The sequence below is a fragment of the Aureispira sp. CCB-QB1 genome (assembly GCF_000724545.1).
In the GTDB taxonomy this organism is placed as follows: domain Bacteria; phylum Bacteroidota; class Bacteroidia; order Chitinophagales; family Saprospiraceae; genus Aureispira.
On record NZ_JHBV01000012.1, the window covers coordinates 1 to 51732 of the forward strand.

Here is a 51732-nt window from a genome sequence, read left to right on the forward strand (position 1 = left end):
ACACAATGTAGACCAGCTGATAGACCTGTTGCCGTAGCAGTAGTTTGTGTGTTACTATTCCAAACATAGCTAAAGCCTCCTACGCCTCCACTTACATTGATCGTGGCACTTCCATCGGATGCCCCATGACAATTTACGGATGTACTCGATACTGTAAAGCTGATAGGCGTATTTAAAATATTAGCAGTAGGGTGTGGTTGTGCTGCTAGAGTTTGAATTTGATTTGTATAACCCAATACACCAAGAAGCCCTACTAGCAAGCTACTAGTTAGTACCATTGAAAGATAACGCATAAATATTATCAAGATTTAATTGATTGAAAAAATTATGGGATTTAATAATAGAACGTTATCAGTTGTTCCGTATGTAGTGATTTTTATTTGGTGCCGCAAAGATATATCTTTTAACAATATCTTACAATTATCTCTGACAAGACTTTAAAAAAATAATCATTATTTTTTGTAAAATTAATCTGCCTCACATATAAAGTTTAAAAAACTTATTTACGTTGATGTCTATATATTAACATCATTGTAAGTTTTTAGTACTTCCTTGCCTGCTACTTTGTAACACTTTCTTGGTACATGATTTTTGGACTTATAGTTTTAATCAATCATTGGAAAGTGCTTCATCACCTTCAAAAAGAACTAATCTATTTACTTTACAAGTTATTACATGTAAAATTTCATAAATAAAACTTCAAAAACGTTGCAACAAATTAAAAAAATAATTATATTTACAAAACATATTGTGATTTTAATACACCAATCATTCAAAAAAAATCATCTATTCCCAAACGTTATCTTCATAAAACTCTGATTTTCAAAAATCAAAAAGTTTTTTTTTGTAAAAAAAATGTATCGGAATTTGATTTTCTGCCAAAAAAGACCGTTTTTGTATAAGACTTAACATAAATACCCCCTTTTATATTTATAATAAGTCTTTTAGACCAAATAACAACTGAATAAATTGTTATGTCTCAAGTGTTGATACCCCTTTTGTTGAACAATAAAAAAATTTAGGAAAACAATAACCATTAAGATGAAATCGGTCGTCCTCGCAGAAATATCTGAACGTGAATTAATAGAAGGTTGTATTGCCAAAAAAAGGCGATACCAAGAGCAACTATACTATAGATATGGTACAGATATGTATCAAGTATGCCTGATGTATGCCAAGAATGAAGCAGATGCTTCTGACATCTTACAAGAGAGCTTTATCAAAGTTTTCAAAAACATACATACCTTTAAATTTCAAGGGGCGTTAGGAGGATGGATTCGTAGGACTGTTGTTTTTACTGCTATTAATGCTTATAAAAAGAAGCAAAGGGAAACACAATTAGTTGTCTCTATGCCAGAGACGGAATATGTTGATTTTTCGGTTAATGAAATTGCAGAAGGATTAGATCCTAGTGAAATTGTAAAACTAGTTAATCAGTTGCCTAAGAAGGCACAACAAGTTTTAAAATTATATGCGATAGAAGGCTATAAGCATCAAGAAATTGCTGATATGCTAGGTATTTCTGTTGGGACATCAAAATCTCAATTAAATCGAGCAAAAAAAATATTACAAGAAGCAGTAAAAACACTTCATGGATAACAAAAATCAGAGCAACAACTCGGTTGGAGATACTTCTAAATTCTCTCATGAAAACCAACTGCCTCCTATATGGGACAACATCTCTAAAGAGCTTAATGCTTTAGATGAAGATGCTATGCCCCTAGATAACCAAACGGTAGATTCTAACGAGTTATCTGATCTTGCTGACTTTAGTATTGTCAAAGAAAGTTTTCAAACTAATTTTAGCACTAAAGAGCCCCCTAAGTTTATGTGGGACAAAATTGAGCAAGATTTAGAATCATTTACAGTTACTGATGACCCATCAACATTTAGTGCTATAAAAGATGGTTTTGAGCAAAACTACAAAGAAACCTCTGTTCCTAATTTCACTTGGGCTGATTTAGCGGAAGAAATGGATAATCCGAAGCCTAAAGAGAAAGTAGAAGATTACGCATTTGTCAAACGAGGTTTTGAAAAGCAATATAGTGCTGTTGTTGTTCCCTTATTTAGCTGGGATGACTTGGTCAAACGCATGGATAATGAAGCTGCCCTTGCCGATACACCTGATCGCTACTCTATTGTCAAAGATAGTTTCCAAAAAGTATACGCCAATAACCAACCAGCAGTTGACACATGGGCAAACTTAGAACAACAATTGCAATCTAATTCTCATTGGAAGAAAATAGGGCTGCTTTTATCTGCTCCTGCTTTCTTGAAAAAAGCAGCTTTATTCACAGCTATCGGCGTATTTATGTTAGGTAGCAAATTCTACCTAACTAACGAATCAACTCCTATTTCTATTCCAGCCTCTTCTGTTATCGCCAGTAACCAAGAACCTCAAAAGGAAACGACTGCTAAAGATTTGTTTCATAAAATACGCGAATCTAGTCTAAATGCAGCTGGTCACAGAAGTCACACTGAAGAAACTTTGGAGAAGGTATTGCCGCTTTCTGATGCTTTATACTCTGATGATGTTACTCCTGAGTCATCAGAAAATACTCCTTCTAGTTTGGAAAATAACAAAGAACAAGATGGTTCTAACGTTCAAAACCACTTTACTCAAACTGTAGATAAAGATACACCGAACAATACAGGCAATTCTTCCAATACAACAGGTACTGTTGCCAATGAACAAGATTTATTGTATCAAGAGGATGAAATAAAGCCTAAGGTAGAGCAATCTATTCATACGTCTGATCTTAACTGGATTGGACAGGCTGGTGTCAATGTAGAAGCATTTGACAAAGGTGTCAATGTTTTGGTTCAAGACTTCATTTTAGATTCGGAAATTACTAAAATGGATGAAGATAACTTTACCCTTGTTCGTCAAGCTCAAAAAGGGAAGAAAATTCGTTTTGAAGTAGGGCTAACAGGGAAAGGAGGCACCTCCATCTTATTAGGTCAAAATAAGTACGAAACTTGGAACAATGGAGAACCAACACATTTGTGCCCTACAGGCGCCTTTGGGATTATGGCTAATTATCACTTTACACTCAATGATGCTGTTGTTCTAGGAATTTACCCTTACTCTTCAATGAAACAATGCTTTGGCAAATACGATAACAATGGTAATTATGAAGCAACAGATATTGATTTATCTCTATTTGATTTTACTTTAGGTTATCAAAGGACACTAATTCGATACAATAGTTTGAGCCAAATTCCTTCTAAAATTTACGCTCGCTTGGATTTTGGTCTTGGAATTTTAACGAATGCAAAAACTAAAGTAAACGAACAAGTTATTAGTTCTGAAAAACTATATAATAAATTTAATTTCTCGGCAGGATTAGCTTTAGGTAATGCACATGAAATTAATCAGTTTATCATTGACTATGGCATTACTAGCAATATTGGAGTCAACAACTTAATAACAGGTTCTAACCCTACTATCTTACAGCCTGCCCAATTACTAAACATTGGTGCTTACCTTGGCGTACGATACATCCTTGTTCCTAGGCTTGAACCATCCAAAAAACAACGCCAATTTGACTGGTCTCCTCCATTCTACATAGAAGAACCTGCGTTTTAAACTATAAAAGGAGTTTGTTTGAGGATTAGCTTTGTTACTCCCTGTGATTATGAACTCGCACAGCTCGGCTTGCTGTTGTTATCTAGTATTTATTTCATGAACAGTCCATTGTGTTCAGCATAAGTCTACTCGCCTGTCGCTTAGTTGAGAAACTTATAATTGAGATAGTCTATTTCACGTTCAATTCCTTTGATTTAGCATGATTTTTGTAGCCCAATTCCTTAGTAAATAGCCCTCCCATTACTGATACTCGCTTGAAAATATGTGACTATGAAATTACTTTTACGCTCCAATTTTTCTTTATTTCTAATTTTTCTTTTCTTACTAAGTAGTTGCGAGAAAGAAGATGCTTTTAAAAATCCGACTCCTGTTATTTTTAATTTTGGCATGAATCAGCAAGGTGTTGGCGGTTCAGATGATTTGACTTTTTCGGATGGATACATCATTATTCATCAGTTTTCAGTTATCGGAGAACGTGTGGAAGGAGAAGATTTTGAATTTTTGCGGACATTTCCCAATGGTTTAAAAATTCCGTTTTATAATAATTCTACTTTTGATGAATTGAGTTTTGATTTGCCACAAGGAGCATACAATAGTTTAAAGATTCGTTTTGAAACCCAAAGTGGTATTAACACCAACTTATTTGTAAAGGGTCGTTATTTGTATAATAATCCTCTCAAAAATCCTTCTACAGTACATTTAAAGTGGAATACAAATAAAGTTTTTGAAGCCAATGTATTGTCTTCTACAGGGATGCGTTCTTTGGTACTAAATGAAACCAAAACCGAAACGCCTCGAATCATCTTCAAACCTAAGCCTTGGTTTGCCGACGTCACAGAAATGATGCTTGAAAATGCTTCGTTTTTAACAACAGCAAACAACGAACAAATCATGACAATTGATCCAACTAATAATGTAACTATCTTCACAGAGATTGATTTAAAAGTAGGAACAGAATTAAAATGTTCGTTGTAAGTTTAATTTTCAAGAAAAAAAACCTTACATTAAACTAATAGCCAATAAGTTAATACTCAACAAACATAATATTGATCACAACAATTCACAAAATATCTTAGAGAAACATTAAACACACTATTCTTTTATACATCTAGTCCACTAGACATACGTTTCGTTTTTCATAACTTGCATAAAATACAATAACCTTGAAGGAACTTTCAGAGAGAGAACTAGTAGAACGTTGTGCTGCCGATGAGCGACAGTACCAAGAACTACTATATCGCAAGTATGCTGGCGATATGTATAAAGTATGCCTAATGTATGCCAACAACAAGGCAGATGCGGCTGATATTTTACAAGAAAGCTTTATTAAAGTATTCAAAAATATACACCGCTTTAGATTCGAAGGCTCTCTAAGAGGTTGGATTCGTCGTACCGTTGTCCATACTGCTATCAACGCCTATAACAAAAAACAGCGTGACACGCAAGTAATCATTCCAATGGCAGAAAGTGGGGAGGTAGATGCTTCTATTGATAGTATTGTTGGACAGCTAGAAGCTAATGACATTATTAAGTTGGTTAACTCTTTGCCTCAAAAAGCTAGGCAAGTTCTTAAATTATATGCCATAGAAGGCTACAAACATAAAGAAATTGCCGCTTTGTTAGGAATTACAGAAGGTACTTCTAAATCCCAATTCAGTAGAGCTAAAAAAATGCTACAAACTTCAATTGAAACACTCCATGGCTAAGAAACAACAGCAAAATAAAATTGGAGAAAGTTTTGAACAACATCTCCCTGATGAATTGGTTCCTGATTTTATTTGGAATAACATCTCCAGTGCCTTAGACAAGGCTCCTGCTATGGAAGAAAGTACCGAAAAAATCAAATCCTCTTTTGAAAAGGGATTTGAGCAGGAAGCATTGCCCGTATTTCTATGGGATAACATCGAGTCTTCTCTGAATCATGCAAGCTTTTTGGAGGAATCTGTTGAAAATGAAAATAAAATTAAGGCTTCTTTTGAAGAGGGCTTTCAAGATACTATTCCTGACAACTTATGGGAAAATGTAGAAAATCAGTTGGAAATTGAAGGTGTTTGGCAGCGGGTCTTGAAACGCTTAAACAAAAATACTAGAAGACGGTATTGGCAGGAAAAAGGAATGCAACTGGGCATTCTTGCCTTGGCTGTTTTGCTACTTAGAGGCTGTGACTTTGGGCAATGGTCTACTATAACTCCTATCGCTCAAAAAGTAAATGTATCTACTCAAACAACTTCTTCTACAACACCTCCGTTTGTATCCAATAAAAAGGCTAAAAATGGTTCTGAGAACCACTCTAGTAATTCCATTGCCCCTACAAAGAATCCAAAACTTTCAGATGCTAGTCATTCTCTTATTGATAATACTGGTTCGTTGTCCTCTTCAAAAGAAACAACAATAACGAATACGATTACCAATAATCCTACTTCGGTTGCTGCTCTTTCTAAGTCTAAGAATCATCATCCGTTCGATAATCTGTCAAAAGGATCTATTAAACCATCTGTTACTGCTGCTAAACAAGAAAAACAGGATATTACAGCACCTAATCATAACAACCAACCCTATCTAGAACCTATAACAAATAAGGCACAAGGCAAGTCAGATCAACAAATATCTGAACTTCAAGAGACAGCATCGTCAACACAACAATCTCCTAGAGTACCGCTTAACAATAACAAAACTTCTGACCTTTCCTCCATAAAAGCGTCTACTACTCCAGCTAATAATTATAATAGTTCTAATTCTATAAATTCAACACCAACTCCTTCTGCTCTACTAAGTCAAGCTGCCATTGCGACACTGACGAACAAACCATTTGTTGATTCATCCATTCAGGTACTTCAGGATTTCCACATTAAAAATATCCTTAATAAGAAAAAGCATCAAGTTAGATTTGAAGTAGGAATGAATGGAAAAATAGGTACTTCTCTTTTATTAGGAAATGCGACCAGTAAAGGTATGGAAACAACAAGTATGACTAAAACAAAAACTCGTGTGGCAGGTGGCATTGGGATTATAGCAAACAGCTACCTAACCGCTAATGATGCGATTGTTTTTGGCGCCTACCCTTTGTCCAATAGCCAACAATACTTTGGAGGGTATACCAATGAGGGACGTTATTACCACAAAGAAGTCAAACTGGCTTACTTTGATTTTACGCTAGGTTATCAACGAGTCTTAGTACACTACAATGATTTTGGCACGATTCCATCTTCTATCTATGCTAGAATAGACTATGGATTAGGTTATTTAAGTAAAAGTGAGGAAATCGTCAATGGGCTTGCTTCTGAACTAGGTGATGCCTATAACAAATTGAATCATAATATTGGTCTGACCATTGGTAATACACATCGCATCAATCGTTTTGTTATTGATTATGGTCTTTATGGCAATCTGGGTTTAAGTGCTGTTCTTAATTTTAGCCCATCTGGAACCAATACAATAGAATACAGCAACTTAGCGACCATGGGTGGCTATGTAGGTCTTCGTTATGTCTTGTAATTTTACAAGCTATAATCTCTGGCATCACTTTGTTCACCAGTATCAAAATACTTAAACCACTTCCCTTCTCGGACTCCTTTTTTATAACGACCAACTAATTTTAATTGTCCATTGGAGTAATAATGCTTCCATAAATCATCTTTTGCAGAACGTTTAGGATCTACGAGTGTATAATTCCCAACACTTTCTAGTTCGCCATTGGAATGATAGGATTCCCATTTCCCTACCCTACGATCTAAGTTTAGCATTCCTTTTATTTTCAGTTGTCCATTTTCATAATAAGAAAAATAGTTACCTACCCCCTGCTTATATTGGCAAGTATTTTTAAGTTGCCCCTGCTCATAATAAACCGCACAGCGACCATTCTTAATACCTTCGTTGTACACAAATTCGCTATTGAGGGCTCCAGTTGGATAATATGTTTGTAAAACTCCATGTAGAATACCGTGCTTAAACGATTGCTTCATAGCTAATTGTCCATTTTCAAAATAATACTGATACCATCCGTGCATCTTGTTCTTATAATTAGAATAGACCACCTTCAGTTGCCCATTTTCATAGTATTCTCGAACGGCACCATCCAGCGTATCTAGGTGATAATGACGTGCTATTCTCAGCTGTCCATTTTTATAATATTCCTTAGAAATACCATCCAACCGACCAAAATCATAGACCTGAATGGATTGAATTTGCTTTTTATCGGTATCATAATAAGTTTTGTGGACACCATCTTTGGGACCAAATCCATATTGATTTTGGGTTCCCCCTAGCACCAATAAAATAACGGTTATTACATAGAATGTTGATAACAGCCAACTAAAAATTGGTAGTCTCCAACGTAAACTGCCAATGATAAAACACAAAGTAGGCACTCCCCAAAGTACAGCACCAGGATATATATAAGTTCTTATATAAATTAGTCCTGCAAAAAACAAGCTATTGATTGTCCACAATATAGCAGCCCCTGTTTTGAAATCTGCATGCTTCCTAATTCCATACGTATGCCCATTAACAGCAAAGAAAAAAGAAGCCAACGCAAAAGGTAAGTGAAATATCAACAGGACTACTCCTATATAAAAAGGAACCGAATGGGTAAGCTCGTCTAGTTCTGTTGTATAAAATGCAGCAACTTCAAACGATTGCAAGACAAATACAACCGTCAACAAGAATACTAAACGAATTGATTTATAGGTGTCCATTATGAAACTTTTAAATTGGTAAACAGGTAGTTCTATTAAAATAAGGTAATTTTTTTAAAAAGTTACACTAAATAAGCAATCCATAACAATAGAGAATTGATACTTTAGTTGCTTTTGATTACCTTTACATTTCCAAATTGAAATCTCATGAGCATGTTTTAACACGAAAAAACTTTTTTTGTACTAAAAAGGACTAAAACAGAAATTTCTATTGGAAACCAATTCGTTAACCCTATGGTCAAATGGTTTTATTTGACCATAAGGTTAATAACATGTACTTTAAACTGTAGATTGAATGATTAACACAACAACAGTTCCAACTGTTAACACACTCGAGCGTCTTCATAAAATTGTAGAGCAACGCATCATGGTCATTGATGGTGCAATGGGTACTATGATTCAAGAGTACAACTTGACGGAAAAAGACTATCGAGGCAAGCGATTTGAAGATTTTCATCAAGATCTTAAAGGTAATAATGACTTATTGTCTATAACGAGACCTGATGTTATCGAAAACATTCACAAGGCATACTTAAAGGCAGGTGCAGATATTATTGAAACCAATACCTTTAATGCCAATGCCATTTCGCAAGAAGACTATGACTTGGCAGAATTAGCCTATGAGATGAATGTTGCTTCTGCTCAATGTGCCAAACGTGCTACTGAATATTACAATCAACTGAATCCTGATAGACCTCGTTTTGTAGCAGGTGCCATTGGTCCTACTAGCAAAACAGCTTCTATGTCTCCTGATGTGAACGACCCAGGATATAGAGCCGTTACGTTTGACGATTTGGTAGAAGCTTATTATTTGCAAGTAAGAGGTCTAGCCGATGGAGGAGCAGATTTATTTTTAGTAGAAACAATTTTTGATACCTTAAATTGTAAAGCAGCACTCTTTGCTATTGACAAGTACTGTGAAGATGTAGGTATTCAATACCCCATTATGGTATCTGGAACCATAACAGATGCTAGTGGTCGAACGCTCTCTGGACAAACAGTAGAAGCCTTTTGGATTTCGGTAAGCCATGCCAATTTATTTAGCGTTGGGCTAAACTGTGCGCTTGGTGCTACTGAAATGCGTCCACACGTAGAAGCATTATCTAATATTGCCGATTGTTATGTTAGTGCCTATCCCAATGCAGGATTGCCCAATGAGTTTGGAGAATACGATCAAGACGGTATAGAGATGAGTGGCTACATCAAGGATTTTGCTTCCAGTGGTTTTGTCAACATTATTGGAGGTTGCTGTGGAACATCTCCAGAACATATTCAATGTATGGCTGAAGCCGTGCAGGGTCTCCCTACTCGCAAAAAAAATGAACCGTCTAAATATACTCAATACAGTGGTTTAGAACCGTTGATTGTTCGAGAAAACCTAAACTTCATCAATGTTGGAGAACGTACTAATGTCACTGGTTCTCGTAAGTTTGCTCGTTTGATTAAAAATGGCAACTACGAGGAAGCTCTTTCTGTTGCTCGTCAACAGGTAGAAGGAGGGGCACAAGTTATTGACGTTAATATGGATGAAGGGCTTTTGGACTCTAAACAAGCCATGATTAACTTCTTGAATCTAATTGCGGCTGAGCCTGATATTTCTAAGCTTCCTATTATGATTGATTCTTCTAAATGGGAGGTGATCGAAGCTGGATTAAAATGCGTACAAGGAAAATCCATTGTCAACTCTATCTCTCTCAAAGAGGGAGAAGAAGCATTTATTAAGCATGCAAAACTATGCAAACGCTATGGTGCAGCAATGATTGTAATGGCTTTTGATACAGAAGGACAAGCAGATACAACCGAAAGAAAGGTAGAAATTTGTCATCGTGCTTACAAAATATTAACCGAACAAGTTGGCGTTCGTCCACAAGACATCATCTTTGATCCTAATATCTTTGCTATTGGGACAGGAATTGACGAACACGCCAATTATGGGATTTACTTCATCGATGCTTGCCGTGAAATTAAGCGTTTAATGCCTAATGTAAAGATTAGTGGTGGTGTTAGTAATATTTCGTTCTCCTTCCGTGGTAATAATGTCATTCGAGAAGCGATTCACTCTGTTTTCTTATACCATGCCGTAAAAGCAGGAATGGATATGGGGATTGTCAATGCAGGAATGATGGAGGTTTATGAAGATATTCCTCAAGAATTATTGGTCTTAGTAGAGGATTTGCTGTTCAATAGAAACCCTGAAGCAACCGACCGCCTAATGGAATATGCGGAGAAGGTAAAGGGGCAAGGTAAAAAACGTACGGTGGATTTATCTTGGCGTGAAGGAACTGTCGAAGAACGTTTGTCGCACTCTTTAGTAAAAGGTATTACAGATTATATCGTAGAAGATACCAAAGAAGCTCATGCCAAGTATGTTAGCCCACTCCGAGTTATTGAAGAACCTTTAATGGCGGGAATGGATGTTGTTGGGGATTTATTTGGAGCAGGAAAAATGTTTTTGCCACAAGTAGTCAAGTCAGCCCGTGTTATGAAACAAGCGGTAGCTTATTTGACACCTTTTATTGAAGAGGAAAAGAAAGATGCAGGTGGATCCTCTAAAGGAAAAATTCTGATGGCAACCGTAAAGGGGGATGTGCATGATATTGGTAAAAATATTGTTGGGATTGTTTTGGCTTGTAACAATTATGAGATTGTTGATTTAGGTGTAATGGTTTCTTGTGACGCTATTTTAAAAGCAGCTCGCAAAGAACAAGTGGACATCATTGGCTTGAGTGGTTTGATTACTCCTTCTTTGGATGAAATGGTCTATGTTGCCAAAGAAATGCAGCGCCAAGGGTTCGACATTCCTTTGATGATTGGAGGGGCAACGACTTCTAAAACACATACTGCTGTAAAAATTGAGCCTCAGTATACTAATAATATTGCTGTTCATGTTTTAGATGCGTCTCGTTCTGTTACAGTTGCTAGTTCGTTATTAAATGAAAATAAAAATGAGCAAGAAGCCTACGTCCAAGGAATTCGAAAGGAATTTGATGAAGTTCGTTTGCGCCGTGGGAATCGAAAATCAGCTAAAAAATATTTGACCTACAAAAAAGCCAAAGAAAATAAACTCCAATTAGATTGGGAAAACTACACGCCTCCTGTTCCTACATTTACAGGAACAAAGGTATTTGAAAATTTTGATTTAAACACACTTCGCCAATACATCGACTGGACTCCTTTCTTTACTAGTTGGCAATTGCGAGGCAAATATCCTGCGATTTTAACAGACGATGTTGTTGGTACAGAAGCTCAAAAATTATTTGATGATGCACAGGTTCTTCTAGACCGCATTATCAACGAAAAATGGCTAACGGCTACTGCTGTTATTGGGTTCTTTCCTGCCAATAGCATCAACGATGATGATATCGAAGTTTATACCGATGAATCTCGCTCACAAGTGGCACATACGTTACGCAACTTGCGTCAACAACGCCAAAAAGCACCTGGACAGGCTAATTTCTGCCTGAGTGACTACATTGCTCCTAAAGAAACAAATGTCAACGATTATATTGGTGCATTTGCCGTAACCGCAGGGGGTAATATAGAAGGATGGGTCAAAAAGTTTGAAGAAGCATTGGACGATTACAATGCGATTATGACAAAAGCCTTGGCAGATCGTTTGGCAGAAGCCTTTGCAGAATGTATGCATGAGCAAGTCCGAAAACTACATTGGGGCTATGATCAATCCGAAAGCTTGAGTAATGATGAGTTAATTAAAGAACGTTATGTAGGTATTCGTCCTGCGCCTGGCTATTCCGCTTGTCCTGAACACACCGAAAAACGCACGTTGTTTGAATTGCTAAATGTCGAAGCTCAAACGGGTATTACTTTAACCGAAAGTTGTGCTATGTATCCTGCTGCGTCGGTAAGTGGTTGGTATTTTTCTCACCCAGAATCGAAGTATTTTGGATTAGGAAATATAGAAAAAGACCAAGTGGAAGCTTACGCCCAACGCAAAGGAATGCATACAGCAGAAGCAGAACGTTGGTTAATGCCTGTTTTAAATTATGACATTTAGTCTATTTTACCATAAATTTTTAGTTTGTACAAACTAGTGCTACTCCAACTAAAAAAGGTTGAAGTTGTTTAAAAGAAAGAATACTTTTAAGCAACTTCTTTTTTTTGTAGAATCAAACACATCCCTGTAAGCCTACTAGGCATTATTAATACAACAAAACATAGCAATACTCTAATTCTTCTCGTCTTAATCGGCATAAAATTTGGAGTGCTGCTTACTAAATTTCGCAATATCAATCACATCAATTATGAAGTGGGTAGTGGTTTATTTATTTTGTTTTTTATCAACCAGTGGAATGACTCAGTTAAATAAAAAGGACTTAATAGGTACTTATTACTACCAAGAAATTGCTAGTGGAAATCGAGCTAAGGTAGATCATGCTAATTATTACTATAACATTCAGCTCAAAAAAGATGGTTCTTTTCTGTGGACACGCAAGCAAGGTCGCTTATCCGTAAAATATTACTATCGCTATGGCTTGTGGACAATGAACGGAGATAAAGTAGTGCTTGATGTAAAATTAGAAGCCTACGATCCTCAAACATACCATTCTGCTAAAAATGGGTTCACTCCCACTACTCCTCTTGACGTTCTAAAAAACCAAAAAGCGAGTGGACTTTATTATATGATGACAAAAATAGGTAGCGACTCTATTAAAGGATTGAATTATCAAGATAGTTTTTATCAAAAAGTAAGAAATTAGTTTGCGTTCAAACAACCTTTTCCACTATTGGTGCATCTATACTTTTGAAATTTACACAAAGCATACAAACAATCTTTATTTTTTTAACAATAAACAATAATATGAATCTTTTTAAACAAAGTTTAGCCCTATTGATGGTAGCAGTAGCTTTATTCACGACAGCATGTGCAACACAAGATCAAGAATGTACTCCTCCTGCGGTGGAGCAAAATATCATTGGTACGTGGACAGTAACAAGTGGAACTGGTACCGTTGAATTTAAAGCAAACGGAACTTTTGACGATCCTAATGACGATATTATTGGTGGCTATTTCAATAGCGATACCTTGGATGTAAAAACGTACTCGATTGCCAATGATACACTATATGCTACTGCTGCATCATCGGACACTTCTAGCAGCAATGCGCTGAATGCTAAATTCCCTATTGAGAAGAACGAATGTGATAAAATTACACTTTCAATTATTAGCATTCCTTTTATCCTAACTCGTCAATAATAAATTTGTTATGGTGAAATGGTTGTTTTCCATCCGTTAAGCCCTAGTAATAAAAATAAAAAAACGAGGCTTCTTTTTAAGTCAAAGAAGCCTCGTTTTTTTATTATCTGTTTATTTTGTTCATCAAAATAAAGCCATGCTGTGTGCCTTCGTAATGGTTATAAATTAACACTCGTTCAATAGGCTTGGTGGATGCTTTTTGGATTACTTCCTGTGGCATTGTTCTTCCTGAGAATAAGTTAGCTGCAAGCCACACCGCAAAAGAAGAAACGGTATAATAATCTCCTACTAAGTTTTTGTACGTGTAAACCCCTTGTGTTGGAAAAAGAGTTTCTTGTACATTTTTATAATAATAATCGGTTCGATTATCTCCATTATACCCTAGAAACAACGCATCAATATCTGTTGTAGTTAGCCCGTTTCGCTTTAAAAACGCATTGGCTTTTGCCAATATTTCGTCCGTCGTTGGATGTGTCATTTGAGCCACATCTACAATCTGAGCAATGGCTAACTCTGAAGGCTTAGCATCGACAACAAAAAGTGCAGCTCCCTCTCCTGATACAGTACCAGGCGTGTCAGAATCGAGCAGCTGGGTAGAATCAATTTTTTCTTCTTTAAACATTCCCCTCAAAGAATCTACATTATAATTAGCTTGAGAGATTTCTTCTACGCCCCCCAATAACAATCGTTGTGCAGCATTTTCTTCAAACAACAGCAAGGCATCCAGTATCGCACATTCAAAGGCAATTCCATTGTTAACATGCGTATTATTGTATCCTGTTACTTTTCCCATCAAAGCCAATGTACCTGCAATGGAGTTAGAGGTAGATTGAATAAAATCAGTCGGTGTTAAAGTCCCCTCGTCATATTCTACTATTTGATTTAAAAAGCTAATAGACTTTTTGATAGAACCATTGGCTGAACCAATAATAATTCCATCCAAACTATCTTTAAAACGATCAATCAAAGGAATTCCAGTCCCTACTCCCATTCGGACAGATTTGCTCATTCTACGCAACAAATTGAGAGGAACCATTTTTTTATACTTTGGTTCTATTGCCCAATATTGAGGCTCGGTGTGTACTTTTACCCCTTCTTCAAAAATAGCATTATTATAAGTATCCTGAGCAGAGATACAAGACATGTCAACGATATACATAAAACTCTAGGCTTTTGAAAGAATAATAGATGAGCAGTTACCACCAAAACCAAAGGAATTGGACAATAAATGCTTTATTTCATAATCACGTTGATAAGTTGTGATGGGGCGAGCCTCATATTCTTCTATCGGATGAACACAATTGAGGCTGGGGTATAATTCGCTATATTCCATAGATAAAAGACCGAATACAGCTTCAATACTCCCTGCTGCTGCCAAGGTATGCCCCGTATAAGGCTTGGTAGATTGATAAGGAGGAATATCTCCAAAAACCGAACTCAAGCCAAACATTTCAGAAATATCATTATTTTCGGTTCCAGTTCCATGAGCATTGATATAGTCAATTTGATGTGGTTGCAGTTGAGCAGTTTCAATAGCTTGCGAAATCGAACCAATGATCCCTATAGCATCGTCAGAAATAGAAGAAGGATGAAAAGCATCGTTGGTATTCCCATACCCTGTTACTTCTCCATATACTTTTTTGTCGCCAACTAACTCCTCTGCTTCTAAGATTAAAAAGGCAGCCCCTTCGCCCAAAGTCAACCCCGAACGATCTCGATCAAAAGGCATACAAGGCTTCGCGGACAAAATTCTCAAAGCATTAAATCCATTGACCGTAAACTTTGCTAAGCCATCTGCACCACCAACAATAGCGCGTTTGGCTCTACCAGATTTAATCAATTTTGCGCCAAACATAATAGAATTTGCCGAAGAAGAACAGGCTGTATTAAAGGTTGTTGACAATCCTTTCATTTGGTAACGATTGGTCAATTTTAAGGTATGTGCCCCACAAATATAAGAAGACAGATACTCAGAAGGCGTTCCAATTTTATTGCCATCTCGATATAACTCATCCGTCATGGACATGCCTCCTACCGTACTAGCAGAAACAAAAGCGGTATCCATTGCCGAGATTTCTTCTGCGGACATTCCTGCACAAGCCAATGCTTCTTGCAACGCAACTGTTGCTAAAATATCTGTTCGGGTAATGCCTTTTTCGTTGGCTATTCCCGCCATTTCCATCAAATATTCTGTACTATGAGGAACTTCCCCAAATGGAAAAACATCTACATAACGAGTATCCATTAGGGTAGCTTTTCCTATACCCGTTTGTCCTTTTTGTAATTGGCTCCTATTCTCGGCAGCATTTTTACCTATCGCTGAAATGACTCCAATACCAGTTATTAAAACTCTTGTCATATATTCTTTGATTTGACGAAGGGAATGAATTAAACCTATTTCTATGAATAGCTTTATAAATTAGTCGCCTGCTGATGCCACTTTACAAACACTAGGGTTGCCTCTAACAACTTTAGTTATTAGTGTATTTTAACAGACTATTGATGAATAACAATGAGCTATTCTATTACAATAGTTCGTTGAAACCACGCAGTAGCAGCGAAGCTAACTAAAAGCGTAGCGCTCACGAAGTAAACTTTATTAGTTTGATAATCAATAAATTAAGATTTTAATACATTCTGTGGTAACATTTTGATTATCAACTGCGCAGCACTCACGAAGTAAACTAATCTGAATGTGCTTTTTTATCTTTTTGGTAAAAAAGTAAACAACTAAGCTTGCGCCCTCATGAGCGTAGCGAACTAATCAACGAACTACTACTATTAAGTACAATTTGCATTAGGCTTTGCCGTTATCAATGATATATTGAGCCATACTATTGACATCAACTAAGACTTTTCGTCCTTCCTTAGGGTCTGTAATTTTTAATTTATACTCACGCTCTAACAATACCAACAATTCTACTGAGTCGATAGAGTCTAAACCTAGGTCACCGTCTGGTCCAAATAAAGGAGAATCGTTTTCCATGTCCTCTGGTTCTATATCAATCAAGTTCAAATAATCAATAATTTGTTGTTTCAATTGCTCCTTTAACTCTGTTGTTTCCATGATAATCTTGTTATTATTTTTTTAATTCGCTACAAAGTACTCTGCAAAATAATTATCTAATAATTTTTAAGCGAGCCTTTTATAAACTGAACTGGCAATATAGTTTGTTCAACTATTTCTAGAAATAGAACCATTGCCAATTTATATAATTTTATCTTTTTTTAGCTTTACAAAAGCAAGACTTAAGCAAACAGCGATGAAAATCATTAGTCCGATCACTACATTCTGTAAAGCAGCCCAAGAACCTCCTTTCAAAAATAGTATATAAAATCCTTCTAGACACCAATTTAATGGAGAAATTAGACTGATTGTTTGCATATATTCTGGCATTACAAAGCTTGGCACCCAAATTCCTCCTATTGCTGCTAAAATGACAATCGACATTGAGCCAAATCCATGTGCCTGTTCTTGAGTCCGCACCATTGTTCCGACAAGCATAGCATAACTAACCGCAGCCAAACCACTCAACAAAACCATAAATACAAAACCTAATTGATTGGAAGGCAAGGTTAGCTCTGGTAATCCTAACAAAGGAAAGGTTAGCTTTGCAGATGAAAAAACTAAAGTTACTTGTGCCACGGCTGCTGCCAGATACAATAACATTTTTGCCCCCAAAACTAAAGAAAAGCTTGTTGGCATTGTTTTCAAACGGATAAAGCTACCATTTAAACGCTCTTTAACGATATTGTTTCCTAGAGAAACCACCATAAAAAACATTGCAAAAATAGTCCATGCAGGAACATTATGCTGAGTAGAATTTGGCAGTTTATCACTATCCGAAGTTGTCGCTGGTATCCTATTAATAGGCACCCGATTTTCAATCATAGCTTCTTTCAACTGTTGTGGCGACTCTGTCAACTCTAGTTGTTCACACATTTGGTTGATGAATAATTCTCCCTCTATGCTCTTCAAAAAAGCATCCACCATATTGATAATAGAAAAACAATAATTCTCTTGCAAAACAGGGTCGTGATAAAAATCGAGGGCAGGCAGTTTGATTTTTTTGGGCAAGTCATTGGGTTCTCCCAAACCTAATTCATTCATCATTGTAGAACTCACTAAGTTTGCTTTATCGGTTATCTTTTCTGTAAAATTACTCGCAATTACTAAACCCGTTAGATAATCCTCTTGATCCATCACCTGTTTTATATTCTGTACAGAATCTTTTTGGGATAGATCAAACAAGCCAGAAACCTTCATAAGATCAACTAGCTTTTGCCCTTCTGCTCCTTTATCTTTGTTGACAATTAAGATAGAAATTTTATTTTCATTAACAATCTTAAACGCAGAATCTTGAATAATAGTTATAACATACACCAATAACAAAGGCATTCCAAACATCACTGCTAGACCTGCCTTATCATACATAAGGATTTGAAACTCTTTTTTTATGGCTACCCAAAGCTTAAACATTTCTCTTTTTTATTTCAATAATCCGCTAAAATCACCGTTTCATTAGATGTGATTTTACATTTTTAAGGTTATTACTTATACATTTTTATTCCAAGCAGCCCTTTTATTAGTCCCTGTATTCTTCTCCTGTAAATTGGATAAATAATGATTTTAAATCTTTTGCAGCATGAGTAGATAATAATGTCTCCATTTCACCTTTCATGATAATTTCGCCCTGATCTATCAATGCAATTCGGTTGCAAAAATCTTGTGCCTCTGATAAATGATGAGAAGTATAAATAATCGTCGTTCCCATTGCATTTAAATGGTTGAGAAACTTTAAAATGGCTACCTTACTTTGTACATCCACGCCTACTGTAGGTTCGTCCAAGAACAAGATAGAAGGTTCATGAATAATTCCTATCGCCAAATTAACCCTACGCTTCATACCGCCAGAAAATGTTTCGACTCGTTGATGTGCCACACGAGACAATCCCAAGACATCTAATATTTCTGTTGTTCGAGCAGCTATTTTTTCTTTTGATAAATTATACAATGCTCCAAAATATTCTAAATTCTGCACTGGCGTCAATTCCTGATACAACGCATACTCTTGAGGGACAAAGCCAATTTTAGGCTGAATCCCCTGAAAATTCACCTCTTCGTTATTATCTCGGTATAATACGTGCCCACCAGAGGCTTCTATGATGCCACACAAAATAGAAATGAGGGTTGTTTTTCCCGCTCCATTAGGACCTAAAATCCCATAGACATCTCCTGTTTGAATTGTCAAACTAACTTTCTTTAAGCTATCTTTTGCAGCTCCTTTATAGCGTTTGCTAACTTCCTCTATTTGAATACAATTAAAACTCATCGTACTCTAAAATTTCATTTTATATAATTCTAAGAAAGTCGCTTTTTCCAAAGCACCAATCTCATCAAAACCATCTGCTACCTCCTCAAAGTGTTGTTGCTCTGTATTTCTGCCTTTGTAAATTGCAGCCATACGAACTGCTGAAGCACGCAACAAATCTCCAGACCTAGTGATTTGTTCCGAAAGTCGGCTCAAACGATCGTCTTGTAATCGTTCTGCCGCTTGTTCTAAAAATGCAGCGTAAATAAATCGAAAACCGCCACCACCTGTACCAATTTCCTCCTGCATTCGAACAATTTGTCCAAGGTTGAGACCAGCTTGCTTTGCTCCTAACTTATTCCTCCACTTTCGGATCTGTTTGGCGGTATAATTAAACCCTGTACTTCCTATAAAAGGTACTCGTACTTGTGTCATCCACCAAGCATTTTTTCTCAAAGCTATTTGAATTGCTTTTCTTAATTGTGCATCTGTAATTGTAGGAACATTAACAGGAAAATAGACATGTCCCCTAGGTGCTAAAGGTCCTCTAGCAAATCGGACGTCCTCTAATTCTGCTGGCGATAAACTAGTTACCGTTTCCATAACTGGGTCACTAATTAAATAACGCCCCTCCTCTTTTCCATAGACAATTAGGTTGTGTGCATTAAAATGAAACCTGTATTCTCTTGGGAAATAGGTTAAATGAAAAACCCCAACTTGGCAACCAATGGGAGTACCTTCTGTTATTTTTTGATCTAAAAAAGTTTGTGCTGCTACAGGGTTTCTAAACTTTTTGCGAGCTATTTTTATTCCTAATGAACGGCTAGCTCGTTTAAAAATTTCTCCTGGCATCGTACGAAAAGAAATGGCTGGACCATGATTTATTTTCATAAATGGAATATGGATATAAAACAGTCCGACCCCTAAACCAAATACAAGTGGTTCAGACATAAAATCCAAACCATGATACCGTAACAAGCTTGTTGCTACGCCATTTTCACAATGGGCAGTTTGTATGTGGTTAAAGTCCTTTGTTATCGTTTCCATCAAAATTTTTCAATTCGTCTATAGTAATTCTAAATGCCTTAGCATATCTACTTAATTTCTTGTCATTCAAGCGCCGAAATGACTTTGGTTTTAGATGTCTTTTGATACAAAAAGACCAAAACCCAGTGTACCCCGCCAACGTAGGCAAATCCATCAAATTCTTTTCCATATAATAAAGAATAGGGCTTGCGGTTCCAGTTCGAAAGGCCTCTAAAGCTAATGCAACCCTCCGGTCTACTTCTTCCCATGCACCATCTAGTGCATCCGCTTTAACTTGCCACCCAGTACTAAGTGCCTGTTCATAGGATCCATCTTTGTTTTTGACATAGTGAACTTCACGAGTAAAGTTCTTTAAACTACTTTCGTCTTGAGGTAAATCTTCTTTTTTCATAGCTAAAGGTCTCCATTAATAATAACCTAGCAAACCGTTAACCATGTAAACACATAGGAAAAACGAGCGCTTTCAGGAACAGCCAATAATATCTGATCACCTTTTTTTAATGTTCCACTATTCATCAATTCTTCTACCATCAAATAGATAGAACCTGCCCCAACATTCCCTTTGGTTGCTAGATTGGTAAACCATTTTTCTTTGGGAATTTCCATTCCATTTTCTTTCAAAATTTCCTCGATGGGTTTTTCGAAAAAGAAGCTAGAAATGTGTGGGAGGAAATAAGATAACTCATCTACATTTTTATTCTTTTCTTTTAGAATTCTTTGTAGATGATCAAAACCAAGTCGCAAGATATTCTTACTAAGCAACTTAACATCTTGCTTAATACTCATAACAGAAGCATTGATCAATCCTTTGGCATCATAATCCTTATACGAAATCAACTCTCCCGAATCATTCTTGTCTGCCGCTGCATACATACACGCTTCTACTTCGTTTGCATAAGAGCAGCCTTCTATCCAATCTACTCTTAAAGAAAGACCGCTTTTGTTTTTCTCAGACTCTACTAGAAAAGCTCCAGCACCATCGGAAAGCATCCAACGGAGAAAGTCTTTTGAAAAAGCGAGGTAAGGGTTTTCCTCTATTTTTTCAGCAAATAAGATTTCTTCATCAAATTTATCTCTTGTCATCATAGAGGCAATACGCTCTGAACCAGTTGATATCGCTCGTTTTTTATCGCCTATCTTGATAGACATATAAGCATATTTTAACGCATGCATTCCAGAGCAACACACACCTGAAGGAGAAACAACTTCGATATTTCTAGTTTCTGGTAGGTAACCGTGTACCATGACACCATGTGAAGGCATTGTTTGATCGGGAGTAGAAGTACCACAACAAAGCAAATCAATTGTTTTTAACGCTGCTTCGTCATTGTTAAAGAGGTTTTTCACAGCCAAGGCGGTCATTTCAGCATTGGTATGCGTACTCTTTCCTCCTTTCTTCAAAGCATAATACCGTTTTTTTATGCCATTTCTTCGTAATACAATAGCTTTAGAGCGAGATGGTTTTCCATTTACATAACCTAAATATTCTTCCATTTCATTATTTTCTACCACTTCATTAGGCAAAAAAACTGCTGCTTTATTGATATATACTTCTTTCATCTGTCTTCTAAAATAAGCCTTAGTTTCTATAATCTAAAGTTGTTTAGATCACATTTTCTTGATATTAGTGTGTAAAAGTACTATTTTTTTCCTTTATACAACTTTTTATTACAGAAACAATCAAAAATAAGGATTGAAAAAATGCGTACTTTCAACCTGAATAATTATTATTAATTTTATAAAATTTTTTAACAAAAAATGGGGAGTATTCAGCTCAAGATTTGAACACTTCATCTAACTGCATAATCCAAGTATGGTACCACGCTGCATTCGCAACAGTTGAATCTATTGCATTGTTGTTCAGTAAGTCTATTATTTTTAAAATAGGTAAATTGAACCATTCTCGCGCCAATATTTCTGTATCTTCAACTACTGTATTAGCAGCTACCCTAGATTTGATAGCCAAAGCTGCACCTGCTTTTAATTGGGCTTGATAAGTAGCTGCCAATTGCCATAATTGCTGACAATCTTCGCTCCGAAGACCACCGACATAAGCTGACGCAATACCTATTCCTCGCCAAAAACTAGCTTGATAATTAAGAGGAATTTTTGAACTTATTTTTTGTAGTTTTTCTCTATTTCCTTTACATGTATACCAAAAGCTGCGCCCAGCTCCTTGCCAATATACTTGTAGTTCTTCTTCTAAAATATTAGGGGGATAGGCTTCTTGTAATACTTTTCGTTTTCTAAAAAAACCATCATAGTACCCATAGCCATCCCAAATTCGCCATCCCAGTAAAGGTGTAGTCATATTAATCCAAAGAGAGGGATTCAAACGCTGCTGTCCACAAGCCCAACCTAAACCAATGTGCACTTGAACTGCATGCTCTTGTGCATATTTTTCTAAAAAAACTTGCCAAGTATCCAGCGTTTTTCCTTGCTCTAAATCGTTTAATGCCAGAACCATTGCTACCGCCTCGTAAGCTATGGAAACAAATTCTGAGTTTTTGTGCTGAGTAAGGAATTTGATCACATCTGACAAATCCGTTGTTTGCTCAACAAAAGCTTTTGTTGATTGAAAAAGCTCCTGTAAGATTTGCATTTTTTCAGCAACCCTATTTTCTGCATTCATCAAACTGCTAATTTTTCTTTCAACCACATCATTTCTAAATCTTTGGCAATGTAAGCTGCTGTATCTATAGCCCCCTTTTCTTCTGCTTGCGCCAGCAATTCTTCTTTTGACAATTCCAAAGAAGCCTTATAAGGATTAATTTTCATATTTTGAGGCGTGCCTTTCTGCTCTGCCAATACTCTTCGATAGATTTCTGCTGCCATTTGCTCTAGAATTTCTAAATTCTCTTTGCACTGCGCAATCAAGCCTTCTACAGAATGCTGTATTTCTAAATCTAGGTGCATTTTTTTCAAGAATGGAATATCAAAGAAATCAATAAAAAAATTGATGTAAGGTTCGTTGCTACACACCGCCCATTGTCTAAAAAACTGCTGAAGTTGACTATTTAATTTCCCTAAACGAGTCCCCAAGGAATTTCGACTCGTAAACAAAGCTCGTAGTACTTCCAAGTTGATATAACCTTTATTCGTAAACAAGAGTGTTGGGATTCCCCAATATACTCCCCAGTCCCACAATACTTTACTAACCATTACTTGCGTATTGCCAAACAACTCATATTGTTGATTATAAATAGGCACCCAACTATCAAAAAATGCGGCATGCACACGTTCGTAAATAATAGATCGAGAAGCAACATCCTCCCCTCGATAATCTCTTAAAATCAAATCCGACATCCAAGTATTTCCAATAGAAATAAAATCCGTTCCAGGAGAATAAAATGGATCTAAGAATGCCCCTGCTTCTCCTACCACTCCCCATTTTTCTGTAGAGTAGAAACGTCCTGAATGATGCGAGTAATGCTTCAATATTCTAAAATCAATTACATCTTCTCGGTACGATTCCAATTTTTGAGCACACAGTGGTTCATTTTTCTGTAACCACTCCATTGCCTTATCCAACTTATTAAATTCTGAGAAATCATGAAATCTAGGATCGGCAACAATTCCCACACTTGTATTACCAGATACCAATGGAATTAACCAAACCCAATAGCCAGTTCCCATAAAATGAATCGTCCCCAAACGCCTCAAACCTTTTGGCAATTTATTTGCCCATTGCTCATTATTAGACCAATCATTTACATCAACTTCTCCTTTTACTCGAAACCAAACAGCATTGATGTTATGCTCTAACGGTTTTTCAAAACCTAGTTTGCGTTTCAATAAACCAACTCTCCCTGTAGCATCAGAGACCCATCGACCAGTCACTTCGTAATTTTGACCTTCTTTGGAATAGGTTACTGTATGTCCTTCTATTTCGTTCAAATCTACGGCTTTGATTCTTGCTCCCAAGATTACATCTACCCTCATATTTAGTAGACGTTTGGTGAGTTCATTTTCAAAGATACCTCGATCAATTTGGTGGCTAGGTACTGGTAACGTACCTTTAGCTCCTAACTCTACACGTTGGTCAATTTGTTCTTTGATTTGTGGGGAAAAATAAAACCTCAACCCAATCTTTGGCAATTGGTATTCGTCTAAATAATCCTTCAGTCCTAACACTTCTCTTAAGTAATAGGTGCCTAGTTCTACCGTAGACTCTCCCACTTTATGAGCCGAATTAGGGGCTTCCTTTTTTCGCATCTCAAGCACAGCTATACGAATCTGAGGTTCTTCTTGCTTTAACTGCAAGGCCAATGTTAAACCAGCCAATCCTCCTCCTAATATTACAACATCATATTGGTTATTCATGCTTGTTGGTTTTTAGATTATTGATAGGGTATTTGAAACATTTATTCACAACTTGTAAAACAATACAAACAAGCATTGAAGGTCTCTTCGAATTATCATGAGGTTATTGAATAATTAGCGAACAACTCTATTGCTTCAACTCATTTATATTATTACTCTTGCACTTGCGAACAAATAGTTCCATTAATATACAAACTACTCGTAATTCGGTTCACTGCTACCAAGGTTCTTTTGAATACTATTGATATGAATTTAGTAATTTTTCATTTCCCAAATATGATTCCTATCTAATAGTGAGTTTTTTATGTACGATTGATCCCTAAGTATAAAAAATGCTCTTTTTTCTTCTGAATACGTTTGCCACTAAATGGTCGGATTAACACATTATAAATTGTTAAAATGATTGGAGAGACAATAAATAGGGCTACCAACAGATAGTATTTATACATACTCACCCAAAAGGAGCGTTTTTTTTCAGTAGTTCCTTTTCGTTTAATCAACTTTGCCCAAGCCAAAAATAACCCTTTAGCCCTCATTTCGATCAATAATATGGTAGGGTGAATATCTATTTTTTTTTCTGCTAAAATCACATCTTGCAAACCACCGTAATTGTTTTTTTGAAAAGCTTGAAACACCTTTTCGCCAAAAATCTCTACTTCATTTATATCCTTTTCGGAAACTCCTGGATAAGGTAAAATTCCCCATTTTCGCTCCTTACGTCCAGTTAACATCCAATGTAAAATACTCAATGCACTGATCAAATTTTGGTGTCTGTCTATCAATGGAACATTCCCTACAACATTCCCTCCAGCCCCTTCTATGTATTCGACAACACTCTCTTGTGCATTTAGCCACATATTTCTAGCCCCAATTATAGTGACCACAGGTGTATTTTTTAAGACAGCCAAAAATTGAGGATCTTTCAAAATAGAAGTAGCAGGAATCGAGGGCGACAAATACCAAGGTTGATAAGCAAAGATGACTAAATCGTACCGATTGAATTGCAACGTATAAGGTGCTAAATCGACGGGTTCTTCCAAGACCGATTCAGGCATTGTATCAAAAAACACTTCGCTAGTCCATGGGAAAGGAAAAGGTTTTGCCGTATCAATACGCACCTGCTCTATCTCTACATCTTTAAAAGGCTTTAAGAAATTACCCACAATCTCATACAATTGTCCAGATTGAGAATAACCTATTACTAGAATTCGTTTCATAAGAATCTTATTTATTCAAAATCTTTAGCAGACAAAATATCCGATTGTTTTGCATAATCTAACACATAAGCACGTGTCTTAGAGCTCATTTTTCCATAGCCTTTTACAATGATTGCCTTATCTTCTTCTATTTGTTTGTTATATTTTAAAATCTTAGGCGCATGCTCTTGAATTGTCAAACGAATGAAACGATATTCAGGATTTTTAGGCTCTTTTTTAATAGCAGATTCTAGTAATTGATGTCCTTGCTTGAATGTCTCGATTTTTTTTGCAGCCGACTTAAGATAATCCGACTTTTTCATGATCAAGCCTCCTTTATAAGCTTCTACCATTGTCGTTGTTTTTTCTCTATTTAACGCTTCTAAGGCAGTTTCAACTGTCTCCAAAGAGTCGCTATACAAGGCATTATAAAAAGTAGTATTTAAGCCTACCCCCCCAAAACTAATGCCTAGAAATAGTACTAAAATTGGTATATTCAATGTCATGTTTTTCTCTATTAAAAAAGATTTTTAAAATAAAATAGCTTCTACTTTCGGCTTTCTTTTTACGAAAACTGTTCCGATTAATTCTCAATAACTTATTTTAACAGCATTTATAACAGGAAAATAGAAAAGTTGTTGGCAAAACGAGTAGGACAATTTTTTCAATGAAAAAATTTGAATATAGATTTGCTTATTCATGTATTCTAAACAATAAGAAATACTACTTCAGAGGATTGTGCAAAGATATACTTTTTTTAGAATTCTAAAAATGTGACTTCTTGCTCTTGAGGTTCAAGATTAGGAATTGATACTCTTATTATAAAAGAAAAAACCATTCTCGATGCTTCGGAATGGTTGGTATCTTAATAATCTTCTGATTGTTTTCTCTTTTGCCTAAGTTCTTGCCTTATCTTCTATAAGAGTAATTTAATTTGGATTAACTTTCATCCAAACAAAAAAACTAACGTTTATTTTCATCTTCAGCAATCATTGAAGTATCCCAGAGTTTGGATACATAATATCTAATTTTGGCTGGTTTAGAATCTTTTTCATCTAAAAAGCCATAGTTTTGAGCTGTTTTAACTTGGAGTTGATAGCCATCATTTCCTTTTGCCCAGCGAAAAGATATTTTATGAAACAAAGGCCCTAATATTCGGCTATAAGTAGATCGAATGTGTTGGATTTTCCCTACACCATAATTAGATAAAGCGATTGCATATGTAAAGGCATATTTGCCTCGCCCTTCCTTACCTCCTGCTTGAGCCACCAACTCAAACGCCTCTACTCCTTCTAAGCGGTCGATGATAGTCTGCCATTCACCATTTGCCTTTACTTCTCCAGAAGCAAATGTTCCGACACGACCAGCCATACCAGCCATGCCATTCACCTCCAATCTATACTGAGGTGTTGTTGTGCCAATACCAATATCTCCCGTATCTCTTAAGAACAAAATACTGTTGTGCTCTGCATCGTCCAAGCTTAATCCTTTACTATGGCGAGTAGGATTTAAAGACAAACTAAAAGCAGCATTAGGATCTCGAATACTTTCAAAGAAACTCATCAATTTTCTATTAGCGCCTTGAGGAGCTAACATAAAACCATGTTCTGGGCTTTGCGAAAAACCATCGTCTACTTTATTTACGGTAGAATCTATGAAATCAGAAAAATTAACTTCTGTTGGTACAGATCCTCTTGTAAACAAATTTTTAAGTGTAGTTCTAGTTAATAGCGTCATAGCTTAATTTATAATTATCAACAATAACTCAATTCTATTGCATAAAGTTACTGTCCACCAAAAATTTTATTTTAATTCTCTATAGAAAAAATAAGGTATTATCAACCTTAAATACACTATCCACTACAGACGATATAGTTTAATGGACAGTGTACTAAGTTAAGATTTTTTTCTACAAAAAGACAAAATTCTAATTAGGGAATCTAAAAGCGACACCACTAATCTTCGTCTTCTTCATCCTTTTTGCGACGTTTATCAGATAAATAATCATCTAAATCTCTTTCTTTTTCCTCTGTCATTACAAAGTCTCCGTCAATAATCATCGAACTAATAGATGCTTTTTCTGGAACTTGGAATGTTTCATCATCCAAGAAGTAAATAGGATTCGATTCAAAAGGAATCAAAATAGACCAAGGTTTCGTTGCTTTTATCAATGGAGAATTGGTTGCATGAATTGCCGTATCATCTACATCAAACCCTACACCATCCTCTGGGAAAACTTGTACCGCAGAAAATTTAGTTACAAAATCTACATAATCACATTTCTCAATAAAGCTCAGGACAACATCTTTTACCAATGTACCGCCCAAATTTAATTCTTGAGAACCACCCAACATCCAAGGGCATAAGAATTCAATAATATCTTGATTGAGTTTCTTCAAGTAAGTACCATTATTCTTACCTTTCTCAAAACGAACTCCTGCCGTAATTTTGACTCGCTCGTAAATTGGATTACGAACTTGGATTGTTACAAAAGGAGAAGACAATTGTTCCAAATACTCCTTGATGGCATTCAATACTGTAAAGTTAACCATTGGTAAATGATAACTTCTTGAATTTTTATCAATTTTAGGGACTACTACTAAAATAACCGTTCCTGGATCGACAAAATTTTCATTTCCTACGTGAGTCACACATTTCACCTGATGAATGTTGGGGAATTTTTCCAACACCAATCGTTCATAATCCCAAGCCGATACCGCCCTGTTTTTATGGCGCAAACGCTCGCTTGTTCTTCTATAAAAATCATACTTAGTTTCTCCTGGGCGACCGCCAAAAGAAGGGAACGGTTGATTGACTCCTCTCACTTGTGCAATAGACGATGCCAATTTTTTAATCGTATACCCTGGCAATGGTTCTACCAAATGCGTAGCACTATGACCGTTATCTTGCCACACCACCCGAACTGCTTGTGTAGCAACTTTCAAACATCTAGGCAACAAACTTGGCTCGCCTTTCACAGTTACTCTTAACCAATGCAAGCCACTCTCCAAAATAGAATTTTTATCTGTCAAATCACGTGGAATTTCTAAATTGATAATTCCAGAATTGTTAAACCCATTTGTCGTATCAGACAGAATCATATTCTGAGAAAAATCCTTCCACTCATCTTCAGATAAATAGCTCCAAACCACCTCTGGTTTAGCAAACTTGGCCGCTTCATCAGAGAACAAGTTAATATTTTCTTTTAATTCAAAATATAAGGTCAAATTATTGGGTGGCACTAAGCCCTTAACACCTAAATACAAATAAGCGTTATCATCATAATTAGGCATTAACAGTCGGTTCGACGAACGCCCTTTTCCAAACGTTTGAATAATTCCAAATGGGTGGATGTGATAAATCTGCTCTTTGGTCTCTTCTCCTTTCGTTAGGGTTCCCATAGACAATACGTTAATCTCTGTCGTCGCAGAATAATCAATGGTAATTGATTTCATCATTGGAGCAACAGGCTGTAGTGGCAATGGTTTTTCAGGTCCTTTTCGTTTAGGATCGGTATTGTATTTGACGCGCTTAGCGTATATTTTAGCATATTCTCTATGAGCAAAAGCCACCTTTGGACCAAAAATTTCTAATTTAAAGTATCCTGCTCTAGCCTCGTGATCGTAGTTAGGACGCATCTCTAGTTCCTCATCAGGTTTGATGTTCAGAGCATCCACATCTATATCACAAATAGTTCGCTTGTGGTGAATCGCTTGTGGGTTATCTTCTTCCGCCTCAAACATTTTAAACGTCAACGGCACCTCCTCCTCAACAGGATGGAACACACCATCCGACAAAGCAGTTAACTTCAACTCAAACTGGTCGTTCTTAATTCCTAATCCATAATCTTTATAATGCCCTCTGAAACCTTTTTTATCATCAGGCAAAGCATGCCATTCTATATTGAACTGTAAATCTGTAATTTCTTTTTTGAAAATCTCTTCTTTTCCAATCATCAAATAAGAACCTACTTGAGGAATTGGACCAAAAGGTTGGAAAGGCACATTAGGGTAAATTGTCCCTACATCGCTAGACAAAGACAAACCTTTTATTTCTTTTACATCTATATCCAAGCCAATTCGTTGAACCTCTAACTCTTTTAAGAATGAGTAGGAAAAGAATGAACCTTCATTTCTGTGCAATATACGAATAACAGGGTCTTTAGTTTGATAACCGTCACCATGCACTTCAGCATCATATTTCACAACGCTAGGGGCATTGGCTGTTAGTGTAGCAACGATGGTAATTTCAGGGCTTCCCCATTCATTTGGAGGCAAAATTTCGCAAGTATATGCTTGCTCCCACCCCTCTTGAGTCGTAAAGAATACTTCCAAACTATTTTTAAATATTTTAGAAAAAGCATCTTCACGTGAAATATCTTGATTGATACTAATATCTTTTATCAACAAATTGAGTGTGTACATCGTACTTTGCACAAACTTAAAGTTCATCGTTACAATTCGATGTCCTTCATCCATTTCCAAAATAGGAGACGACATCGCCCATCCTATATCTGCAAATTTCATTTGTTGTTCATCCTTAGGCAACTCTAAGATTTCGTGCCCAAATGTTGGCCAGTTTTCTTCATCATTGACAAAACGCCCTCCTTCACCATCTTTGGAATTAGCTATATTGGCTGAATATAAATTTGTGATAACTCGGTAGGAACTTCCAATGCCAATTTTAGGGTTTTTACTCACAAACAAGGTATGAATCGACTCAACTTTAGCTTGATTGAGTGTTAGGTCATCCTCTGTAGCATAAAAATGCTCTACACCATGTTCGTCTTTCCCCGCAGTCAACAACGTCCCTTTTTCCAAGAGATGGGTATCAATATGTGTTGCCACATTAAAATAAACATTGGCACGGTCTGGAGCCAAACCTTGCTGACGTTGTTTTAGTACGTTATAATAATAAAAGTCTAAATGCTTTTCTGTGAGCGTATTAACTTGATACTGTAATTTCTTAAACATCTTTGCAAAAGAAATAAACAGCGCAATATCTGGACGATGGTTGGCTTTGCCCGTTAGCGATTCCATCAAATATTTAGGTGCAATTTGCAAGATATAAGAAGTCACACTGTAGAAGGTACGGAATTGTATCCGTATTTTTTTAGTATAACTTTTAATCTTATCAGCCGACTCTCTACCTTTAATCAAGATATTTCTAGCCCCAATTTGTTCGTGTTTTTTGAACCAATTGCTATGAAAATGCTTACGAATTTCTGCGGCACTAAACGGTCCTGTTGGATTAAATCCTAAATCTTCTTGGTACACCAACAAATCCATTAAATTTTGTGCTAACTGCTGTTTAATGGCATTTTCTAATTCATTTTCTAGCTCTGAAGAATGCATCATATTCAAGCGATCCATGTTCAGCGCATGCATATACCAATCATTGATTTGCTTTGCCAAATCCAAAATCTGTTGCATCAATCCCTCCAAAGCTTCCAACTTTTCTTCTGCTCTTGGAGCATTGTCTAAGATATGGATCAAGCGATTGTGCTCTTTCTCAATCTTATGCAAATCCGTAGAAACAATAGTAGACAAAAAGATGGTTTCATCTTTTTCAAAGAACCGACTCCAACTGCCATCTCTAGTGTTCTCCAAATTATAGTACTGAACGATCTCTGCAAATTTAGCCGCAAAAGCCAAAATATCACTGATTGAACGTTCATCTACTTGAACAGAATCGGGCAACAAAGCTTTTAGAACGCGTTCATCTTGCGAAACGCCGTTCCAATGTAATATATGGGTATTATTATTTTGACTCATAATATGTGGTTGTGGGATACTTTTTTTGGTTCATAGCTAGGTCCTTGCTTGGTATATCTGCAAGTACATACATCTTTTTAGATATCTGTTCCCTCTGTCAAGTAGAACGGATACACCATATTCTTACGGGAGTTGGTGCCTTTGATATCGTAGACAATATTAATTTCCAATTTCCCTTCTAATTGATGCGTATCGTCAATTTCAATTGCGACCAAGTTCACCCTTGGTTCATAAAATAAAATCGCGGTAGAAATCAAATCTTCTATTCTTGTTTTGGTAGAGGTAGTTACCGAAGAGAAGACCATGCTCTGTAGATTACAGCCATACCCAGGATTCATCACACGTTCCCCTGGAGTTGTAGACAATAAAATATAGATAGATTCTGCTATATCTCTATCATTATGAGAAAGTTCTAAACCCTCTGTACTATCCAAAAATCGAGGAGGAAAACTCCATCCAGAACCTAAAAAAGATTTATTTTCTGCCATTTTTATTTTTTATTTCGTTAGCAATCTGCTATAACCATGAGGAAATAAACAGGTTACTATTATTTTTATCTTTACTTAATATCCTTTCTATACTTTCTTATCTAGATATTGTCGTAAGGAGTATATTTTTTTATAAAAGGAACTTATAAACCAAAACAAAAGCCCCTTTAGAGCTCATTTCGTTATCTATTATGCTTCCCCTGTTTTAAACGGAAAAGCCTTAAAGTGTTGCTTGGCTCGTTTTTCTCCAATCAACTCCACCATTTGCTCGTATTCTGACTGCTCGTCAAGCGGTCTAACTTCCATATCCTCATAATTATCCAAATACTCTTGATTTAATAAATGAATAGAAGGAAAAACCATTTTAGATTCAGGCTTCAAATCCCAATCAATCAAGTTATTGTACTCCGCTACCGCCGAACAAATTTTGCTATCATAACGCCCATAGATGCGTTCACAATGCATGGTCATCTTATCGCCATGACTAATATCTACATGGTGCGTAATATCGGGAGAATTTCCCATAGGACGAGCTTCTGGTGCAATTTCAGACTTTAATTTTAGGTTAATTTCTGCTTTAACAGGTTCTCCTTTCAAGGAAAAAAGAACAATCTTAACCGTACAACTTTCTAATGTTCCCTTAAAAACCGCTGGTTTTTTCTCCTTATTGTCGTTTCCCGTATCTGGGAAAATATTTCCCCAAACCAATTTTAAATAAGGTGGTCCATGCACTTCTGGTTCGTATCCATACACCGTATTTTGCAACAAATCCAAGTGCTTTCGAATAGAAGGTGTTTTTTTATCATCTAAAAAAAATTGCTCCTTCATCGAGTCTTTAACAGGTACAATTCCCGTTGCATCGGCATAGAACTTAAAGTCCATTACCATTTTTTGATACCCTGAGAATACAGCTGGAGGACCTCCTGATGAGCCTGGGGTAGCTAACAAACTATTATTTTTCCCTTTTTTATTATTACTACCTTCTGGGTCTTCAATCCCAAAACTATACTCTACATTTTCTGGATTCATTTGCACCTCAAAAGAATTTACTTTCTCATCCGTACAAGTTAATTTTTTATGTGAGGTAATGGTTAAACGAGAAATCCCATCGTCACTACCAGAAAAAAAACTGCCCATATTGCCTTTAAATTTGAGTTCATATAAATAATAACAGAATTTATTTGCATCCAAACTCTGCACTTATAAAAATAAAAAAACCCTTTGGCATTTCCAAAGGGTTTTCATTATTAATCTTTTATTTTTATTTATAATGGATTTGTCGGTAAATTATACGCTGCTGCTGCTGCTGCTGTTCCATCTTCTGCCGTACCAAAATAAAACTTAGATCGCCCTGTTTCTGTATCCCATGCTAGTATATGCCAAAAAATTTCATTATTTTGTTCTACTGTAGTTGAAAGTTGCATCATATACTTCCCAGTACTACCATAAGTAGTCTTTGGTTCATAATTAGCCTGAGCGGGGCTAGCCGAGCGAATTAAAAAAGCAAAGGCAAAAATAATCGCTGCTGTACCAAACAAACTGGCACATATGCGTTGTGTTATCTTATCCATGATGTATTTTTTTTAGATTTTAATGAAATGTTATTTAAGAACGACTAATATATGACAAATTGTATACCAATCCATTTTTTTTATTATGTCTTTTCTTGACAAACAACTTAAATCAAGTTGTTTGTCGATTGTACATCTACATTATGTGGTATAAACTATAAAGGTCTTGTTGGTAATTGGTATTCACTACTACCTGGTCTCATAGATGATTCACTACTCACAAAGTAAAACTTTGAATTACCTGTTTCTGTATCCCATACTAAGATGTACCAATAAGGATCTCCATTATATACCATAGACTGTAAACTCATCATATACTTCCCAGTTCCATAGGTAGTTTGTGGTTCATGATTCGCTTGAACAGGACTAAAAGATCGAATTAAGAAAGCAAAAGCGAAAATAATCGCTGCTATGCCCAAAAGGCGTTGTGTTAGTTTATCCATGATGTATTTCTTTTCAATTTTTACGTTCCAAAGATTTTCTGAATTTTTATTACTACAACGGGCTAGCAGGAATTTGATATTTCCCATTGGCAGCATTCATACCTTCGCCTTTGTTGCCATAATAAAACTTTGAACGACCTGTTTCTGTATCCCATACTAAAATATACCAAGACATTTGCGTTTCTGACATCTCCGCCTGCAAACTCATCATATACTTCCCAGTTCCATAAGTAGTCTTTGGTTCATGATTCGCTTGAACAGGGCTAGCCGAATATACCAATGCCGCCGCTCCAAACAATAGTAGCGCCACAGCAGAAAAAACCAAAGCAATTCCTTTGCATTGATCTAAAAATGTTGTCTCTTTCATTGTTAATTTTGTTTTAGTGTTTCAATAAAATTCAATATAAAAATTTAAAAGCAGAAGTCTAAAAAGTACATTTGCCTTCTGTCCTGAAATTTAACTCCTATTTTTTCCAATGCAAGGTTTTCCCTGTTGTCATTTGAAGTTGCGCAGGAATAGCCCCTTTCGCATCTGGAGAAGTAATCTGCCCTTCTAAGACATTAACATCAACTTCAATGGTTCCTTCTGAGGTAAAGTTAAAAGAATAAAGATGTCCTTTTACAACAAGGAAACTGGTATCGACTCCTCGCTCCTCTGTGATTTCTTGCGTGGTGCTAGTAGAACGATTATAGTTAGAAGAATTAAATGTTCCTTTTGTTTTTTCTGTTCCTTCTTCCTTTCCCCAATCATAAGCATAATGCCCTGACACTTCTCCTTCCACCAAATAGCTAATAGGATTAAATTTCTTTAATACATTAGGAATCCACTTAGGAGCTTGGAGCGAACCTTCTACCCCCAAGGTATTATTCGTCACATCGATATCTACCTCGGTCTCTGAACTTTCAGAACCTAACTCGATTCCGTAACTGCTACCCGTTTCAGAACCTCTAGTCACCGAGCCTTTCGCTTTAGAAAGGAGAATTTTAAATTCAAAATCACAACTAATCCCTTCTTTTCCATGCTTTATTGGGCTTAAAGCATAAAAATCTGTTGCTTGAAACTCCAAACCATTTTTATTCGCCACCGTCAAAGAAATATCCGTAGGCATTGCATAAGCACGTTCATTGAGTGACTCTATTTTTGTAAAAATAGTGCTATTAAGCACCGAGCCATCTTTTAGTTTAATGACCAAGTTTAAGGCTTCTCCCTTTGCTAATAAAGGTTTTATGCTAAGCTTAGGACGTTTGCTGTCCAAGAAAATTGCTTTGATAGAGTCTATTGGCGCATTACTGCGTAGTTGATTGCTAATATTCTCTATCTGCTGTTTTTCCTCAAAGCTCAAACTATTAAATAAAGAACGTACCGAACCACCATTCATAGTCACTTGATACAAAGCACTTTGCCATGCTTCGCTGACATCCGTACGACTAGGAAATGGACTACCAATCGCTTGAATAGATTGTTTTAATACAGGATAAAAGATACTCAATTCTTTGTTGGAAAATAATTTTTCGAACTTTTTTAATAGTTTATTGGCATCAAATTGCTGTGTTGGCGGCAAATGCAAGCTATCTAATGCCCCGCTGACTTCAGCAGCCCACTCTACATATTCTCCAATAAAGTTATAGGGACTTGTACCGTCTGAAGACGTAATAATTGCCGTTTTTAAATCATCAAAAGAGGGCATCACCTGCGATTCTTGCCAACTGTTGTAAATATACTCTTCTGGTGTATGAATCGAAAGAAGGGATTTGGACATTGCATTGACAAAATCTTTCACTTGAGCATCTTCCTTCAGCTCTGCCATTATATTTACCCGCAGTTCTTTTGACAGCAATGGTTGTGTCTTTTGCCAATCGTTGCAAGCCTCTACCAAAGCCGTAAAAAAAGCAGCTTTGGACATATTGCAAATAGAATCTGTTTTGGTATCATGGCTAATAATGCTTGAACAGATTTTTTTCTGTTCTGCCTTCCAGGCTGCAAACGCTTTTCGAAATTCTTTCTTTTCTTGTTCTTCTTCTTTTTTATTTAATTCTTCCTCCTTACTTAACTCTTTATTCAAATTAAAAGCAACATCATCAATAGCATGAACCACACAAGTTTTTATACTGTGCTGCAACCCTCCAAAATCTCCTCGTAGATTAGAAGCAAAGATTGCTGCTAGATTCAATTCATCTGTTGAATTTTCTTGGTTGTATGTGGTTTGATAATTGCTATAATGCTTTAATAAATAGCTCTTATTATTAAATTTATTGAGAATGGCACTAAGTACTTTTTGTGTGTTGTCTACGGTCGTGCAAGCCGAAATATTTCCCTGAAACAACTCCATAAATTTTTGCCCCAAAGGCGTATGCGGTTTTAATTTACCTAAGTTTGTTTTCAATTTTTCTGTATCAATACTATACGCTCCATTGTTGACCAATTGAGGGTCAAAAAGTTGAAAAGGATCTTTAGATTGAAGCAATTGACTTAGAATTTCACTGGCAACTTTTAGAAACTCTTTCTTTCCTATATCATCAGGCTCTACTGTAAAAGAGTAATTGCTCATTCCTTTGATTTCAGGTGTAATTGTTTTTAGGTAAGCTATATCTGCTTCATACTGTTTTAATTCCTGCTCAGAAAATACAGTCCTCAAATCTATATTATTGAGCTTACAGTGATTCTGAATCCGCTTTACTTGTTGTATTAGATGTGTTAAAGGTTCTTCTAATGCTTTGTTCTCTGTATCTTTCATGTTCTTAGAGTTAAAAAAAATTAAAAAAAAGGATATCACCAAGGCAATATTTCCATACAATACAGTAACCATTACGTTGATTTAATAGAGATGAAAAAATAAGCTTGTCGTTAAAGGCACTAAGATAGAAAAAAAAACATTCAAAAAAAACAGCAAAAAACAGATATTAATAAATATATTTTATATTCATTTACAATTAGTTACACTTCGATACATTTCGATACATTTCGATACATTTCGATACATTTGCGCTTTAGATCAATAAAAAATCCTCTTTTAAGCCAAGCCTAAAAGAGGATTCTAAATTTACACGAAACGTTTATATTTAGCCTATCATTACAGTAAATTCACCCAAAACGATAGAACCACCATGTGCACAAGTATCTCCCAACCGAGCAGCAGGCATACCACCTATTAAAACAGTCGTAGACCCCATTGCAATCGTATCTGGGGGACCGGTACACACACACATATCTCCAACCAATGCAGCAGGTAATTTACCAATCATAACCGTTGGGCAACCAGGTCCTGAAATTGGACCACCAACATGAGGTACTGTTCCTGTAACCATTGGGCAAACGTGCATATCTGTTAATCTTGATGCTGGAGGCGCCATAGTTTTATTTATTTTTTATTAAAGAATATTTTTTCATTGATACTTATAATACACTGTTTCAAAACAGATGATTAGTTAATCATAACCATCCCCCCTTTAACCGTTAACATTCCACCACCATCTACTGTTCCCATTCCAGAACCTTTGACCTCAAACTGAGCACCTTCTGCTTTAAATGCAGCGGTTCCCTTTGCCTCAAAGTTTGTTTGTGCTTCAAACTTAACATTCATCCCTTTTCCAGTAATATCATTTGTTGCTTCCATAGCAATACCTTTTCCTGCTGTAATTTTGATATCTCCAGTAACATCAATCGTCAAATCTTGATCTACCGTCATCGTTACTCCCTTGGAATCCAACAAGATATTATTTTTATTAACAGGGTCATCAATTGTGATGGTATCTTTATCATCATCAATTTGAATCATCATTTTATCCTCTGTAAATACCTTGTATATATTCTTACCTGGTTCATCAAAAAACTCCATGCGCAACTTTCCTTTATTGAAAGAAAGCGCTTTCATATGATTCACATCAGTAGGGTCGTGCGATTCTTCAGTTGTAATTTTTCGCTTACTACTATACATAGAACCAAGTATAACAGGGTATGTTGGGTCATTATCAAAGAAACCTAAGACTACCTCATCACCTACTTCGGGAAAAATAACCATTCCACAATCTTCAGTAGCGTAGAGCTGTGAGACTCTAGCCCAAACACCTTCACCTTCTAGATTGTCAATAATTGGGATATTGACCAAGACTCTATATTCTCCATCAGGGTCATCATTAACCTGTATAACAACACCATGTTGTAACCCATTAATCGCAGGCAAAGCACCACCTGCCCCCAAAGGGCTAGCAGAAGGATATTTTTCTAAATGTGGTTTTTCAGGTAAGCCCAACTCCACTTCTGTCAACCATTGAGCATTTTTAATAGTATGGCGTACTTTTCCTATATAGGCATCTCCATTAAAACGAGAACCAAAGCCAACTAATTCTACCACTTTCCCAACCTCTATTTTCTCAGATCCAACAAACTTAACTCGACCTCGAATTCTTGACAGATGACCACGTTGATAAACCGAGTCTGCCCAAGATTGAATAAAATCCTTTGTTATAGGTGCTGACGAATGCACCAACTCTTTTGGCTTTAAGACACTTGATAATTTAGCACTGTCAATGTCACCTTGTTTATTCGTTGTTGGTTTTGTTCCTGCTGTATTTTCAATAGCTTGTGTTGTATGATCCCAAAAATTTGCTTGAACTTCTTCATATTGGTGTGAAGAATGAATTTTCAAGTCCATTTCCATCAAATCAACACCATAAGTAATTGAAATATCTGTTTTTTCGGATACAGTTGGTTTTTTTATATTAATCTCTCCATCGTTAACAATGGTAACCAAGCTATTCGCATCCGCTCTAGCTTGAATAAAGTCCCAATTGGTACAATAATATTGTATCAATTTTTTGTGTGTTGCCTTAGTTGCTTCTACAGTTGCTTTGGATTTGATACCAGAATCTTTAATTATTGCAGAAATGATATCAGAGTCTTTTTGGTCATAAAAAATCATATTTCTACGCCCAACAGTTAATGCCAATGCTTCATCTCGACAAATTAGTGTCAAACAAGAAGAACCATTTCGATTCAATTTAATCCCATGCTCTACGATTAAGCCTTTGTAGATACTTTCCATCGTTGACGAAGGGTCATGAGATACTTTAATTTCTATTTCAGCCCCTGGTTCAAACATACTTTCTTCACTTTGAGGAAAGGTTTGCTCTCTAGAATCGCCATCAAAAATAACCACTCTAGCATAAGGTATCTTATTAATTTCCTTAACAACCTCTGTCTCTAACACAAGCATAGCATCAGGAAGTTTCGTACCATCTACTGTAACTTCGAGGTTAATAACCCCGCTACCGAGTTTTTTTATAGGAGAATCAGCCATTCTATTTTTATAATAAATATTAGTTGCGTTTTATTTTAAGTACTAATAATAGTCCTCAAGTATTTAAACGCTAAAAAAATTAAACCTTATTTATAAATCTTTGTGCCAATATCATTGCCATTTCGATCTACCACAAAACAATTTAAGGTTTCAATTCGTATTCTATCATATCTCGAACTTTATCCAAGCACTCTTGAATTAGTTCCTCTTTTTCTAATTTAGACATTGCACCACCGCCACCACCTTCGGTAGCATCTTTAGAGCCGCCTTTACTTTTTTTATTAATTTTTGTATTAAACAGCAATTTTTTAATTGAAATAGACATAGTAGTATATATTTATTTAGATAAAAAATTAGGATGGAGGAATTTCTAAACGTTCAATTTCTGTATACTTAAACTTGATGGTTTCCTTAATTGGTGCATCTCCAGATGTTGAGCTCAAATCAGAAATTTCCCAACTTGTTGGAAAAGCCTCGTGAATCAAAAATCCTGCTACAGGAAAAGAGGAAGGACCAATCGGTAATGGATTTTGAATCATAGGGTGATAGATACAAATCATAATATCTTTCACTTCTATTTTCTCTTCCCAAGTTTTAGCAGAGGACATTGTCTTTTGGCACCATTCACTAGTAGGATCTAATGAGAATCCCATTACTCCAATATGACGAGGTCTCAAATAGCGTTGCAGTACCAACTCATCGTTATCAATTTTATCAAAAGAAGGTCTTGGAGTAGACCAACCTGCTTCATTTAAAGGAGTTGTTGCAAAACTCATTTTTAATCCTTGTACATCTGAAAAAGCAGTAGCCATTGGGTCTAATGCTTGCAATGCTAAAGAAGCAGAAATTGACATCGTCTTAAACGAGAAGGAATCTGATCTTTCAAAAAATAAGACTTCAAAGAAAAAACTCGGAATCGGTTCATTCATGAAGCCAACTATATTCGATAGTAAGTCCATAACTTATTGATTGTTAATCGTATCTTTTAGAAGCTGCTTATCAATAGAATACTTGATGTTATCAGCTATTTGCATTTCTTCTAATCAAAAAACGCTATTGATTATAGGAAATGAATGGATGCTATTATTAGATTAGAAAATTTTAGATACAGCACCACCAATGGCACCACCGATTGCGCCTCCTACAGCACCGCCTACGATACTTCCAATACCGCCTAAGACAGAACCAAGAAGACCTGAACCAGCATTCATTGAAAAAGATTGATACGTTAGCTCTACTTCTTCAATAGCTATTTCACTCTCTGCCTCACCGTCTAAATTAGAGGGTGTAAATTTGGTCACAAAAGCCTTTTCTAGCGTCCAAGTAAACATATGTGTTCGTCCTCCTCCTGTTAGTTCTGACAAATTGATGGTGACAGTTCTCATGTCGCTAAACATAGAGCCTTGCGATACATTAGAAAACCAATCAAAAAGATCTGTATCTCCCGAAAACATACCTTTTTTTAAGGTTACGGGATCATAAGAAGTTAAGGTAGGTCGACTTTGTTCATAAAATTTGTTTGAGTTGCCATCCCTAAACTTCATGGTTGCGATTGTGGCTCCCATTCCATCCATTCCTTGAAAGGACACATTGCCCGTAAAGCCTCCTATGTTGATTTCAAAAGCAAATTTGGTTAATGGCCATTCATTGTGTGACAAATTTCCTCCTGTATTTACCTGCTTAATTTGGTTTTGCCCAACAGCAGAAATTTGTAGATGAGACAAATCTCCAATCTTGCTAACAGGATTTGTATTCGTAGGATTTAAATGAGATAGGTCTCCCACTCCATCAGCATTTAAGTGGGGGTTGTTATTACTATTAGATACTTTTTTTGCCATATTATAGGGAATTTCAAAACATTGAAAACAAAGAAAATGATATTCAAATGTCAAATACAAACCTAATTTAGGAGGGCATTCAAATTAGAAAAATCAAGTAACTCTAAAGTACAAAACTTATTCGAATAATACAAATAAAAAATTGACCTAGCAGAAAATGGATTCTACTAGGTCAATAAATTATTCTTATATGTATTGATTATCTACGATTAATGCTGTTTTTAGGAAAACATTATAAATAATCAAGGAACAATAATTTTTATAAAATTAACTTAAGATTAAAATTGCATTTTAAAGTTAACATATGCCTATTGATTGCATACTGAATAACTTTTGCAATATTAATTATTCTTAAGATCCTTTTTCTAGAACGAAAGATTCGATAGCAACCTCAAGTTCTTCGAAAGCAACTTCAGAATCTGCTTCAGCATCCAAGCTAGTTGGAGTAAATTTAACAGGGAAAGCACCATAAAGTGTCCAAGTCATCATTACGTCACTTGCTTCATCCAAAAGCTCAATCAAGATTTCTTTACGCTCGTTACGGTTAGTTGTGTGCTCCCAAGCGTACATGTGCCACCAATCTTTTAAGTTAGCATCACCCAAAAATTCACCTTTCTTGAAAGTAACGTTACTGAATGAAACCATACCTGGTCTCTTAGATTTGAAAAGGAAATCAGAGTTCCCCATGCGGTACTCTATAGCAGTTATTTCAGACTCTAGTCCTTCAACAGTTTGGAAACCTAATTCAGGAAGTCCGTCGATAGTTACACGGAAAGAGAATTTAACTAATGGCCATTCGAATGGATTGACCGAAGTTCCACTATAATCACTCATAATATATAAAGTTTAAATCTTTTTTTTTAAATATTTTTTACTAAAACCAAATCATGCTTTGATGTGTTCGACTTCTAATTTAATTGACTAGAGTCTATTCGCCACCAGGCATTTTTTGTTGGAAAGAGATTACAATAAACTCGGCAGGGCGAGAGATTGCTACTTTAACAGATACTTTCATGTAACCATCTAGTACATCTTGAGGAGTCATTGTAGTTCCTAGACCACAATCTACAGCATAAGCTTCTGCTTCGCTATTTCCTACTAATGCACCACTTTGCCATTGATTACGTAAGAAGTTAGAAATCATTGTTCTAACAGCCAACCAAGTGTTGCTATCATTTGGACGGAACACATAAGGCTCACAAGCAAACTTGATAGATTGTTCTAACATAATCATTGTACGACGTACGTTGATGTATCTCCAGTCTCCACTGTTTCCATCAAGAGTACGAGCACCCCATACTAAAGTACCTTTACCAACAAATGGACGGATTGCATTAACTGCTTTACCGCTCAATGGTAAGTTCAAATTTTCTTGCTCCTCAGCATTAACATTTACTGTAGGACCAGTAACAGCCGATACACTTACATTTGCAGGTGCTTTGTGAACTCCCACAGAGCTATCTACCAATGCATAGATACCAGCAACAGCACCAGATGGAGGAAGAACGTTAAGAGCCTCCTTCATTTGGCCTAAAATATCATTATAGATAGGACTAACTGCTTTCAACAAGTTGCTTACAGCAGTAGCGTTAGCATCATCATCAGAAATCTTAGCGATCTCTTCTTTGATCATGTCACCTTTTTCTTCTTTTACATAACCAGCAGCTACATTTTCGTCAACTTCACTGTTCAAGATGTCGATAAGCCCATCAGCATTGCTAATGTTTTTGTAGCTCAAGTCGTCAGCACTTACAACAGTAGCGTTCAACCAAGGGTAGTAAGCTGCACCAAAATCCAAGAAATTTCCACCATATGCTGTACGAGCAGCAGTTACAACATCGTCATCCAACAATGTTCTAGCTTGGTGACCATTCCATACGTCCAAAATTGCAAAACGGCTACGAGTATCCGCACCACAATGTTTGATCATTGCTTGTTGAACAGAAGCACAATCTCCTTCCTCTAGTAATACTGCATCTGGAATTACAACCAATGTAGGCTCTTGCTCTTTCAACAAAGCAGTAATACCACCTCCATTTTCTGCACCGATCAAAGCAGAAGCTTTCACACCACCAGTATAGTTACCTACTGATACGATGTAACAAGCACCACCTCCGTTTGCAAAGAATAATTGCAAGCTGCGGAACAAGTTGTAGTTAGTTTCTCCTTCTACGTCTAAGCTGTAGTTATTGTCATCAGCTTCGATTGTAAATTGAGTTGTTGGCGCTCCTCCAAAAAAGCTAATGTACTCCACCATAGAAGTAATTCGCATTGGAACATTCGTCAAGTCTTTTTTACCAGCTGCTGCTTTTTGAGTATACCCAATAAAAGCAGGTACTGCAGTTGCTACAGAAACTACAGAGTTGGAAAAGGCACTTTTCTCTTCGATATACACACCGGGTGTTGCATATTGTTTTGCCATGATTAAATTTGTTTAAATTTAGTTGATTTAATAAGTTTTAAATTCTAGTATTACATTTATATACAATTACATTATATCATTTGTAATACTCCCTACAAATATACTATTAATTCTGAATAAACCTCAGATTTGTCTAATAAATTTACTTTTAAGTTCCCAAGTGCCGATGCACAGGGCAATTGAACAATCCACTCTACGCCGCTTTTGCCTCTTTTTGTCTTTAATTTGAACTTTTCTAGCTGTTTTTCTTTAAAGGCAATTGGTTCCATTGTCCAAATATGAAATACTTCTTTTCCTCCGTCCAAAGCGACCGTTTCTGGCTCCTCAAAAGACATTGGAACATAACCTTCGGCTCTATTGGTATCATAGATTTCAGGTTCTCGATGCATCTGGTCATTGCCATTTTCTATCAAAACATATTGCCAACGAACAGAACGAGCACCAAATCGAATATTATACACTTGTGATACCAAGCCTCCATCATCATCAAACAAAGCATAATCACTAAAATCATCTTTGTCAATAATAATATCAATCACTCCAAAGATTTTTTTCAATCCAGTGTACAAGTAAAAGGATTTTTCTTCCAGACCGTCAATAAGAATAGAGTATTTGCCCTCGGGTTCTCCCAATAAAGAAATTTCACAAGAGACAGCTCCATCTTCTAAAATTTCTTCAAATACAATTTCTTCCAAAGCGTTCATTACCTGTACTTCGGTTCCATATTGTTCTTCGTCAAAATCGTAAATAATGATAGAACTACAAATTTCTACCTTATCTTCTGGTGTTACGTATTGATTTAGAGATAAGTTCTTATGTTCTGTATCGTCTTTTTCTAAACTCTTATTATTAAAATAAAAGATGGTGTTATCATCAAACTCAAACGGCAGATCGGTATAGTTCAAAAATCGCTGATCAACAACATCTAACAAAATAGAAAGATGAACTGGTTTTTCAATATCGGCAATTGGTGTATAAGAATCTGTCGAGGCATAGCCCAACATAAAACCACTGGCCATAGATCGGTATTGTAGTCCATTACGTGCCAATTCTTTCAGGGTTCCTTCTGTTGGTGTCAATCTAACTTTTCCTGCGGGAAAGACTCCTTCTTCAAAAAAATCATGCTTAATTTGAACATCAAGAAGCTCTTGAAACTGTGCCAACAGTTCCAATTTCATTTGAGGAAATTTGCTTTTTTTATTTCTTTTAATTTTAGCCATTAGATTTCTCTATTTTATATGCTTCTTTGTTAATAAACATTACCATTATCAAGCAAAAAAATTTATGTTTTTTTGATAACAGGAATATCTGGAAAGATAAGATCATGTTTGATGGGCAGTGTCTTTATTTTATATACCACAGAGGGTAAATATTTAGACCCCATAATTCCCCAAAAATTCCCCAAGTCTCTTGTTTCCATTGTAATTAACTCTGCTTGAAGACGATCAACGATTCCGTTGATTGCAGGCGTATTTTGGTTGTTAAAACTTCCTGCTCTAGATTGAAAAAAAGCAATGACAGAAGTTATAAATTTAAGTCCCTCCAAATAATTTTCACTTGTAAAATAAGCAGAAAACAAAACAGTTATATTAATATTAATGGGTGGATTAAATTTTTGAAAACTTCCTCTTCCCGTCTGTTTGTACCCCCCCACATTACTTTGGCTTTTATCCATTTCGATATTGGCCAAGGTCATAACAATTTTATCGGGTTCTTGAACAGCCACACTACCATCTAAATTGACAATGTTAGACATGACAACCTTTTCTTCTGTAATATTATGTTTGGATTGCAAAAAACGATTAAGTTCCCCTGCAATAGCTGCAATTGTGTCGTGAATCATTAGATATTAAAACTAATTAGAAAATAGTTCAGCTATTCTTTTTGTCGTTTCTATTCTTTTGTCGCAAGACAAACCGAACTCCCCTGAATCTAGTTGAACTAATTTAATAGAAATTTCAGATTTACTCCTCTTCTTCTTCCGTTTCAGGTGCTGTCAAGGTTTTCAAAGCCATTGATACAAAACGGATAATATAGATTCCAACAAAAGAAGTTAGATATCCTATTAAATATAACCAAAAGATATAGTTCTTTCGAATCTCTGGTAAATTAATTATTTCATTTGTCGTTCCGAAAAACCACAAAAACACAATCCCTAATGGAATAGCTGCAATTAGACCAACAAACAGCCAAATAAATTCTCGGGCAATTACCTTTCCCATTGTTATCCTTTTTTATTTAAAAATAGTGGTTCTTTTCTCGACTTGATCGATTTCAAAGTTTTTTCTCAACACGCTCGGTAATTCGTATTCTGAAAAACAAACTCCTTGTGTTTTTGCAATGTACTAAGGCAACTCCTTGTGTTTATTGGCTACCAAATTGGACGCCACCCAAGTCAATAGTAATCCCAAGCCTGTTCCTATAGCAAACGTAATCATTCTATTTTGGAACCACCCCAACCAATTTCCAACTACTAACAGTACAATTGTAAAGACAACTAGATAAAAAATTCGAAAGGCACCACTATAAAACAATACATCTCGCACCTTCCAATCCAATACTGAGAAACAGAAACTAATACAGATGAAAATGGTGATCAAAAATAAGGTGGCAAAAATGAGATGACTAAATCGCTTCAATAAGTATTGAATGGTATAATTAATTTTATTTTCTTTATCAACACTTATTCTTGTATACTTCCCTTTTTTGTGGTTCCAAACTTTTCTTTTAACAAAGCTTTCTTCTATTGTAGACCACAAATCTGTGTGCGCATAATCTGCTCCCAAAGCCCACAGACCAACTCCCCCCATTCCTTGGTCAACTGCAAAATCAAACTTTCGCCCCAACGAGGTAGAATTATCAAAATAAATCTTGTAGACTCCTCCTAGTGTATCTCGAACGGTTGCTTCCATAGAATGCGTCCCTTTGTCATAGTCGATACTGGCTCTACCTTTTTCTGCCAAGCGCAAGATTTCGCTGTAAGGCATATAACCTTCAAAATCTTTTTTGCCTGCTCTATCTTTGTACCAAACGGCTCCATGATAAGGCAATCCCAAAACCAAACTACCAATATGATCGTAGCCAATTTTTGCTTTAAAAAGCTCAATCATTTTATTCAAATCCATTTGTTGGGAATCTACTTCTGCTCGAATGGCAATATTCTTAAAAAGATCCAACTCTTTAAAGACCAATGTATCTCGCTTGGGCTTAAAAATAAAGAAGCCAACATTTTCATTATCTTTAGCCGCTTTTGAATATTGCGACAACATCCCTACACAATTCGTTTTTCTCAACAAACGATTAATTTGATAATCTTGCCACAAAGGGCGACCATCCATATCTTTTGTAATTTTGATTGTGTTTAGAATATCGGTAATATCATATGGCTCATATTCTAGATTTTGATAAGTGCGTTGGATGTAGTAATTCAACGAATCTCTCAATCGACTTTCATATACTTCATCATGCTCCAAAACGACGTCTGTAATATCATAAGGAACAGCCAATAATTCATCTAAGGTAGTGTACAGTTTATACAAACATACTGTTCCTCTAATAGAAGCATCATAGTCCGTCAATGGCGTCAAAGGACCTTCGTGCAATTGTGTTGGCTGAATGTGAAAATTAAAACTATTGATGACAAATAAATCAATCCATGGCTTTAATTGAGGCAAATCATATACATTATCACGATCATACAAAGGCACAGACATACTAATTACATAGTCGTTGTTATCTTCTCTAATAGCAAAAGAAAGCTCCTTAACAAAGTCCATGAAATTCGCTTTCTGTGTAATTGGAACATCTTCAAAGTTCAAATCAATTCCATCCGCTCCAGAGCGTAACAAAATACTTTTTAAACTATCTATTAAATTGCGCTGAACATCTGGCTCACTAGTAAAAAATATTTCATTATTGCTATACCCTCTATTGCTTACTGTCAATAACACTTTGCAAGTATCTAAATGAGCGGTCATAATCAAATCGCTACTCATTAGTTCTTCAATTGCCTCAAAGCTAGTGTAACCTCCTGTAAATGGATTAACTTCATAGCCAAAGTAAGCCAAATGCGTTAACAACCTATAGTTATAAGTCTTGTAAGTATCCCCTTTCCAGTAAGGATGCCAGCCCATTACCGTTAAGTTTTGTTTGGGAAGTATTTTATTGTTACTTCTATAAAAGACGCCTCTTTTATTTCTCCAATCTGAGTTTTCAAGACTAGTATTATAAGGCTCATAACGACTATCCAAAGCCTTGTCAATGCGTGTTTGTTCTATGTTGGTAGGCAATTCCCACCATTCGTAAGCAAGCATCAACAAGCGGTGCTCATTAATTTTGTGATCTACACGTTCCTGTATGGGTGGTGTCGCTTTTAAAACCTGTCTTTTTTCTAGCTGAACTCGTTCGATAGAGTCTAGTTCATCTCCCCATAATTGTCCCCAAAGGCTAGTTTGACAACAACAAAGGAACAATGTCCAAAGCAGCAGTTGTGCTGAAAAATGAGATATTATTGATTGTTTCATATTCGGTATTAATATAGTATGGGCTTCTATGTGCTAGCCTCAATTCGACTAATTAGGGAGTTAATGACTTTTTTTGAGAAACATACTTCCAACCTGCCCAACTCACAATCGCCCCAAAAATCACTCCTACAAGTAATGGTATGGTTGTGCCTTCAAATAAGCCCATATAGCCTCCAACAAGCAACATTAAAAAGGTAAAGAACAGCATATATCCAATTCTAAATCGTCCATTGTCAAACAACGCTTGACGAACTTGGCGATTAAATAGTGCCGCACACAAGCCAATAGCCAGAAAAATAGCTAGATAGAGCAATACAACCAATGCATAAATAGAATTTTGGCGAAAAGTATTGCTTTTTTCATAGACCTCTGCCAACTTTTCGTTTTGTGGTTCAACGATTTCCATAAACTCATTAGAAAGCATCGTTTCCAAATGCTGAAACCCTGCGTCATTACCTAAAAACTGAATTCCAACACCGCCTAATCTTGCATCCATCAAATAGCGATATTTTTTCTGAAGACTCAAACTATCATCAAAATAGATTGTTACATCAGCAGGGATGTCTCCAAGTGCCGTATCGACTCCATAATAATCATAATAACTAAACACATATGAAGTTTGTATGCTATCGTACCGCAATCTTGCCCCTGGAAATTTTTGGTAGTTGTCAATTTGCATCACAAATTCAAATTGGAGGTCATTATAAGTAATGGCTTGCATATCCAATATCTCTTCTGTGATTCCGTCCGTTACCCATCGTGTTCCATAATACGGTAGTGCCAAAATTAAACGAGCACTATATATGGGTCCTAAGTCGGCAATATATCGATCAACAGCTGTTCTCAAATCGGGTGCAGAAGTTAATGGACTATAATTTAGTGGTGCCGTTGGCATCTTTTTCAACCCATTTGGTGTCTCTTGAAAGTCAAATCCTTTGACAACAAAAATATCGACAAAATTTTGTAGCTCTGCTACGTTATAAACATTATCAGGATCATAAGCAGGCACACTCAAAAATACAAAACTAGTATCTCCTCTAGCCCCTGTTAAAGTTGTTGATAATATTCGTATAAATTTAGAAAATTCATCTTTTGTATTGGCATTGACTCCTTCAAAATTTATTTCAATTCCATCTGCATTCGTAGAATCTAAAATAAAAAGAATAGAATCCATGAATCGTTGTTGTGCAGGAATGTTTTGACTCAAAAAGCGGGTAACATTTTGTTCTCCATGGCAACTTACTGACAATAATGCGCTACAATTTTTGTCATGAGCCGTACGAACAAATTCTCCTGTCATAAAACTAGTCATTGCCGCAGGATTCTGTGGCGCACCACTTTCAGGGTTGATGTCGTAAGAATAATAAGCAACTACATTAAACATATCATAATCGTAGCCCTTGTAAATATCTCCCAACCAATAAGGATGCCAGCCAAAAATGATCATAGGGCGACTATCATCCCAAATATTTTTAGTAACTCGAAAGTATTTTCGGTCGATATTATTCAAAGAATCTTGTATTGCCTTTAGTTTGGCTCTAGCTAGCAACTCTGCATCACTAGGCATTGTTGTCCACTCTCCAAATAACTCAACATAACGACTTCTATTCGTATTATCGGTTAAACTCTCTCTTGTTTCTTTGTCTTCTATTAATTCATCCAATGTTGCTTCCGAACCTGGACCAATTCCGGGCTTCCCTCCCTTTAATGAATTTTTTAACGCTCTTTTGGTAGAATTGACTTGAACTCTTCCTGTCGATTTTAATTCACTTATTTTCTCTGCTGTTTTACGTTTTGCTGCATTTTTAACTCTATTTTGAATTTTTTGTGCAGGAATCGGTTCTACATAAAAGAGCAATAACATTAGTACACTAAGGACACAGCTCAAATAATATGTTGCAGTATTATGTTTCACATCGTATTTTTTAAATGAATACTCTTTGGGATTAATTGTTAAAAAGAAATCAAGCGTTATGGCAACATTTTACCCCTCCTCTGGCGCCAATACTTCTAGGGTCTTTTCTCTAAAAATTTCTTGGACTCGTTCCCTTATAATGTATTCGTTGTAATAAATTCTATCCAATTTAAATTTAGCAAATTTAACGTATACTGGCACTCCTGTTGTTGTATTAAAATTGCGAATACTCAACAACAACTCTCTATATTTACTAGCACTACTAATTGGAATTCTACCAAAGAAATCTGCTCGTTTATCCTTACGAGTTAATCTCGGTTTTTTATCGGTATTATTATACTTTTCAGGATTCATAAACTTGAACATAACATCTCTAGAGATAGATGATGAGCTAAACGGGAGCAAATCTGTTATGCCCAAGCCGTACGCCATTAAAGGTTCATTAATCCCCGCAATACTCCAACTTGGAGGAGGACTATTTTTGAGTTTGTTATACGCAGCAATCGATTCGCTTCCTATTCCAATCCAATAAGCAGCATATTGATATTCTGTATTTTCGTCTTTTAATAGCTCTTCAAAAATAATAGAATCACTAACAGCACTATAATTCATAGCAGGACTCAATACAAATTCATATTCTGCCAAATCAGGCACTGGAATAGTATCGTCTCTATATTGTTTGATGGTATCTCTAAAAGAAGAAAAAATAACATCATCTAAAATGATGGTATCTTTATTGACTGTACTACGTTGTTTATAAATTTTTATATCTAATTCTTTTTTGCTAATATCACTATTAACAAAATGAAATACATAGGTACCAGATTGAGCCACTCGAATTCTTTCACGATCTAGCTTCACTAGTTTTTTATTAACATACTGAAAATTAGAACCAGGAATATCAATTACTAGCTTTCCTAGTTTTCCTTTCATTGGTGTAACAGTCACAATAAGCTCCTCTCCTGTTTTTACATCAAATGTCTTATTCAATGTTTGAAAAGCGCCAATTTGTTCCAAATTATTGAATAGCTCTACTTTGTCTTGAGCTAGTGACTCAGTTGATAAACAAAGGCAGTAAAAACAAAAGAGCATTAGGGTACATCTCATAACAGTTTACAATATCTTGGGCACACCGTTTTAATAATAATAATAGTTATATCTTCTATAGAATCTTCGATAAAGTTGTGGTTCTTGCTCACAGAAGCGTGTTGTGCAGTGTCGCTTTGTGGTGGCTTATTAACTCTTGCTAAAGCTAGCTACGAATGAACTATCTCTTTTAGGTAGACCAAATTATCTACTAAAATCACATTAACACAATTCAAAACCTATTAAGCTCTAAAAATCAGCAAGCTACAAGATAAAAAAATGAGTCAACATAAAATAATTTTGTATATTTTAATTCTTTTTTTTTCATAAGTATTTTGTTTGTGTTTACTCTAGAAAGAGCCATCTACCCGACTTATACAAATTGTACAAGAGACAATACTTATAAGTATCATGAACAAATCATTGAACTACTAAAAGATTAGATATACACCAATTTAATTCTTTTTTTGAAAAAGAATAAATAATATTCAAGTTTATATTGCAAAATAAAAAAGAGGCATCACAAGACACCTCTTTTTCACATTAAGATATGTTTAATTTTTGTTGAATAACTTGCACGTTGAAGCTTGTCAAGGCATCCATCTACTTCTTTCTAATTTTCAACTCCATTCCTTTTCTAAGGATAGTTTGAGTAGAGATATTATTCAAAGTTTGGAGATCACTTACCGAAACATTATATTTTGCAGCAATTTGCAATATTGTTTCACCATTTTTGACTTGGTGATACTGATAGGTTTTTCCCAATTGCGCATTTTCAGCAGCTAATTTTGCCTCCAACTTCGCTTGACGTTCTGCTGCTGCTTTTGCTTTCATTTCTGCTTCCAACTTCGCTTGGCGTTCTGCCGCCGCTTTTGCTTTCATTTCTGCTTCCAACTTCGCTTGACGTTCTGCTGCCGCTTTTGCTTTCATTTCTGCTTCCAACTTCGCTTGACGTTCTGCTGCCGCTTTTGCTTTCATTTCTGCTTCCAACTTCGCTAC

General features: G+C 36.0%; 44 protein-coding genes. 8 read left to right on the forward strand and 36 right to left on the reverse strand.

What is annotated here, in order from left to right:
• A partial coding sequence (locus CG11_RS04535; RefSeq protein WP_156039656.1) for a SprB repeat-containing protein occupies positions 1–293 on the reverse strand: 293 nt, incomplete at its 3' end.
• Positions 294–1041: 748 nt separating this feature from the next.
• Here CG11_RS04535 and CG11_RS04540 point away from each other — a divergent pair.
• The 5 genes from CG11_RS04540 (at position 1042) to CG11_RS04560 (ending at position 7084) form a co-directional block, all read left to right on the forward strand.
• Positions 1042–1599, forward strand: coding sequence for an RNA polymerase sigma factor (locus tag CG11_RS04540; RefSeq protein ID WP_052593596.1), 558 nt, complete (start codon positions 1042–1044; stop codon positions 1597–1599).
• Entirely contained in the window at positions 1592–3589 is a 1998-nt protein-coding gene (locus CG11_RS04545) for a hypothetical protein (RefSeq protein ID WP_052593598.1), read from the forward strand. Before CG11_RS04540 ends, CG11_RS04545 begins: the two co-directional genes overlap by 8 nt.
• A gap of 270 nt (positions 3590–3859) precedes the next feature.
• Positions 3860–4564, forward strand: coding sequence for a hypothetical protein (locus CG11_RS04550; protein ID WP_052593601.1), 705 nt, complete (start codon positions 3860–3862; stop codon positions 4562–4564).
• A 188-nt stretch (positions 4565–4752) separates the two neighbouring features.
• On the forward strand, positions 4753–5295 hold the full coding sequence (locus CG11_RS04555) for an RNA polymerase sigma factor (protein ID WP_052593603.1): 543 nt from the start codon (positions 4753–4755) through the stop codon (positions 5293–5295).
• Positions 5288–7084 (forward strand): hypothetical protein, encoded by a 1797-nt coding sequence (locus CG11_RS04560; protein ID WP_052593604.1) that lies wholly within the window; start codon positions 5288–5290, stop codon positions 7082–7084. The genes CG11_RS04555 and CG11_RS04560 overlap by 8 nt, the downstream gene beginning before the upstream one ends.
• Before the next feature lie 2 nt (positions 7085–7086).
• Here the strand turns inward: CG11_RS04560 and CG11_RS04565 are convergent, their stop codons facing one another.
• A complete protein-coding gene (locus CG11_RS04565; protein ID WP_052593607.1) occupies positions 7087–8283 on the reverse strand; it encodes a toxin-antitoxin system YwqK family antitoxin in 1197 nt (398 codons plus the stop codon).
• Between the two features lie 295 nt (positions 8284–8578).
• On the opposite strand from CG11_RS04565, the gene metH reads away from it, so the two are divergent.
• The 3 genes from metH (at position 8579) to CG11_RS04580 (ending at position 13498) form a co-directional block, all read left to right on the forward strand.
• Positions 8579–12298: a methionine synthase gene (gene metH / locus CG11_RS04570; protein WP_052593609.1), complete on the forward strand. Its 3720-nt coding sequence runs from the start codon at positions 8579–8581 to the stop codon at positions 12296–12298.
• A gap of 247 nt (positions 12299–12545) precedes the next feature.
• The gene (locus CG11_RS04575) at positions 12546–13001 is read left to right on the forward strand and encodes a hypothetical protein (RefSeq protein ID WP_052593611.1); all 456 of its coding nucleotides are present in this window, start codon (positions 12546–12548) and stop codon (positions 12999–13001) included.
• A gap of 101 nt (positions 13002–13102) precedes the next feature.
• Positions 13103–13498: a hypothetical protein gene (locus CG11_RS04580; protein WP_052593613.1), complete on the forward strand. Its 396-nt coding sequence runs from the start codon at positions 13103–13105 to the stop codon at positions 13496–13498.
• 103 nt (positions 13499–13601) lie between these two features.
• Here the strand turns inward: CG11_RS04580 and CG11_RS04585 are convergent, their stop codons facing one another.
• From CG11_RS04585 to CG11_RS29705, 34 genes are all read right to left on the reverse strand, one after another.
• Complete coding sequence (locus tag CG11_RS04585; RefSeq protein WP_052593615.1) at positions 13602–14657, reverse strand: beta-ketoacyl synthase chain length factor; 1056 nt, start codon at positions 14655–14657, stop codon at positions 13602–13604.
• Positions 14658–14663: 6 nt separating this feature from the next.
• Positions 14664–15857, reverse strand: coding sequence for a beta-ketoacyl synthase (locus CG11_RS04590; RefSeq protein ID WP_052593617.1), 1194 nt, complete (start codon positions 15855–15857; stop codon positions 14664–14666).
• A 438-nt stretch (positions 15858–16295) separates the two neighbouring features.
• Positions 16296–16565: a phosphopantetheine-binding protein gene (locus tag CG11_RS04595; protein ID WP_052593619.1), complete on the reverse strand. Its 270-nt coding sequence runs from the start codon at positions 16563–16565 to the stop codon at positions 16296–16298.
• A 141-nt stretch (positions 16566–16706) separates the two neighbouring features.
• The gene (locus CG11_RS04600; protein ID WP_052593620.1) at positions 16707–17978 is read right to left on the reverse strand and encodes an ABC transporter permease; all 1272 of its coding nucleotides are present in this window, start codon (positions 17976–17978) and stop codon (positions 16707–16709) included.
• 106 nt (positions 17979–18084) lie between these two features.
• Positions 18085–18831 (reverse strand): ABC transporter ATP-binding protein, encoded by a 747-nt coding sequence (locus CG11_RS04605; RefSeq protein WP_052593622.1) that lies wholly within the window; start codon positions 18829–18831, stop codon positions 18085–18087.
• A 6-nt stretch (positions 18832–18837) separates the two neighbouring features.
• Positions 18838–19857: a BtrH N-terminal domain-containing protein gene (locus tag CG11_RS04610; protein WP_052593624.1), complete on the reverse strand. Its 1020-nt coding sequence runs from the start codon at positions 19855–19857 to the stop codon at positions 18838–18840.
• Positions 19832–20248 carry a hypothetical protein gene (locus CG11_RS04615; protein ID WP_052593626.1) on the reverse strand — a complete coding sequence of 139 codons (417 nt, stop codon included), beginning with the start codon at positions 20246–20248 and terminating at the stop codon, positions 19832–19834. Before CG11_RS04615 ends, CG11_RS04610 begins: the two co-directional genes overlap by 26 nt.
• A gap of 26 nt (positions 20249–20274) precedes the next feature.
• Entirely contained in the window at positions 20275–21417 is a 1143-nt protein-coding gene (locus tag CG11_RS04620) for a beta-ketoacyl-ACP synthase III (RefSeq protein WP_052593628.1), read from the reverse strand.
• Positions 21418–21631: 214 nt separating this feature from the next.
• Entirely contained in the window at positions 21632–22489 is an 858-nt protein-coding gene (locus tag CG11_RS04625; RefSeq protein WP_052593630.1) for a DUF1702 family protein, read from the reverse strand.
• On the reverse strand, positions 22489–24180 hold the full coding sequence (locus tag CG11_RS04630) for an NAD(P)/FAD-dependent oxidoreductase (protein ID WP_052593632.1): 1692 nt from the start codon (positions 24178–24180) through the stop codon (positions 22489–22491). The genes CG11_RS04625 and CG11_RS04630 overlap by 1 nt, the downstream gene beginning before the upstream one ends.
• Before the next feature lie 302 nt (positions 24181–24482).
• On the reverse strand, positions 24483–25397 hold the full coding sequence (locus tag CG11_RS04635) for a hypothetical protein (RefSeq protein WP_052593634.1): 915 nt from the start codon (positions 25395–25397) through the stop codon (positions 24483–24485).
• Positions 25398–25408: 11 nt separating this feature from the next.
• Complete coding sequence (locus CG11_RS04640) at positions 25409–25882, reverse strand: hypothetical protein (protein ID WP_052593636.1); 474 nt, start codon at positions 25880–25882, stop codon at positions 25409–25411.
• Positions 25883–26339: 457 nt separating this feature from the next.
• A complete protein-coding gene (locus CG11_RS04645; protein ID WP_052593638.1) occupies positions 26340–27113 on the reverse strand; it encodes a hypothetical protein in 774 nt (257 codons plus the stop codon).
• Positions 27114–27331: 218 nt separating this feature from the next.
• Positions 27332–31150 carry a baseplate J/gp47 family protein gene (locus tag CG11_RS04650; RefSeq protein ID WP_052593640.1) on the reverse strand — a complete coding sequence of 1273 codons (3819 nt, stop codon included), beginning with the start codon at positions 31148–31150 and terminating at the stop codon, positions 27332–27334.
• 77 nt (positions 31151–31227) lie between these two features.
• Positions 31228–31638, reverse strand: a complete 411-nt coding sequence (locus CG11_RS04655) for a GPW/gp25 family protein (RefSeq protein WP_052593642.1) — start codon at positions 31636–31638, stop codon at positions 31228–31230.
• A 189-nt stretch (positions 31639–31827) separates the two neighbouring features.
• Complete coding sequence (locus CG11_RS04660) at positions 31828–32775, reverse strand: hypothetical protein (RefSeq protein WP_052593644.1); 948 nt, start codon at positions 32773–32775, stop codon at positions 31828–31830.
• A gap of 128 nt (positions 32776–32903) precedes the next feature.
• Positions 32904–33209, reverse strand: a complete 306-nt coding sequence (locus CG11_RS04665) for a hypothetical protein (protein ID WP_052593647.1) — start codon at positions 33207–33209, stop codon at positions 32904–32906.
• 155 nt (positions 33210–33364) lie between these two features.
• Positions 33365–33652: a hypothetical protein gene (locus tag CG11_RS04670; RefSeq protein WP_052593649.1), complete on the reverse strand. Its 288-nt coding sequence runs from the start codon at positions 33650–33652 to the stop codon at positions 33365–33367.
• Between the two features lie 52 nt (positions 33653–33704).
• Positions 33705–34019, reverse strand: coding sequence for a hypothetical protein (locus tag CG11_RS04675; protein ID WP_052593651.1), 315 nt, complete (start codon positions 34017–34019; stop codon positions 33705–33707).
• 97 nt (positions 34020–34116) lie between these two features.
• Positions 34117–36387, reverse strand: a complete 2271-nt coding sequence (locus CG11_RS04680) for a hypothetical protein (protein ID WP_156039657.1) — start codon at positions 36385–36387, stop codon at positions 34117–34119.
• Between the two features lie 325 nt (positions 36388–36712).
• Complete coding sequence (locus CG11_RS04685; protein WP_052593654.1) at positions 36713–37003, reverse strand: PAAR domain-containing protein; 291 nt, start codon at positions 37001–37003, stop codon at positions 36713–36715.
• Positions 37004–37074: 71 nt separating this feature from the next.
• A complete protein-coding gene (vgrG, locus tag CG11_RS04690; RefSeq protein ID WP_052593656.1) occupies positions 37075–38949 on the reverse strand; it encodes a type VI secretion system tip protein VgrG in 1875 nt (624 codons plus the stop codon).
• A 142-nt stretch (positions 38950–39091) separates the two neighbouring features.
• Entirely contained in the window at positions 39092–39274 is a 183-nt protein-coding gene (locus tag CG11_RS04695) for a hypothetical protein (protein WP_052593658.1), read from the reverse strand.
• A 28-nt stretch (positions 39275–39302) separates the two neighbouring features.
• Positions 39303–39908, reverse strand: a complete 606-nt coding sequence (locus tag CG11_RS04700; RefSeq protein WP_081909457.1) for a phage tail protein — start codon at positions 39906–39908, stop codon at positions 39303–39305.
• Between the two features lie 132 nt (positions 39909–40040).
• Positions 40041–40787, reverse strand: coding sequence for a phage tail protein (locus tag CG11_RS04705; protein WP_052593661.1), 747 nt, complete (start codon positions 40785–40787; stop codon positions 40041–40043).
• A 351-nt stretch (positions 40788–41138) separates the two neighbouring features.
• On the reverse strand, positions 41139–41621 hold the full coding sequence (locus CG11_RS04710) for a phage tail protein (protein ID WP_052593663.1): 483 nt from the start codon (positions 41619–41621) through the stop codon (positions 41139–41141).
• 94 nt (positions 41622–41715) lie between these two features.
• The gene (locus CG11_RS04715) at positions 41716–43209 is read right to left on the reverse strand and encodes a phage tail sheath C-terminal domain-containing protein (RefSeq protein ID WP_052593666.1); all 1494 of its coding nucleotides are present in this window, start codon (positions 43207–43209) and stop codon (positions 41716–41718) included.
• Positions 43210–43301: 92 nt separating this feature from the next.
• Positions 43302–44429 (reverse strand): hypothetical protein, encoded by a 1128-nt coding sequence (locus CG11_RS04720; RefSeq protein WP_052593668.1) that lies wholly within the window; start codon positions 44427–44429, stop codon positions 43302–43304.
• 62 nt (positions 44430–44491) lie between these two features.
• Positions 44492–45052 (reverse strand): DUF4255 domain-containing protein, encoded by a 561-nt coding sequence (locus tag CG11_RS04725; protein WP_052593670.1) that lies wholly within the window; start codon positions 45050–45052, stop codon positions 44492–44494.
• 121 nt (positions 45053–45173) lie between these two features.
• A complete protein-coding gene (locus CG11_RS04730) occupies positions 45174–45431 on the reverse strand; it encodes a hypothetical protein (protein ID WP_052593671.1) in 258 nt (85 codons plus the stop codon).
• Positions 45432–45554: 123 nt separating this feature from the next.
• Positions 45555–47732: a glycosyl hydrolase family 18 protein gene (locus CG11_RS04735; protein WP_052593673.1), complete on the reverse strand. Its 2178-nt coding sequence runs from the start codon at positions 47730–47732 to the stop codon at positions 45555–45557.
• A gap of 52 nt (positions 47733–47784) precedes the next feature.
• Complete coding sequence (locus CG11_RS04740) at positions 47785–49647, reverse strand: glycosyl hydrolase family 18 protein (protein ID WP_156039658.1); 1863 nt, start codon at positions 49645–49647, stop codon at positions 47785–47787.
• 69 nt (positions 49648–49716) lie between these two features.
• Positions 49717–50637, reverse strand: a complete 921-nt coding sequence (locus CG11_RS04745) for a hypothetical protein (RefSeq protein ID WP_156039659.1) — start codon at positions 50635–50637, stop codon at positions 49717–49719.
• A 699-nt stretch (positions 50638–51336) separates the two neighbouring features.
• Positions 51337–51732: LysM domain-containing protein (locus tag CG11_RS29705; protein WP_156039660.1), on the reverse strand; the 396-nt coding region annotated here is incomplete at its 5' end.

Excerpts from the sequence above, each read along its gene's own strand:
- CG11_RS04540 (WP_052593596.1), top strand. The coding sequence starts at position 1,042 with ATGAAATCGGTCGTCCTCGCAGAAATATCTGAACGTGAATTAATAGAA.
- CG11_RS04545 (WP_052593598.1), top strand. The coding sequence starts at position 1,592 with ATGGATAACAAAAATCAGAGCAACAACTCGGTTGGAGATACTTCTAAA.
- CG11_RS04550 (WP_052593601.1), top strand. The coding sequence starts at position 3,860 with ATGAAATTACTTTTACGCTCCAATTTTTCTTTATTTCTAATTTTTCTT.
- CG11_RS04560 (WP_052593604.1), top strand. The coding sequence starts at position 5,288 with ATGGCTAAGAAACAACAGCAAAATAAAATTGGAGAAAGTTTTGAACAA.
- CG11_RS04565 (WP_052593607.1), bottom strand. The coding sequence starts at position 8,283 with ATGGACACCTATAAATCAATTCGTTTAGTATTCTTGTTGACGGTTGTA.
- metH (WP_052593609.1), top strand. The coding sequence starts at position 8,579 with ATGATTAACACAACAACAGTTCCAACTGTTAACACACTCGAGCGTCTT.
- CG11_RS04575 (WP_052593611.1), top strand. The coding sequence starts at position 12,546 with ATGAAGTGGGTAGTGGTTTATTTATTTTGTTTTTTATCAACCAGTGGA.
- CG11_RS04580 (WP_052593613.1), top strand. The coding sequence starts at position 13,103 with ATGAATCTTTTTAAACAAAGTTTAGCCCTATTGATGGTAGCAGTAGCT.
- CG11_RS04585 (WP_052593615.1), bottom strand. The coding sequence starts at position 14,657 with ATGTATATCGTTGACATGTCTTGTATCTCTGCTCAGGATACTTATAAT.
- CG11_RS04590 (WP_052593617.1), bottom strand. The coding sequence starts at position 15,857 with ATGACAAGAGTTTTAATAACTGGTATTGGAGTCATTTCAGCGATAGGT.
- CG11_RS04595 (WP_052593619.1), bottom strand. The coding sequence starts at position 16,565 with ATGGAAACAACAGAGTTAAAGGAGCAATTGAAACAACAAATTATTGAT.
- CG11_RS04600 (WP_052593620.1), bottom strand. The coding sequence starts at position 17,978 with ATGTTTAAGCTTTGGGTAGCCATAAAAAAAGAGTTTCAAATCCTTATG.
- CG11_RS04605 (WP_052593622.1), bottom strand. The coding sequence starts at position 18,831 with ATGAGTTTTAATTGTATTCAAATAGAGGAAGTTAGCAAACGCTATAAA.
- CG11_RS04610 (WP_052593624.1), bottom strand. The coding sequence starts at position 19,857 with ATGGAAACGATAACAAAGGACTTTAACCACATACAAACTGCCCATTGT.
- CG11_RS04615 (WP_052593626.1), bottom strand. The coding sequence starts at position 20,248 with ATGAAAAAAGAAGATTTACCTCAAGACGAAAGTAGTTTAAAGAACTTT.
- CG11_RS04620 (WP_052593628.1), bottom strand. The coding sequence starts at position 21,417 with ATGAAAGAAGTATATATCAATAAAGCAGCAGTTTTTTTGCCTAATGAA.
- CG11_RS04625 (WP_052593630.1), bottom strand. The coding sequence starts at position 22,489 with ATGAATGCAGAAAATAGGGTTGCTGAAAAAATGCAAATCTTACAGGAG.
- CG11_RS04630 (WP_052593632.1), bottom strand. The coding sequence starts at position 24,180 with ATGAATAACCAATATGATGTTGTAATATTAGGAGGAGGATTGGCTGGT.
- CG11_RS04635 (WP_052593634.1), bottom strand. The coding sequence starts at position 25,397 with ATGAAACGAATTCTAGTAATAGGTTATTCTCAATCTGGACAATTGTAT.
- CG11_RS04640 (WP_052593636.1), bottom strand. The coding sequence starts at position 25,882 with ATGACATTGAATATACCAATTTTAGTACTATTTCTAGGCATTAGTTTT.
- CG11_RS04645 (WP_052593638.1), bottom strand. The coding sequence starts at position 27,113 with ATGACGCTATTAACTAGAACTACACTTAAAAATTTGTTTACAAGAGGA.
- CG11_RS04650 (WP_052593640.1), bottom strand. The coding sequence starts at position 31,150 with ATGAGTCAAAATAATAATACCCATATATTACATTGGAACGGCGTTTCG.
- CG11_RS04655 (WP_052593642.1), bottom strand. The coding sequence starts at position 31,638 with ATGGCAGAAAATAAATCTTTTTTAGGTTCTGGATGGAGTTTTCCTCCT.
- CG11_RS04660 (WP_052593644.1), bottom strand. The coding sequence starts at position 32,775 with ATGGGCAGTTTTTTTTCTGGTAGTGACGATGGGATTTCTCGTTTAACC.
- CG11_RS04665 (WP_052593647.1), bottom strand. The coding sequence starts at position 33,209 with ATGGATAAGATAACACAACGCATATGTGCCAGTTTGTTTGGTACAGCA.
- CG11_RS04670 (WP_052593649.1), bottom strand. The coding sequence starts at position 33,652 with ATGGATAAACTAACACAACGCCTTTTGGGCATAGCAGCGATTATTTTC.
- CG11_RS04675 (WP_052593651.1), bottom strand. The coding sequence starts at position 34,019 with ATGAAAGAGACAACATTTTTAGATCAATGCAAAGGAATTGCTTTGGTT.
- CG11_RS04680 (WP_156039657.1), bottom strand. The coding sequence starts at position 36,387 with ATGAAAGATACAGAGAACAAAGCATTAGAAGAACCTTTAACACATCTA.
- CG11_RS04685 (WP_052593654.1), bottom strand. The coding sequence starts at position 37,003 with ATGGCGCCTCCAGCATCAAGATTAACAGATATGCACGTTTGCCCAATG.
- vgrG (WP_052593656.1), bottom strand. The coding sequence starts at position 38,949 with ATGGCTGATTCTCCTATAAAAAAACTCGGTAGCGGGGTTATTAACCTC.
- CG11_RS04695 (WP_052593658.1), bottom strand. The coding sequence starts at position 39,274 with ATGTCTATTTCAATTAAAAAATTGCTGTTTAATACAAAAATTAATAAA.
- CG11_RS04700 (WP_081909457.1), bottom strand. The coding sequence starts at position 39,908 with ATGGACTTACTATCGAATATAGTTGGCTTCATGAATGAACCGATTCCG.
- CG11_RS04705 (WP_052593661.1), bottom strand. The coding sequence starts at position 40,787 with ATGGCAAAAAAAGTATCTAATAGTAATAACAACCCCCACTTAAATGCT.
- CG11_RS04710 (WP_052593663.1), bottom strand. The coding sequence starts at position 41,621 with ATGAGTGATTATAGTGGAACTTCGGTCAATCCATTCGAATGGCCATTA.
- CG11_RS04715 (WP_052593666.1), bottom strand. The coding sequence starts at position 43,209 with ATGGCAAAACAATATGCAACACCCGGTGTGTATATCGAAGAGAAAAGT.
- CG11_RS04720 (WP_052593668.1), bottom strand. The coding sequence starts at position 44,429 with ATGGCTAAAATTAAAAGAAATAAAAAAAGCAAATTTCCTCAAATGAAA.
- CG11_RS04725 (WP_052593670.1), bottom strand. The coding sequence starts at position 45,052 with ATGATTCACGACACAATTGCAGCTATTGCAGGGGAACTTAATCGTTTT.
- CG11_RS04730 (WP_052593671.1), bottom strand. The coding sequence starts at position 45,431 with ATGGGAAAGGTAATTGCCCGAGAATTTATTTGGCTGTTTGTTGGTCTA.
- CG11_RS04735 (WP_052593673.1), bottom strand. The coding sequence starts at position 47,732 with ATGAAACAATCAATAATATCTCATTTTTCAGCACAACTGCTGCTTTGG.